This window comes from Rhizobium sp. SG741, from assembly GCF_012275435.1.
Lineage (GTDB): Bacteria > Pseudomonadota > Alphaproteobacteria > Rhizobiales > Rhizobiaceae > Rhizobium > Rhizobium lusitanum.
On record NZ_JAAZQP010000002.1, the window covers coordinates 57,672 to 113,768 of the forward strand.

Sequence of the window (56,097 nt, forward strand, 5' to 3'; positions counted from 1 at the left end):
GTTATCAGGGCGTCAAAGCGGTCACCGACGTTTCCTTTTCGCTTACCCGTGGTGAACTGATGGCGCTTATTGGCCCGAACGGCGCCGGGAAAAGCACCTGCTTCAACATGCTGAACGGCCAGATCAGGCCCGATGCCGGATCGGTGATCCTCGATGGGGTCAAGACATCGGGCCTCTCGCCTGCCAGGATTTTCCGCCTCGGCGTCGGCCGTACATTCCAGATCGCGGAAGTCTACCTGTCCATGACGGTTCGCGAGAATGTGCAGGTGGCGATCCTGTCCCATGCCGGACATCTTTCCGGTTGGACCGGCTTCTTCGGGCGGCTGGACCGCAAATTTCGCCGCGAGGCCGAAGAGCTGATCGGCCTGATCGGTCTTGGCGACCAGGCCGATCGCGCCTGTCGCGAGCTTCCTTACGGCGACGTCAAGCGCCTCGAGCTTGCCATCGCGCTGGCCGGCGATCCGAAGCTGCTGCTGATGGATGAGCCGGCCGCCGGAATGGCCCCGCGGGAGCGCATCGAACTGATGAAACTGACCGCCAGGATTGTCGAGGAAAGACAGATCGGCGTTCTCTTCACCGAGCATGATATGGATATCGTCTTCGAGCATGCGTCGCGGATTCTCGTGCTCAATCGCGGCACGATCATCGCGGAAGGAGCCCCAGAGGCGATCCGGGCCAATCCCGACGTCCAAGCCGTCTATCTCGGCTCCGGCTTGCTTTACGCCAACAGATCGGAGGGCTGATGCTGGAAGTATCCCGTCTCAATAGCTGGTACGGACCCGCCCATATCCTGTTCGACGTGGAATTGCAGGTCGCCGAGGGCGAGGTGATCGCCCTGCTTGGCCGCAACGGCGCCGGCAAATCGACAACCTTCAAATCGATCATGAGCCTTCTCATGTCGAAACAGGGGGAGATCCGGTTTCGAGGAGAGGATATTTCCAGGCTTTCTCCGTTCGACATCGCCCGCAGGGGGCTCGGCTATGTGCCGGAAGACCGGCGCATCTTCACCGCCCTCACGGTGGAGGAGAATCTCGAAGTCGGACGACAGGCGGGCCGAGACCAGCGCGCGGTGTGGACGCCCGAGCGCATCTACGAGATCTTCCCGAACCTCGGCAACATGCGCAGGAGACCGGCCGGCAACATGAGCGGCGGCGAGCAGCAGATGCTGACAATCGGCCGAACCCTCATGGGCAATCCCCATCTGATCCTGCTTGACGAACCATCCGAAGGACTGGCGCCCAAGATCGTCGAGCAGATGGCCGATGCGATCCTCACGATGAAGCGCGAGGGGCTGTCCATCCTCTTGTCGGAACAGAACCTGCATTTCGCCCGGCTGATATCTGACCGCGCCTATATTCTGGAAAAAGGCGCAATCCGATATTCCGGCACCATTGTAGAACTCGAAAGCCGGGAGGATATCCGGCAGGCCTATCTCGCAATGTAATGGGCGAACGCGGGTCGAAAGAGAAGGTTCGGCGCGCGTCTCAACGAAGGTTGAGCAACTCGCGTGCGCGAATGAGCTCACGGGCTCTTTGGACCTCGCCGTTCGCGATCCAGATCTGAGCGAGTTGCAATGCTGCTCTCAATTCATATGAAAGTGCCGATTGCTTCCGGGCCAAGATCCATCGATCTCATAAGGCCGGTCTGTGGTGTGCTCACGCCGATCGTGGCCGCCGTATTGTCTCGGCAAGCCCACCGGCAGCAAGGCGTCGGATCATTCCAGGCGTTAAGCATCAGGCCCCACAAAGGCCTGAACAATCGACCGAGATGCGCGCATCTGCCGTTTCGAAAACGAGAGAGAATGCGCCGGGGCTTTCGCTCAATAGACGTTTACAGCATTTCGTTTCGCTGTTTTCCGCCGCCCGCGCCCACATCGTCTGAAACCGTCAGCACCGGACTTAACGCGCTTGTCATTCAAACACGCTGACAACACCGCCCGCGGGAAAGGGATATCTCAAGCACGAGAAAGTCATTTTCTCGACAGCCGAAACATCCGTCACTCGATCTCTGCTAGCGAGCGGAAGCTCTCGCCTTCTTGGGGCTCGAAATACCGCTTTCCCGCTCAAGCTTTTTGCGAGCGAGTTTGCGGACACGCCTGATACCCTCAGCCTTTTCGCGAGCACGTTTTTCGGAGGGCTTTTCAAAACGCTCCCGAAGTCGGGCCTCGCGGAAAACGCCCTCGCGCTGCAACTTCTTTTTCAAAAAACGGAGCGCTTGCTCAACGTTGTTGTCACGTACCAAAACCTGCATTCTAAACTCCTAGGATCACTCACGCGCCTCATTAGATCTATGTGCCTTGATGATCAAGGCCTGGAAGACAGTTTGCCTAGATTCTCTGTCGCCACTGATTTCATGCGCATGATCGCGAATGGGGCTAGAGGTAAGCTCCGAATGCGATTAGTGGGTCAGAAGTTCATATCCTTCCGAGAGCAAAGGCCCCCAAAACCCACCTGACGATGGTTCCTGTCATTGGCAACGGGCTGGCTCACGTCAATGATCAATACCGACAATTCACCAGGCGCAGCCTTACGAACCGGCAGCCATTGCGCTTTTAGTCGTGGGTTGGACATCGAAGAGCATCGGCTTGCCCTTTATCTCTGCTTTCCGCTTAACGAAAAGCTCTCCGGCAGCTTGGTTTCCGCGATGAATTTCCAGCCCCAATCCGATCGATGCAAGCAGGGTGCGGCCGGGGTCTGCGCGTCGGTGGGGACGATCACCCTTCTGGACCAACGGAGATTGTCGTGAGGCTCCGTTCAGATGGCTAGCGCATATGGCGGCTGCTCCGCTCGCAGATTCTCCAGTGTCCGCGCGATGCCCTCTTCCAGACTGACCAGCGGCTTCAGTCCGTAGGAGCGTTGCAGCACCGTATCACCGCAGCGGTAGAAAACACCTTCGGGATGGTTCGATCGGCCTGTGACGACCGGCTGCCAACCGATCTGCCGACTGATGGTCTCCGCCAATTCGATGAAGGACATGGCGATGCCGGTCGAGAGATTGAGGCTGGCGCCATCTGGAAGCAAGTCCTTCGTCTGCCAGATGAATTCGATGCAATCGGAAATATGGATGAAATCACGGCACTGACGGCCTGTGCCCCAAACGAAAACCTCTGCCGCACCTTTTTCCGCAAGCAACCGGCGACAGATCGCCGGGAAAGGATAGGCCAAATCCTGACCCTCGCCGTAACCGCTGAACGGTCTGTAGGCGATGGCCCGTTGGCCATAGCGCTCGACATAGAGCTTCATCAGATATTCACCGGTCAGTTTCGCCCAGCCATAGCTGAGGTCGGGCATGCCGACAGAGGTATCGAAATTGATCATGTCCTCCGACAGCAGCCAATGATTTTCGACCGTCTGAAGTGACACTGGATAGGCCGCGCTGGAGCTGAAGAATACCACGGTGCCAGGCTTGGCGCGTGAAGCCCACTGCCATAGCTTCGCATCGACAGCCAGATCCTCGGCGACATCGAGCGCCCGTGTCTCCAGCGTCACGCGGCCGCCGACCAGGGCGGCTAGATGGAAGACATAGTCAAAATGCTCCGGCGGGCGGGCAAAGAAAGTGCGACAATCCTCCTGGAGAAAGGTGAAGCGGGAGCGCGTAAAACACTGCCACAGATCAGCATGAAGCGCGCCCGTCCCCATGACCAGCGGATCGACGCAGACGACATCCAGCCCTTCGGCAAGAAGTCGCCGGATAAGATGTCGGCCAACGAAACCGCAGCCGCCCGTCACCAAAGCACGTGCCATTGTCCCCCCCACTAATGCGCAAGAAAATCGCTGCGCCCCATATAGATGTCCACCATTCGGCGTCCCCATTCCGCTCTGCTCGGCGCGATGCGTTGGCCAAGGGCAAACGCACCCTCGCTCAGCCTTCGCATCAGGTTGTCGTCATCGGTCGCCGCCAATTTCTCGGCCAGCGAATCCGCATCGCCGCTCTCGAAGACCAGACCGGCGCCGTTGTTCTCGACTTCCGTCGCAATCAGTGCATTGCTGCTGACAATGACCGGTATGCCGGACATCAACGCTTCGGCCGCGACCAGACCGTAAGGCTCGGGCATGCGCGACGGCATGACGAAGACGCGCGCTTCGCCCGCGAGCCTCGCTACTTCCTCATCGCTCAGCCAGCCGGGCACGAAGCAATGCGGCAACGCGTGCTGCATCTCCTCAAGCAACGGTCCGCGCCCGATGAGTGTCGCCGTCCTTCCCGTTTTGTTGAGCGCATCCGCCAGCGTCCGTACCCCCTTTTCCCAGCACATGCGGCCGAGAAAAACGGTGCGGTGGTTGCGCCACGCTTCTACCGGTCCGGGCGTCAATGGCTCCGTGGGCGTGCGCAGCGTCGTGAAATGTCGTAAAGGACCGGAGCGGAGATGCGCCTCCATGTTTTCATGCGCCAGCACGATGCCGATGCGACCCCAGAATTCCTCGCCGACGCCCCGTTGGGTCAAGGTTCGGCGGAAACGCCAGAGCTTATGGAAATAATTGCGCTTGTCGCAATTGGTTGTCAGACATGCGGCGGACAGCGGCTTGATATGGCAGACTTCGCCGCTATGGAAATTGATGAGGCCCCCGTTCGGGCAATTCAGGAAAAAATCATGCGCCGTGACGATGACCTTGGCCTCATGCTTGGCAAGCGCGTAGAAGATCGACGGCGACAGGATCTGCGACCAGCCATGCACATGCACGACGGTCTCCTCCTCCGATTCCTTAAGCAACCCCTCCAAGGCCTCATAGGCGCGCCAATTGTAGTTCTTCGCGAAGACATCGGTGAAAGTCGGACCTTCCCGAAGGGGACGCTCGCCAAGCGCAACTGTCCGGATGCCGGCAAACCGCGACTTGAGGCCTTCGCCATCATCGCCGACCAGTATGGCGCAAGTCAGACCCGCATCCCTGCTTGCCTCAAGACACTGCAACGCCACCTTGGTCGCGCCGCCGCGAACGGTTGAAACATCATTGACGAGTATGAGACGCATAAGATTAGAAACTCGCCCCCTTGTGTCTTCGGGCCGGACGAAAGAAATTGGTCTCTTCTGTCACACGCCTGACACATATAAAGCGGTCTAACGCAGCGGCATTTCAATTCATCCATTCGCACGAAGGCATCCCGCTTTCAGATTGAATCGACAGGATCCTATAGATTCAAAGGACTAGAACGCTTTTTGCGCGTGCATAATATGGTCGTTACTCTAGGGCAGGTTGATTGAGCCGATGCGGAAAATAGCAGCATCGATTGACATCCGACGCGAGGCACCGGCAGCGCATTCGAGCTTTGAGGAGTCCCCCCGCCGGTTCGGATCGGGCGCCGTAGGGTTAAGATAGCGCTTTTTCTATCCAGCACAGCGCTTCAATTGTAATCGGGAGGTGAAAGCGGCTTCGACATCCCTTACCCAAAATCGACACCGAGTTTTCCAGATACTCAGCATATCAACCATATGAATTAAGCACAGAGTTTCCGGATATTGAAATTAAACCACCCTTAGCTTCCGTCATCCATACAGCCCCCAACCGCGCCGATCACTATCGATAGGTACCAGCTGTCGGCACCTAGCCCCTAACAGTGCCTCCGATAGCAGAGCGGATCGTGAGATCCTTGGAGTTCGCGCGTTGCTGAGCGCTTCCTTGCAACGAACACAGCAGGCAGCCAAAGCGTCGCGATAGAAGGGGTCAATTCGCCTGGAGTTTCTTCATGGCTTCGAGATCTTCGTGCGTTACGAATTCACACGCAAGCAGTGTTTTGCCGGGAAAGGCCGCCGACTCGCGGGCTACGATCGACACGAGCCCCATTTCCCTGGTGGGCTGATCGGCCTTCGCCAATGCACGCGCATACGACTTTGAAGCCGCCCCCAAAAGACTGCCAAGATCATCCGATTTCAAATGATAGGTCTTGGCGAGTTCATCCGCCCGCAAGCCTTCGATCAGCACGCCGATGCTCGAACCGGCGAAAATGAGTTCATTTGTCTTGAAGCCCTGCTTGCCGAAGTCCGCGGACAATTTATAAACGGCAGCCGTCAGGAGAGATGTATCGGCCTTTGCGAGTTTTTCGGCCTCATTGTACATTTCCGTTGCCGAGGTTGTCGTGTACGGCGGCTTGCAGAGCGCGGCATCAAAGAAGGCCGACTTATCGAACGCCAGGGCAGACGAAGCAAGCGAGAGCGAGAAAACGACGCTCAGCGACAAGAACGCTTTCATATTCAAGATGCTTCTCTCCAGAAGATAGATAAGCCATTCGGCCTTTGGCTTTGCGGGTTGCGGCGCCATCTGTATCGCAACAGCAGCTACCAGCCAAGGCGGGTTTCGCAAGGGCGAGCTAGCCACGCCGATGTCTTCACATTTTTCGACGGAACATGTCGTCACTTGCGATGCAAACCGGCTCACCGACATCCGCGAGCATGCGGCTGGGCAAACCTTGGCCCGGCAGCCGGCGGCGACGGAGTTCGCCAATTTGCGCGTCGAGCATTTCACCGACAAAGACCTCGCGCGGGATAAGCCACAGGATGGCACCTCCCCTGCCCCGCTTCCCATTCGAGAATCAACGTCGGCGGCACCGACTATCCCTGCCTGGATCGTCGCGAAAGCCTTTAGCACAGGAAGAGCACATCGGCGGGCATACCCTGCCGAAACACCATCCCTATCCAAATCGCCGTATCGGTTCGATCCCGGTGCGACAATGTGTGCTCTCCATCTCGCAACACATGAACCGACCAGGATATTTAAAGCGTGAGAAGCGCACGTGGCCATGGCTCGGCAAGCGCTATTAATATCGGCAGTTGGGGCGAGGCCCGTCAGTCGGGAAGGTGGGTTCGAAAGTGCCCCGTCGACATGCTTGGCGTCGGCGGGCGGTGAGGCGCTCGGCAGGCGGGGATTCCGCGGTAAAGCTCCGGCAGCTCGCGCGACTTTGGAAAGAAAGACGCGCCGCGTACACAATACCCTTCGCGGCTAGGTGCAAGCTATCCGCCAAACTATAAAAATCCTGTTAACGCAAAAGCTTGCAGCGCGCTTTGCGCTTCCATATATGGTCATTGGCTTTGCATGGTGGCCATGTTCGAGAGCAAGCTTGTTCGCCGCCCCGTCAAAATCACTTCACAATCGATCCGTAATGGATTTCGATACAAAGGAGCGATTTCATGGAAGAACCCTGGACGATCACTCGAGACCCGATTGTTGCAACGGAACTCGACGTTAGAAAAGCAAAGGCGATTAACGCCCTCTTGGTCCGTCCGATCGATATCTTGCCTTCCAAACCCGGCGAGATCATTCGTCCTTTTGCGCTTGGTCTCTGGAACGAGATTCGCCCGCTTTTGAAGCCCGACACCCCGGTCATGGCGCTCCGCCGCGCCACGAGTGCATTTCTCCACTCGAAGCAATATTACTTTGCAAGCGCCCAACCCGACTCGATGCGCCACGATATCGACGGCAACCCGATCGAGCCGCTGTCGCCGGAAGACAGGCTTGCCGCGAGGCAGCGGCTCACCGCATTGAAACAGATGCCCGTCAAAACGGCCGAACCTCAGGAGCAACCCGCTCCGCCGCCGCCAGCGTTGAGCAAATCGGAACTGATCCGCGCCGCACTTCTTCGCAGTGGCAAGCGCTCCGATCGCCTGGTGCGCTAGCACGCATCGCCATCCGCGCTGACACCGTCAGCTCCACCCTGAATTCCTTCTCGCGTACCTCCCAGTGGATAGCCGCAGGGAGGTTTTGCGTTTCTTTGGTATGCAGGTGCTAGCGATTGAGACCTCATTCGCCTACCAATCGATTGATCCCACCTTTGGAAGAATCAAAGGAACGAAGCGCTGCTCAGCCAATAAATCTCTTCGCTGCGGTCGTTTTTCCAAACGCGGATCAGGTAGTCCGCGGACAACCGGCTGCGCTCTGCCGGGACGCCACAGCTGAAAATATCTGAACACTCGCCGACCCGACAAATCCTCGCGCCCTGCCAAGCGCCCATCGACCGGAAGTAGTCCGCGGACTACTTCCGGTCGATGGGGCTCTGCCCAATGGGCCAGCCCGGCTTGATGAAACACAGAGCAAACCGGATGCTGCCAGGCATAGAATCCGTCTCAAGGAACGGGCTTGAGTATGCCGAACGAGTAAAAAACCGCCAAAAGTCGCTATTTGTTTAAGCAATTGTAAAACTGCAACGAATCGGGGCATATTGTAACTGCGTAGTTAAGCAGCTTTCTGTAACAATTGCGCAGTTAATTGGGAAAACCGCCATGCAGCCGAGTCTCGTACTCCAAGACGACCAAGAGCATCTTCCGACGCTTCTGGCAACAGACGCGCTGGAGCTGTCTTACCAGCTCCAGCAACACCAGGCAAAACTCTTTCCGCCTCAGTCGCAAAAGACGATGCGGACATTTTCGCCGGCTGAAGCTGCCGCCTTTATCGGCATTGGAGAAGGCTATCTTCGCCAGATCGCTGCCGATGGCCATGGACCGGATCCGCTTGCAAATGGACGCCGGCTTTATACCGCCGAGGATATGGATCGAATCCGTAAAGTTCTCGATGAACGGAACGGCACCCCGAAATATGTGCCCTGGCGCCGGGGAGCCGAAAAACTCCAGATCATCTCGGTGATGAATTTCAAGGGCGGTTCCGGCAAGACGACGACAGCCGCCCATCTCGCGCAATATCTGGCGCTGAGAGGCTATCGAGTGCTGGCCATCGATCTCGATCCGCAGGCTTCGCTCTCAGCGTTGTTCGGACATCAGCCTGAGCTCGATGTCGGCGAAGGCGAGACGCTTTATGGCGCCATTCGCTACGAGGAGCCCCGGCCGATTGCCGACATCGTTCGGTCGACCTATACGCCGAACCTGCACCTGATCCCCGGCAATCTCGAACTCATGGAGTTCGAGCACGAAACACCGCGAGCGATGGCGGCTGGCAGAGCCGAGACGATGTTCTTCGCGCGCATCGGCGAGGCTCTAACCGAAATCGAAAGCTTCTACGATGTCGTGGTCATTGATTGCCCGCCGCAGCTCGGTTTTCTGACAATGTCGGCGCTCTGCGCCGCGACGTCGATATTGATTACCGTTCATCCGCAGATGCTCGATGTGATGTCCATGTCTCAGTTCCTGACCATGACAAGCGAACTCATGACCGTCGTCGAAAGGGCAGGCGGGCGTACCAGCTACGACTGGATGCGCTATCTCGTCACCCGCTTTGAGCCCAATGACGGGCCGCAAAGCCAGATGACCGGCTTCATGAAGGCGATCTTCGGCAATCGCATGCTCCACAACGCCATGGTCAAATCGACGGCTGTCGCCGATGCCGGCGTCACAAAACAAACCCTTTACGAAGTCGAACGAGCCCAGTTCACAAGGGGCACCTACGACCGCGCTCTGGATTCCCTCAATCTCGTGAACGGCGAGATCGAGACGCACATCCGTTCAACATGGGGAAGGAAATAGATAGATGGCGCGCAAGAATCTGATTGAGATTTCAGCTCCGAATACGGGGCGCGCCGATGCCGTTGCAGCGAAAGACAATCGCCCCATCGCCGGCTTCCTGCCGCAGCAGAGAAGCGGCGGTCCGGTGGGCGGCATCACCAGGACGCTCGGAAACATCACGGAAAAGATGGAGCGGGCCAGCGACCTCGAACGGCAGCTGGCGGAGGGTCAAACGATCATTGATATCGATCCTGACCTTATCGACGGATCGTTCGTCACCGATCGCCTTGAGATAGATCCTGTTGAACTTGGCCAACTCGTGGAGCAGATCCGCGAACACGGCCAACAGGTTCCCATCCTCGTGCGCCCGCATCTGGAAGCCAAGGGACGTTATCAGGTCGCATACGGGCATCGCCGGCTGGCGGCAACGAAGGCGCTCGGCATCAAGGTGCGCGCCGTCGTGCGGCAGCTCACCGACGATCAGCTTGTCGTGAGCCAGGGCCAGGAAAACAGTGCGCGCACGAACCTGTCCTATGTTGAGCGCGCTTTGTTTGCGCTGCGGCTCGAGCAGCGCGGTTTTGGCAGGGATATCATCATGGCCGCGCTGGGCGTGGACAAGGCCGCGCTTTCCAAGATGCTGATCGTTACCAGGCAGGTGCCTTTGGCACTTATCAGCGCGATCGGACCAGCTCCCGAGATTGGCCGGCGACGGTGGCTGGAGCTCGGAGAACGTCTCGAAAGCGTTGCATCTGAACCGATCGTCGCCGAGTTGTCCGCGGACAACTGCCGAAAGCTATCGAGCGATGAACGCTTCCAGCAGGCAATGGCGCTGGTTATCAGCAAGCCTGTGTCTGCCAAGCCACCTGCGGCGCCATCAGAGATAACCGGCGTGCCTGTGACGCTTAAGAGAACACCGGCGCGGGCAACCTTCGTCTTCGACAGCAAGGCAGCACCCGGTTTCGATCAATTCGTACAGGAGAGGCTACAGGCTCTCTTCAATGAGTTTCAGCAAGGAAAGGAAACGTAACCGCAAAAGAAAAAGGCCCCCAAACGACGCCGTCGTGGAAGCCCTTCTCTGATCTTAAGCAAATCAAGAATCGCATTTCCCCGAATCACAGTCAAGAGTCTTTGGCATCGTTTTGATGAGCGGATTTCTTTTGCCTCAACGTAGGTGAAGGAAAAATGGAAGCTGAATACGTAACGACGCCTTTCGGGCGGCGGTCGATGACGCTTGGCATGTTGTTAGCTCAGAAAAGAGCCGGCAATGTCGAGCCCACCAAGTCCGCCGACAAATGGAAAATCTATCGCGCGCTCTGTGAAGCCAAGCCCCTGCTCGGCATAACGGATAGAGCGCTTGCCGTTCTCAATGCGCTCTTGAGCTTCTACCCGAAGAATGAACTTTCGGATGAAGCCGGTCTGGTCGTGTTCCCTTCGAACGCGCAATTGTCTCTGCGCGCCCATGGCATGGCCGAGCAAACGATCCGACGTCACCTCGCTGCGCTCATAGATGCCGGCCTCCTCGTGCGCAGGGACAGCCCCAATGGCAAGCGCTATGCCCGCAGAAGCAGGGCAGGGGACGTCAATGAGGCCTACGGCTTCTCACTGGCGCCTCTTCTCCATCGTGCCGAGGAGATCGAACATCTCGCTGCCGCAGTCGTCGCCGAGCGGCTCCACACCCAGGGTCTACGCGAACGCATCAGCCTTTACAGACGCGACATCACAAAGCTGATCCAGACGGCGCTCATCGAGCAGGTCGACGGCGACTGGGAAGCCGCACATTCCGGCTTTCGCGACCTCATCGAGAGCCTTCCGCGCTCGCCCAGCGCAACAGAATTGGAAACTCTGCTCCAAAAGCTGGGCCTTCTGCATGGTGAAATCGTCAACCGATTGGAAAAACACGTAAAAGCAATAGAACTAGGCGGCAATCCCTATCAAAATGAGCGCCACATACAGAATTCAGACTCCGAATCCTCAACTGAATCTGAAGCACCACAAGCCGCTCGCACAAACGAACCCGATACACAGCCGCAACCAGCCTCCACCAGGGCTACCGCCCCCACTGCCGTTCGCCAAACAAGACCCCTGACGCCCCCACGCCATGGTTCTGAAAGCGTAGGCGTAGCTTGTACAGAGCTGAAATCATTTCCGCTCGACCTCGTTTTACGAGCCTGCCCCGAAATTGCCGCCTACAGTCCGGCCGGACAGATCAACGGCTGGCGCGATTTGCTGGCCGCCTCTGTGATCGTGAAATCGATGCTTGATATCAGCCCTACCGCCCATCAGGAGGCATGTGCCGTCATGGGGCTTGAAAACACCGCCACCGTGATCGCCTGCATCCTCCAACGAGCTTCCCATATAAAGTCGGCTGGCGCCTATCTACGAGATTTGACGCGGCGAACGCAAAGAGGAGAGTTCGCGATCGGTCCTATGTTAATGAGCCTTCTACGCGCAAATGCAGCTTCAGCCACAAAAAAGGTGGCTTAGCCATGCCCCGTCTTCAATGCCGCAAGTCTCTCCCGCGGCGGATCTGGGGATCCGTTTTCACACAAAGAGGGCACGCGAAATGTCTACCTGATCCGCGAAGTGGGTCAGCTCGACAGACAAGCCTGTATGGACTATGCGGACGTGGCGGTAAGAAAGGAAGTTATAGCTTCTACTTGGAGGATTTGTTTCAATAAAATCAATTGACTACCAAGTGGGCCAAATACAGTAGCAGAGACCAATTACGGGCGAGAAAGGCTACATGCACTGACCAATTCCTGCACTTTTATGCCGTTTTTGCCGGCAAATGTCCACACATTTTCAAATGCGAGCACATTGCCAGCTATGACTCGCCCCCAAAGCCAACCAGGATGTCAGGATGCAGAGAAAATCCGTGCCTCAAGAACCGCACGGTCGGTTCCGGGCAGTTCAGGAGCAGGAGAGGGAGGTCTGCTTGCGCATCGAAGCAGATGCATCCGATTGCCAGGTTCGCCACGGGACAAACGTCAGCGCTATTGGCAGATCGGTATTGGTCGGGACGGCGGTGCCGGGTGATCCTGTTTATACTGAGCGATGATCGGCTCCAGGGTTTCCTTTGGCCAAAATTTCGGAGCGCCGATTGCCTTCAGGCAGGAATCGTTCCAGTACAATCCAGCTTTCGATGGTGAACGACCGGCAGCCACGGCTTTGGCAACGGCGTTTATATCGGCTGACTCAGGATAGATGTACAGCGTCGTCGGATTGTCCTTCACCATGGAGATGATCTGGCTCGCGTCCGACGCTGCCCAGCTCGTGCAGCCATCGCTGCGGCCGCCGGCATACTCGACCAGCTTTCCAAGGGGGACGTATCCATCACGGTTGGCATAGGGGCTTTGCGGATCTTTCTTCATGCATATGCCGGCCACCTTTGCGGCTGCATGTCCTCCGATCGCGCGTTGCCGCGCATTGGCGGTCTCGCCCTCGCCATCGAACTGGAGGAAGGTGCGGAGATATGCAGCATCCTTCGTCTGGGAGATTGGATAGTAGCCCTTGAAGGTCGTTTTCGTCTCCTCGGTCATGTAGGAGCCGCCGGCAGTCAGGTTCGAATCCATCGCATTGCCGAAGTTCCTGGCGCACATCCGCCCGTTGCCGAAATCCACGACGCCCTTCAAATCACGGCCGCTGCCGTGTCCGGACGAAACCACACGGAACGTCTGGGTGGCTTCACAGACGATATAGAAGCGGCCTCCCGATTTGCCGTCGCCGGGATCGTTCGGGCGCGTGGCATCCATAGCAAAGTAGCAGGGATTCCTGACCTTGCCTTCGCTCACCTTTCGCATGTAAAGCGCGCGCGCCCTCTGCAGGATCGGTTGCGCGATTTGGCCGTCACCTTCGCCCACATAGGCGCTCAACCATTCCGGAATGTCCGACTGTCGCTGCGCTGCGATTGATGGCGTCGATGCCGAGAAGGCGAGCAAGCAGAAGCCGAGTGATTTGGCAACGCTTCGAAGGGCAGTTCTCAACCGCACTGGATCAGATCTCCTGTTAAAACCTTTTGAACTTGCTTGTCTCGCCGCCGGCCAGAGGCAGCAGCGACGATCGAACCATTGCAGCCATCTCGCAGAGCACAGGGCACCATCGCCAGCTGCTTTCCCGCAAGTCCGGCTGCTATGACTTAAGATTCGGCATTCATAATTGTGCATCGCTTTGTTGAAGAGAGACCTAACAAGAATCGAAAATATCAGCGGTCATCACAGGCCCGTCATCAAATCTGCTCCGTGCATTTCCGTGCCACAATTCGTTGCCCAAAAAGGCGCAAATAAGACCAGCTGAAACCGGCGGGCCACTTACGGCTGAAGGGCATCTTGCCTTAGCGAGCGTTGCAGCGACGCAGCCTGCTATCATCGCCAAAGAGACGGCGCCGGCATCGGGACAGCCGATGCTCTTTTCCGCTTCATCGGCCATGAAGGTCCGGAAAATGGGCGGTGGCCGTCGCCGACCACGAGGAAATGACAGCCGCGTTGGAAGCACGCGACGAGGCGCGGCTTTCCGAGGTTCTCGGCCGTCATCTCGCCAACGCCTGGGAGCGGATGCGCAGCGCGATCTGATTGCTGTCGTATGAACGGTCTGCAAAATGCTGGCGCATCTTCACAGAGACGCATTCCTATCACTGCGCTTGCAGCGGCGTCGTCTTGTCGCGATGCGAGGTTCCCAACAGGGCGTCGACCACGTCTCGATGATGCACATTTCTGTCGAAACGGCTGTCGGCTGCCAGTTGCATGAGAGCGGCAAAAGCCGCCTTGGCCGGAGGCTTCTCGCCTTCTCCACGAAGATAGGCGGACAAGCGGCGGTAGCCCGCCCCAGCCTCGATTTCAAGCGGGTTGCCCGCTCCTATCTTTTTCAACGGCCACCAGGCCCAGCCGATGCCATTTTTTTCCTGCAGCGCGACGGCGCGTGCATACCAGCCATTGTTATTTTCGCCGGATTCGCCGTTCCACAACGGCATGTCGTATTGTTCACGCAGCCTCAGGAAAGGTTCGATCGACTCTTGCGTCGTCGGGGTCCAGTATTTGTGAAAGCTCAGTGTCGTATTGCGATCGGCAACAGGCAACAGGCCGGCGTAGTTGTTGCCCCAGCAATTGCCTTCGATGATCAGCATATGATTGGTATCGATCGCCCGGATTGCATGGATAGTGCGTTCGTAGAGGTCGCGCAGCGGCTCGTTGCCGGTTTCGCGGCAGCCGCCTTTATCGGTCTTGTCCTGAAATCCCCAATTTGGCTCGTTGAGCAGGTCGTAGCCGGCAATAGTCGGTTCATCCTTATAGCGCCGGGCGATCTCACTCCAGAGCGCGATCATTTTCCTCTGGTCTTCGGGACTGTCCCAGAGAGGGGGCTTGCGCGGGTTGCGATCGGAAATCGCGATGTCATGGCCCTGCCCGCCGGGAGCCGCATGCAGATCGAGGATCAACACCATGTCGTTGGCCTTCAGCCAGGCGATCAGCGCGTCGACGCGCCGGAAGCCTTCTTCGTTCCAGACGATCCCGCCCTTTGCAGCCTTGCCGGGGGTATCTTTGATAAACAGATTCCAATGCATCGGCAGGCGCACGCTGTTGAAGCCCCACTTGGCCATCGCGTCGATGTCTGCTCTCGTCACGGCGTTGTCGCGCCAGGACTGATAGAATGTCTCGGTCTTCCGCTCACCGATGATCTGCGCAATGCGGCCACGGATGACACGTTGGGCCTTCAGATTGGACAGCCCCATCATATAGCCCTCCTGGACCATCCAGCCACCTAGGTTCAGGCCACGCAGGATCAACGGATTGCCCTGAGCGTCCACGATCTGTTGATGGTCGGCATGAACAAATCCCGGCGCGCGCGCAGGTGATGCAGACGGGGCCAAGCAAACGACAAGCAGGATGGTCAGCAAACGTGGAAGATGTCTCATGAACTTCCAGTCCCTCAAAAGTTTGACGCTATGTGGGCGCGATATGGCGTGAATGATCAACATAACGCGGGCGCGGCTTTTGAGCAGGCACCGAAGCAACGGATGCACATGAAGCATTGCGCTGTCATCGATAGTCGAGCCGGTCGCGTCAATATTCCGTGTGAATATCCCGCGGATATGACATTAGCCGGCTGCGCTGCGGATCTCACTCTGTCCAGCTTGCGGCCGTATCCTGCACGAAATGTCCGGGCGATATTTCCTGGTAGCTCCGCTTCGGCGGCACATAGTCGTGAGGCCTGATCGCGCTCCTGATCTCCTCGCGTTGCGACGGTGGCTGCAAGCCGCGCCGCGTGGGGTCCGGGATCGGCACGGCCGAAATCAGGCGGCGGGTATAGGGATGCTGCGGATTGTCGAAAATAGCGGCGCGAGGGCCGATCTCGACGATTTCGCCGAGATACATCACGGCGACGCGATGGCTCATCCGTTCGACGACGGCCATGTCATGCGAGATGAACAGATAGGCAAGGCCGTGCTTCTCCTGCAGGTCGAGCAGCAGGTTGGAGACTTGCGCCTTGACCGAAACGTCGAGTGCCGACACCGCTTCGTCGGCAATGATGAATCGCGGGTTGAGTGCGAGTGCCCTGGCGATGGAGATGCGCTGCCGCTGGCCGCCGGAAAATTCATGCGGGTATCGGCTGGCGACGGCTGCCGACAAGCCGACCTGATCGAGCAGCTCGGCGACGCGCTCCTTCGCTTCCCGCCGGTCCATCAACCGGTGCGACAGCATGGGTTCGATGATCGCTGCGCCGACCGTCATGCGTGGGTTGAGCGAGGCGAAAGGATCCTGGAAGATGATCTGCGCCATGCGGCGCATCGCCCGCAGCTCTTTCGTTCCCGCCTTGGTCACGTCCTTGCCGTCAATGGCGACAGAACCAGCCGTCGCTTCGATCAGGCGCATGATCGTGCGCCCGGTCGTGGACTTGCCGCAGCCGGATTCGCCAACGAGCGAGAGTGTTTCGCCCGGCCGAAGATCAAACGAGACGTCCTCGACAGCATGAACGCGGCCATTCGGCAGATCGAAACGGACGGCGAGATTGTCCACCTTGAGGATCGGCGCAATGCTCTGCGCCACCGGCTTCATCTCCCGGCCTTCCGTGACCTCGCCGGTCTTGGCGTCGACTTCCGGAAAGCGCCGCGGAGACTCGGTCTCGCCCATGGTGCCGAGGCGCGGGATCGAGGCCAGCAGCGACTTCGTGTAGATTTCCTTCGGTGCCGCGAAAATATCCGTCGTGACGCCGGTCTCGATCATGTCGCCGCGGAACATGACGACCGTGCGATCGGCCACTTCCGCCACCACGCCCATGTCGTGCGTGATGAAGAGGACGGCCATGTTCTCCTCACGCTGCAGCTCGCGGATGAGATGGAGGATTTCGGCCTGGATGGTGACGTCGAGTGCTGTCGTCGGTTCGTCGGCGATCAGGAGCTTGGGTCGGCAGGCGAGCGCGATGGCGATCATCACGCGCTGGCGCATGCCGCCGGAAAATTTATGCGGATATTCGTTAAGCCGCGACTTTGCCGCCGGAATGCGCACGCGCTCCATCAGCCGCAAGGCTTCGGCCTCGGCCGCCTTCCAGGAAAGCTTCTGGTGCAGCACCAGCGCCTCGGCGATCTGGTTGCCTATGGTGAAGACCGGGTTGAGCGAGGTCATCGGCTCCTGGAAGATCATGCCGAGAGAGCCGCCGCGAACGGAGCGCATCTCCGCTTCCGAAACGGCGAGGAGATCCCTGCCCAAAAGCTGGATCTTGCCTTCGCAGCGCGCCTTGCCCGGAGGCAGCAGGCGCATGGTCGACAGCGCCGTGACGCTTTTGCCGGATCCTGATTCGCCGACGATGGCGACCGTTTCTCCGGCAGAGACCTGCAGATTGATGTTGCGGATGACGGCGCGCCAGCCTTCGGCCGTCTTGAACGAGGTCGTCAGGTTTTCGATCGAGAGAACCGGTTGGATCGTGTCCGCCATGATCAGCTCTCCTTTGCAAGGCGCGGATCGACCAGATCGCGCAGGCCGTCACCCAGCAATTGCAGCGACAGGACCGAGAAGACGATGGCAAGGCCCGGAAAGACCATGAGCCAGGGTGCGTTGTTCATGAATTCCCGGCCGGAAGCGAGCATGGTTCCCCAGGTCGGCATGTCTGAGGAGACGCCGACGCCGAGGAAGGAAAGGCTTGCTTCGGCAAGCATGGCGGAGGCGAAGACGAAGGTCGCCTGCACCAGAATGGGCGATGCCAGATTGAGCAGGATGTGGCGGCCAAGGATCTGCCAGGTCGGCAGGCCCATCGAGATCGCCGCTTCGATATAGGGCAGTTCGCGCAGAACGAGCGTCGAACCGCGAACGATGCGGGCGAGACGCGGCGCATAGGTGATGCCGAGCGCCAGGATGACCGTGACCAGCGATGGTCCCAGCGCCGCGACGAGCGCGATGGCAAGAAGAATGTCGGGAAAGGACATCATGGCATCGAGCAGGCGTGAGATTGGCGCATCGAGCCTGCGAAAATATCCGGCGATAACGCCGAGAAATACGCCGATAACGGTGGAGATGCAGACCACGCCGAGGCTGACGAGCAGCGAGATACGGCCCGCGAAGATCGCGCGGGAGAAGATGTCACGGCCGAATTCGTCGGTGCCGAAGATATGGGCCATGGACGGTCCCTTCAGCTTGTTGACGATGGAAAGCTTGTTTGGGGCGTAAGGCGCGATCCAGGGCGCCAGGATGGCGGCGAGGATGACGACAAGCAGAATGATGGCGCCGAACAGCATGGCGCGATTGCCGAAAAGGCGCCGCAGGCTCGAGGCGAATGGAAGGGTGAAGGAGCCGGCCATCATAGTCGGACCCTCGGATCGACGAGAATATAGAGCATGTCGACGACGAAATTGATGAGGACATAGATAGCCGCCACGACCAGAAGCGCACCCTGGATCACCGGATAGTCGCGCCGCAGAACGGCAGAGACGACGAGATTGCCGACGCCGGGCAGGCCAAATACGGTTTCGGTCACCACGGCGCCGGCAACGAGCATGGCGACGGAGAGGCCGATGACGGTGATGATCGGGATCATCGCATTTTTGAGCGCATGCTTCAGGATGACGCGGCTTTCGCTCGCCCCTTTGGCGCGGGCGGTGCGCACGTAGTCGTCGCCGAGCACGTCGAGCATGGCGGCCCGGGTGAAGCGCGTGATCATCGCCGAATTGACGACGCCCAAGGTGATCGCCGGCAGGATGAGATGGTGCAGCCGTTCGAGGAAGTCGGTATCCGGACCGCCATAGCCGGAGGCCGGAAACCAGCCTTGTCCGACGGCCAGGATCTGGATCAGCATCAGGCCAAGCCAGAAGCTAGGAACGCTTGCAGCGACCATGGTGAGAACAACGACGACCTGATCGAACAGCGTACCCCGCTTGACCGCCGAGATGATGCCAACGGGAAGCGCGATCGCAATGGCGATCAGAATGGAGAACAGCGTCAGGAAAAAGGTTGGCTCGGCGCGAGCCGCAAGCGCCTGCGTGACCGGCTGGTTGAGAAAGATCGATTGCCCGAGGTCGCCCTTCAGCAGGCCCAATACGAACTGGACATATTGGACAAGCAGCGGCGCATCGAGCCCCATCTTGGCCCGCAATTGCGCAATGTCCTGCGGCGTGGCGTCGGCCCCGAGCATGACGGCCGCCGGATCGCCCGGGGTGACCCGGACGATGACGAAGACAACAGTCACGACGAGCGCGAGCACAATCACCATGCCTCCGAGACGTCTCAAAAGCGCCTGGGCGATCTTTGCCATGTGCTTTAAGCCTTACTTCTTCGGGCTGACGTTCCAGAAATGCGGCCAATAGGTCGGCGTATAGCCTGATATCGACGCGGAAATACCGGAAAGCGCGTTGAAGTTGCCGACCTTGTAGAGAGGCGCATCGTCGTAGATCACGGTCTGGATGCCTTCCCATGCCTTCTGTTTCGCGTTGTCGCTCGTCGCGTCCATATAGGCCGAAACGGCCTTGGCCTTCTGGTCGGAGACATACCAGCCCGGATAGCTGTCCGTAATCGTGTTGATCGTCGTCGGATCGCCGGGGAAGTTGGAATGGGTGATGAAGATATCCCATTCCTTCGGGTCGGCGCGGCGGGTCGTCAGCGTTGCCCAATCGACGACCTGCATGTCGACCTTGAAGCCGGCGGCTTCCAGATAGGCCTTGGCGACCTCGCCGATCTTATAGTGGAATTCATACTGACGGCTGGTTAAAAGCCGCAGCGGCGTGCCGTCATAGCCAGCATCCTTCAGCAGCTTTGCTGCCGTGTCGGGATCGCCTTCACCGTAACGGACAACACCGGCGTCGGTGTGCCAGAACGATCCCTTCGGGAAGAAGGCGCCGTCGACGCTGAAGAAGCGCTGGTCGTTGAAGGCGGCAAGCATCATGTCGGAGGAGTTCAGCGCTGCCTGCACCGCCTGGCGCAGCGGCTTCTTCACCAGCAGACCTTGCTTCATGTTCATGTTGAGCGATACCCAGCCGGCATCCTTGAAGATGACGGGCTTGGCGTTGCCGCTCTTTTCGATGCGCTCATAGGCGCTGACGGGCAGGGAGTCGGCGAAATCGAACTGTCCGGAAATCAGGCCTTCGACGCGGGTATTGGCGTCGGGCACGGGCACGAAGCGGATTTCCTTGGCGACGGCCTCGCGCTTGCCGGCGTAGTTGTTCGGCTCGCCTTCGGGCGACTTGTAGCCATCGAAGCGCACGAGCTGCGTATACTGGTCGGGCTTGCGCTCCTTGAGCATATAGGGGCCGGTACCGATGAAATCGGTAAGGGTATCGGCGACCTTTTCGGAAGGGAGAATGATCGACGACTGGGACAGGGTTGCCAGCAGCGGCGCATAGCGCGACTTGAGCTTGATGATCACGGCGTGATCGCCGTCGGCCGTCAGACTGTCGACGATCGTGGCAACCTGCTTGCCCTTGGAATTGACGTTCATCCAGCGCTTCAGCGAGGCAACGACATCCTTGGAGTCGAAGTCGCTGCCATCGTGGAACTTGACGCCTTCGTGCAGCGGAATGCGGTAGGTGAGACCATCGTCGGAAATCTTGGGCATGGCGGCCGCCAGCAGCGGAACGGACTTCCACTGGGCGTCATAGGTATAGAGCGTCTCGAAAATATGCTGGTCGACCGTGAGCACGATGTCGGTCGGCGTCTGCATGGCATCGAGGGTCGGCAATTCGCCGATGGTGGCGACGGTCAAGACCCCGTCCGAGGTCTGGGCGATCGCCAGATTGCTGGTGCCGGCAAGCATGGCCAGCGTGATCAGAACAAATGCGCTTTTCATCATCATCCTCTTTTTGGCCGCCCTTCAGGCGTGTTCCCTATGTTCGTTAGTCGGCATGTCTGCGGCCGGTCTCGTCCGGCTCGATTTCAACTTTCGAGGCCCAACGGATCGGCGACGCGTGGCCAAAGCTCGAGGCTCGCCTTGCGGTAGGGCGTCGTTGCCGGATCCGTCGGGTAGGAGGTCGGCGCGGCGATGTAGACGATCTCTGAAGCGATCGGCTGGAATCCCGCGTGGAAATGATTGGTAGACTTCACAAGCAGGAAAGATTTGCCGGAGAAATCGATGCCCTGATTGGAAAAGATGTCGGGCTCATAAGTCTGCGTCCGGCTGGAAATCAGTATGATGTCGATCGAGGTGCCGACGGGGCGGACGACAGCCGCGCTGCCGAGCGTGACGCGGCTGTTGCGAAAGCTCTGCCAGCCGGCATCGAACAGGCGCAAGACCGTGACATCGAGGTCGAGCGGCTCACCGCCCTGCGGGCCGGATTTGCCGCCGACGCGAAGATCTAGCTGCGCCCCTTCGCCGGCCGCATGGCAGAACGATACGGCGATCGGATCCCAGATCGTCGCGACACCGATATTGTCGAAGCCGCGCTCGATCATCCGGCGCAGAATGTGGGTGGCATCGCCGGCAACACCGCCGCCGGGATTGTCCCAGACATCGGCGACAACAACGGGCGTTTCCGGGTGGGCCGCGCGCAGCTCGACGCTGCGGTCGAGCCCGGTCTCGGTGTCGAACATCGGCATCGCGACGTGCTTGCGCAGACCGTAAAGCTCATGACCGAGCGAATGCGCAAGCGCATCCCCTTTGGCCTTGTCATCGTCGGTGACGACGACAATGCGCGTGCCCATATCGGGCACGTCGCCGGCCATGAAGCCGTGAATGACGGAGATGGATAGGATGCCATCCTTGCCTTCCATCGCCTTCAGGCGATCGACGAAGGAGCGCATCGGCTCCTGGCTGGTCGGATAAATGGTGATCATGCGGCAGTCGAAGGTCGAGATCGCCGGCTTGATCTCGCCGCGTAGCGTCCGCAGGGCCAGTTCGACGACATGCTCGCCGCGTTGCTCGAAATCCGTGTGCGGGAATTCCAGAAAGGTGGCCATGATGTCGAGATTGGCGACGCGCTGCGCGGTCAGATGGCTATGCGGATCGAATTCGGCAGCGACAAGCACATCCGGTCCGACGATGGCACGCACCCGCGACAGGAAATCACCTTCCGGGTCGTCATAGCCTTGCGCGACCATGGCGCCGTGTAGTCCGAGGACAACGGCGTCGACGGGCAGCGCCGCCTTCAGTTCGCCAAGAATCTGATCACGCAGCGTCTCATAGGTCTGTCGCTGGATGAGGCCCGCCGGTTCGGCCCAGCAGGAGGTGCCTTCGATGACGGTGAAGCCTTCCGCGCGGCCACGGCGGCGCAGGATCGGAACGACGGAGGAACACAGGGTTGGGGTTTCGGGATGCTCGCCCGGCCCGGCATAAAAGGCCGCCTTGAAGGCGTGCATGTCCGTCGGGACAGGCGAAAAGGTGTTTGTCTCGGTGGCAAGCGAGGCCGTGAAAATGCGCATTATTGACGATCCGAACTCGTTTGCGTTTTGGGGCGCGAGGGCAGGCAACGGCCCGATCTCGCATGCGGCATATCGCGACGCCCCAAGATTGATTGTGTGGTCATGGCTGACATGCTCCGCGACGTCCGCCTGTGTTTTGTAAGGAGCTTGTAGCTGTGCTGTTCACCCGGTCCGCTATTCAAAGTGTAATTTATTTTCTTAATGATGCGGTTTTTGCCACCGATGTCAACGTGGCGCGTGTAAAATCACGCCTATTCATGTAAATTATTTTCGCAATCCGATGTTTATGAAAACGCTTTTCAGCATGTAAATCTTTCCTCGGGAAGCTTGGCGACGTTCATCAGCGACATGACCTTGAATAGTGGACCTGCCATCATCACCCGGAATTGGTGAGCGTCTTCAATGTGAAGCGGGGATCGGAGTGCTCGCTTCGGTCCAAGTGTGGCGCGGTTGTTGTTGCCTTTATCGGGCACGCTTTTTCAGCCGCCGCCTCATCGTATCCGGCCGGGGAATCCGTTCATAAATGCCCGGGATCAGCTTCTATTTACATCGATGCGATGGCTGAAAATTCGTGTAAACCGATGAACGCAGGCTGCATGGGCGTCGCGGCATCGGCGACGTGCCCATAGCTTCGCTTCAAAGCGAAGCAGGATCCATGGCATGGCCGAGCAATCTCTTGCAAGTTCAACGTCTGACAGAGCCGCGGATCTCAGTGGCGGGTCTTCAGCCGGGCATGGCTCCGGAATAGGCGGCCAGGATAAATCGTTCTGCCTGATATAAATACGTCTCCAGCTTTCGGCGGCGCTCGCTGCCGCTATGACCAACAAAAGTACCGCCTCTGCCATGGGAGATGACGACAAGCGGCAGCTTGTCGCCCGAGATCGGACAATCCTTGGCGACAGACATGACGAAGGGGCCGAGTTTCACCTCGCTTGCCGGTCGAGTGCACGGAGACCAGATCCCTGCCTTCAGCGCCGTGAGCGGCCCATCGGCCGGAACCTCGATGAATTGGAAGCCGGCGGCATGCGCCAGCGGGGTCGTAAAACATAGGAAGACGGCAAGGATGAAGCTCAGGCGGATCATATGATTGCTCCGTCAGCGAGAAGTGCTCGTCGTGAGCCTCGGTATCGCATCCGCGGCAATCGGGGGCTGACATGAGCGACCACCACCGAATTCCGCGCGGCCATATCGCGAAATCACCTACTACCTTGCATAAACAGATAGCTTGTTATATGCATGCGGTAAATCCGAGGCATTCATGACCGACTCGATCCAAGTTCAATTGCGAAAAGGCGCCCTTGATCTATGCGTCCTCGCCGTGCTGTCGCGGGGTGAAAGCTATGGCTATGAAATCGCCAGCACCCTGGTCGCCGCCGTCGGCATGGGGGAAGGCACGATCTATCCGCTGATGCGCCGGATGCAGAATGACGGCCTGGTGGCCACCCGAATCGTCGAGTCGAGCAACGGGCCGCCCCGAAAATATTACCGGCTCACGCCGCTGGGCCAGACGGTTTTCGAAGCTCACCGCCGCGACTGGCGCTCCTTTGCGGATGCAGTCGACAAACTTCTTGAGGATTTGCCATGACCAGGGACGCCTTCTTGCGCACGCTGAGACTGGGGCTTGCCGGTATGCCGCCTCAGGAGATCGAGGACATCATCGCAGACTATGCCGCCCATTTCGCCGAATCCGATGCTTCGGGCCGCAGCGAGCAGGACGTCGCGGCTGCGTTGGGCGATCCGGCTAGGATCGCCAGGGAGCTGCGCGCCGAAGCCGGGCTGCGTCGTTTCGAGGCCCATTGGAGCGTGTCGAATCTGCTGGCGGCCGCGATGGCGCTGGCCGGCCTTGCAATCGTCGACGTCCTTTTCCTGCTGCCGCTGCTGATATTGGCGATCTTCGTTGCGCTCGGGCTGGCGATCGCCTTGGCGGCCATCGGCGCGGTCGGTGTGGAGATCATCTTCACCACATTGCTGTTCCATCTTGGGGGGCCGGTGATTGGAACAATAGCGCGCTTGCTCATCGGGGCCGGACTTGTGAGTTGCCTGCTCGGCGGCGGCGCTTTGCTGATGATGGGACTGGGCGCGAGCATACGAATGCTCGGCCATTATGCCCGGCTGCATTTCCGTCTGGCTCAACCGGACCAAAACGGCTTTTGAACATTTCATCACACTGCGTTGAAGGAACGACAATGACTGGCAAGTTGGCATTCGTCGCGACAGCGGGATCGATCAGTGCAATCGTCCTTCTGGCGCTGGGTATCGGGCTTTCCGGGCGGGATTGGGCCGACGCAAGACATTTGTGGGGTGCGAGGCAATCCAGCTGCGGATCAGCCACAGCTACCAGCCAGCAGGTTACCCTGCCCTTCACCGCCACCGACAATCTGACGATCGATCTGCCGGCTTCGGTCCGCTATCAGCCGGGGGATAAGGCGGAAGCTGTGGTCAGCGGCGATCCAGCACTTATCGACCATGTGCGGATGGAAGGCGGCAAGTTGAGCTTGGATTGCGATCCGGGCTGGCTCGACTCCCGGCTCGATGTCAGTCTCTCGGGGCCGGCGATATCAAACTGGAAACTGCTCGGCAGCGGCGATCTCACCTTGTCGCAGATCAATCAGCCGCAGCTGCGGCTGAGCATTCGGGGAAGCGGCAGCGTAGCCGCCACCGGAGCCGCCGATACCGTGGGGCTGAACATTTCCGGCTCGGGCGCGGCGCGGCTCAAGGACCTGGCTGCCAAATCCGTGCAGATAGACATTCGCGGCAGCGGCGACGCACAACTGTCCGCGCAGGCGGATGCGGACATCTCGATTTCCGGAAGTGGCAATGTCGAGCTGTTCGGTCGCCCGATCCTGCGGCGCTCGGAAATCAGGGGCAGTGGCCGCATCGTCCAGGTGCCGTAGCCTCGGCTGTTCGTGATCATCGGAAGTGTGCGAGGTTCTTCATGAAACGGCTGTTGAAATTTCTGGCGATCATGTTCCCGTTTTTCGTCGCCGGATCCGCAAGCGCCGTTGGCTTTCAATACCTGTCCATTCCGGACGATATAGGCAGACCGATCGAATTGGGTATCTGGTACCCAAGCAACTCCGTCGCGACGCCGACAACTCTAGGGGATGTCGCGCAAACCGTTGCCGTCAACGGTGAAATCACGGGTGATCACCTACCCACGGTCATCTTTTCCCATGGCAGCGCGGGGCACTTTAGCGATCGGTCGGAATCGGCCCTTGTCCTTGCAAAGGCAGGGTTTGTCGCTGTCTCCCTGACATATCCAGGAGACAACTACAAAGACAGTGGCGACAAGGTCGTGCAAATTCTGCTGAATCGTCCCCGCCAAACAAGCCGGGTTCTGGACTACATGATGCAAACATGGCCAGGACGCGAGCATCTGGAGAAATCCGAGATCGGTTTTTATGGTTTTTCAGCTGGCGGCTTCACCGGCTTGGTGGCAATCGGCGGCATTCCCGATTGGAAGCTTTTCACGCTTCATTGCGCCGCCGACCCGATGGAAGCTGTGTGCCAACAGGGCAGCGCGGCGGTCCTGTCGCGACCGCAGGTAGCGGCGCGGATGGCGTCGGAATGGCGGCATGACGCTCGCATCAAGGCGGCGGTACTTGTATCGCCCGGCTGGGCGTTCTCCTTCGATCCGAGCTCGCTCAGCAAGATCAAAATCCCCGTCGAGCTTTGGGGCGGCAGTGAGGATCATGTCGTTCCCTTCGAAAGCAACGTCGGATATCTGCAACGATACCTCCCTCGTGTGATCGCTGTTCATGATGTCAGGGACGCCAGGCACTACTCATTTCTAAAGCCTTGTAGCAAAGCTGCTGGGGCTCTCAATCTGGAGATCTGCTTGGATCAGCCCGGATTTGATCGAGCCTCTTTTCAGGAGAGCTTAAATCAAGAGTTGGTACGGTTTTTCCGCTCCGAATTGGCTGAATGAAACGCCTGGCGTTCCCTCCGCATTTTTATGCCAGGCTTCTCCGGGCCTCCCACCCAGCAATCTGCGTCTACGCATCATTGGCGCCGAGCCGCGATCGCCGGGTTGAAGGCATCCGACGGGACTATCCAATCAGCGCATTGCTATCCGCCAAGCGACAGAAAAGCCGGAATATTCGGTAATGGCGCTCGCTTTGGCGCAATCTCATCCCAGCTTCCGAGGGCCGCAGCTACCGCGAGGCGCCGTGATCACGCGGCTTTCAAGCGAGACCTGGGGATACATATGCGCGTTTTTTACTCGATTGATCGGCGCCAAGGGGTGCACGGCAAGCGAGTGGCAGCGTGACAGAAACCAGCGGGGTTTTGGATTTTGGAGTCGAGTGTTCGAAAATTTGTGTTTCGCGATCTTCAGAGAATCGATGGTTATATCGATCCGCCCGACGCCCTTGTCTTCCTGTCGTTGATCGGAAGGCAAAGGCAAGAGAATCTGCTCGGCGGTCTCGCGGAAATCGGCGTCTATTATGGGCGCTCCTATTTTCTGCTGCGCAAGATCAGTGCGCCTGACAGCAACGTACTTGCCATCGACCTCTTCGACATCGAAGAGAATGATGCGCAATATCAGCGCTTTCTCGATAATGGCAGGTCGCTGGGCATCCCTGTCGACGAGGAACTCGTCATCTCCGGCGACAGCACCAGGCTCGATCCGCAAGCCATCATCGACAAGATTGGCCATGTCCGCTTCTTCAGCATCGACGGCGGTCATCTGCTCCGCCACGTGCTTGCCGACAGCCATCTGGCCGAAAGCGTGCTGGCCGATCACGGCATCATCGCCTTCGACGACACGTTCAACCCCGCCTGGCCGGAGGTGACGATCGGCGTCTCGGATTTCCTGCGAAGAAACAGCGACACATTTTCAGCCTTCTGCATGACGAAGTACAAGACCTATGTCTGTCGGCGGGACTTTCATGATTTCTACCGGGCCGCAATCAGCGAGGCGCTGCATCTCAGGCCCTTCGAGCACGCCGAGATGGATTTTCTCGGCTCGAAGGTGATCCGGTTGCACAATCCCCTCAACCGCCGGGTTGCCTACGAGCTCCTGCAGCGACTGGGCATGAGCGCGCTATCCGAATGGGCCTATCGCCACGGCTGACTGCTGCTAGCCGTCCCGCAGCAGCGCGAACAAGATTGCGATCTCGGTGCCATCTGGGCGCAGCAGACGGCAGGCGATGCCGGTATCGCCAGGCTTTACGACGCTCAACTCGATGGTAACTGCGTCCTGGGCTCCGATATTCCCTTTGAGGAAAACGTCCCGCCGCACGACGTCAAGGCGTTGCTCTGGAAACCACGCTTCCAGCGCGCGCGTCATGAGCGCCTGGAATTCCGCGAAATAGAAGAGCCCCGCGCCGTTGAACTCCTCTGCCATGGATGGCTTGAACCTGAAACTCTTCAGGTACCGCCCGATCGCAGGCGTCATGCCGAGATGTGTCTGTGCCGTGCCGCGACGAAGGGCGGCGGCCGTGGCGGCGAGCTCGCTTGTCGCAAGTATTTCGCCCTTGCTGCGAGCATGTTCGACGCGCACCAGCGAGCGATTGTCGCCTTCTATGTCGCGCCGGACGAAGGCGGAGATCAGTTCGACGTCGGCGATGCTGGTGCCACCGATGCTCAGATGATGCCGGCTCGAATATTGCGTCCGCGAGATCCGATGCAGGGAAGAGCGAATGGCCAGCACATCGTTGGCGCGGGCAAGCTGAAGCTTCGTGCCGGTCATAGATGTCGCGCAGATCGAGGCATAGACCTCGCGGCCGTCAGCGGTGCGGAAATCCGCATTGTCCATGCCGAGATGCCGCGCCAGCATCAGCCAGTGCCGGTGGCCGAGTTCCTTCATGAGCCAGGTCTCGGACAGTCCGACAGGGCTCAGATGCGGCATGCCGAGAAGGATATATGGATCAAGCGCACGCTCCATCAGCGCGCGTGCTGAGGGCGTCTGTGGCTGGGCATCGAGGACGGCAATGGTCATGATCAGCGCCCAACCGCCTGTCTGAGGACCGGCTGGCTGCCCTCGAGGTATCCGGCGAGATGATCGACGACATGCTCCGCATCCTTGCCGACGGCAAGAAGGCGCCCGGAGCCCCAGGTCCAGAGCCAGGGCAGGCCGAGCACATAGACGCCGCCGATGCCGGTGACGCCGCGCCGCTGCACGGGATAACCCGTGCCGTCGAAGATCGGCAGACCGACATAGGACCAATCGGGGTCGAAGCCCGTCGCCCAGATGACCGACGTCACCCCCTCGGCCGCAAGATCCAGTTCGCTCGGTTCGATCGGCGGCTCCCAGAGCGGCGTGTAGACACTGGCCGGCGGCGCATCGATGCCTTTTTCGGCGATGTACCGATCGATCAGCCCGTTGATGCCGTTATAGACCCGGTCGGCATTATCCAGATTGGCCTTCAGGTTCGGCGCAAAGAGCATTTTCCCGCCGGAAATACCGTCCATCCGGCCGTAGAGCGACATGCCCTCCAGCGCGAATTTCCGCAGATCGATATCCCGTCCGCCGTCTCGGCCGGTCAGGTAGTGGTTGGTATCGTGCTTCTTCTTGGTCATTCCGTCATGTTCGACCGTAATGTCGTATTGGCCGACATCCGCGAGCCAGTCCACCACGTCACGGCCGCGATAGAAGCGGGCGCAGCGCGGGGCGTTGCCCGTCACCATATGCACCTTCCGGCCGGCCAGATGCAGGTCTTCGGCGATCTGGCAACCGGATTGGCCGGAGCCGACGACGACGACGGAGCCCGCCGGCAATTGCAGGGGATTGCGATAGTCGACGGTATGGATCTGCAGGATATCGTCCGGGAGGCGTTCGGCGGCTCGGGGAATCGACGGCCGGCTGTAAAGGCTGGTCGCGAGCACGACGCAATCCGCGGTGACCGTGCCGGCAGAGCTTTCCACCTTGAAGACGCCATCGACCTTTTCGAGCAGGCTGACCGTCGTGCCTTCAAGCACCGGCGCATCCACCTTTTTGATGAAGCGGTCGACATAGGCGATGATCTCGTCCTTGATCATGAAGCCGTGCGGGTCGTCGCCGTCGTAGGGATGGTCGGGAAGCTGGCATTGCCAGTTTGGCGTCACCAGGCAGAAAGCGTCCCAGCGCTCATCCTTCCATTTGTGGGCGACGGTCTTCTTCTCGAAAACGACGTGATCGATGCCGTGCTTTTTCAGATAATGGCTGGCCGAAAGTCCGGCTTGGCCGCCACCGATGACGACGGCGCTATAATGCGGCTTGAGCGATAAGGTCATGGCTGGTTCCTTTCAGAGAATGAAGTTTTGGCAGCGGACGCGCGCATCGGCCTCGTCGAGAAAAAGCGCTCCGGCCGCCTCGAGGCGGGCAAGCTGGTTGCGTGCGAGCGAACATGGATAGCCGTATTTCGCCTCGACCCGATCGCTGGCGATCGTCAGCGCCTTGCGGCTGCGGTCGAGGAAATCGCGGATCGGATAGGCCTCGCCTTCCGCGAAAAAATCCCGGATGATCAGCGAGGGCGAATAGCAGGTCTCTTCGCGGCCGTCCGGCCAGGCAATAACGAAACGCATCTCAGGCATGGGCGCTCTCCTTCAATGCCGCATAGGCGGCAAGATGCGCTTCTCCGACGCGCCGCCAGCTGAAGCGACTGGCGACTTCCAGGCCGCGCGCGATGACGCGGTTGCGGATCTCGGGGATCAGAGCGAGCGCCATGGCTTCGGCGATCGACGCCGAATGCTTGGGATCACACCAGATCGCGTCATCGCCCGAGAGATATTCCGAAAATGGGGGGATCGAGGAGACGACGACCGGTACGCCGCTTGCCATCGCCTCCAGCACGACCAGTCCGAACCCCTCCTTCAGCGAGGGAAAGACAAGCGCGTCGGCCAGCCTGTAGAGATTGGGCATGTCCTCGTCGGCGACCGGGCCGATCACATGGACAGCGGCGGCGTGATCGCGCAGCAGGGCGAGCTCGGAGCGGAACTCCTCCTGATAGCCGCTGTGGTCGAGCAGCGAGACGCCTCCTGCGATGACCAGCCGCGCATCGGGCTGGACGGCGCGGAGCTGCCGGAAGGCGTCGAGGATGCCGATCGCATTCTTGCGCGCCTCGATGCCGCCGATGCTGAGAAAGGTCGGACCGGGCGGCAGGCTCAGGCGATCGCGCAGGGCCGCCTGTTCGCCGCTCCAGCCCGGGGTGAAGCGTTCGCTATCGACGCCGTTGCCGACAACAGTCGCTTCGATCCCGCGACCCTTGAGAATGCGCTGCCATGTGGCGCTGACGGTGAAGAAGAGGCAGGCCTTGTCGATGGAGCGATCCTGCAGCGCCATCAAACGTGGATCGGCGAACTGGTCGATGTGGTGAACGGTGCGGGCAAAGGCGGGGATCAATCCACGCTCGTTCAACGTCGCCAGCGCATTGCCGGAAATGCCGTCATGGGCGTGGAATATATCGAAATCGCGGGCCGCCGGCTTTTCGAAATAGCTGACATAGTCGGCGATCCTTTGCTCCACCATGCTTGTCATGTCGCCCGGCGCCGGGGCGACGGGGATGCATGCCGCGCTGCAGGCCGGCTTGCGAAAGAAACCGGTGCCTTTGGCATCCGGCGCATGCAGGACGACCTCGTGACCAAGCGCGGTCAGCGCCTCGGAAAGCTGCATCGCATGCACCACGCCGCCGCGCGGATTGGTGGAGTGTGACAGCATGGCGATCCGCAGCGGGCGTATCATGCGGCGTCCTCCCGTCGTCCAAGCTTCAGCAATGGCGTTTCGGCGTGGTCGCGAATGACGGCGCGCTCCGTGCCGTCGGTGATCGCCACTTCGCTGCCGGCGAGAACATTGCCAATGGCGGCGGCGCTGATGCCGCGCTCGGTAAAGCGGCGGATCGCGCCCTCAGCCTTTCCGGGTGCGACCGAAAGCAGATAGCCGAAGCTCGGAAAGGTCGCGAGCCATCGCTCCAGCGTCACCTCGGCCGGCAGCGGAATGGTTGACACGTCGATCTCGATCCCGACGCCGGAACATTCCGCCAGCATGATCGCCGTGCCGATGATACCGCCCTGGCTGATGTCCTTGGCGGCGAGCGCCAATCCCGCCTCGGCAATTTGCGGCAGGATTTCCAGGTCGCCGCGAAGGCGCTGAGGCGGCGCATCTGTCGCCGCTTCCCAGTTGTTGAACGGTTCGCGGTAACGGCCGCGATGGTCGACTGCGGCGATGAGCACGTCGCCTGCCTTCGCGTCGAAGCTTGTTAGCAGCTTTTTAGCCCGCCCGAGAATGGCGGCGGACAGCTGGCTGCGGTCGGTGCGGATATTCGTATGACCGCCAACGATCGGCACGCCGAAGGCTCTGGCCGCGGCGCGCATGCCCTCCAGCACCGGGGCGACACTTCGCTCGCCATCGGCCCAAACAGCGTCGACGACCGCGATCGGACGTCCGCCCATCGAGGCGACATCGGAGATATTGACCATCACGCTGCACCAGCCGGCAAACCAGGGGTCGGCAGCAACGAATTCGTTCATGAAGCCTTCGATGGCGAACAGCAGATATCCGTCGCCATCCTGCAGCGCGGCACAGTCATCACCGACGGCGACAGGCTGGCCGGCAAGCCCGAGACTGGCGGCGACCGCGCCGATATCCGCCTTGGCGGCAATGCCGTTCGATTCGGCAAGCCGAACAGTGAGTGACTTGATGTCGATCGCCACCATGATCAGGCCGCCTTCTTCGGCAGCGCGACGAATCCCGTTTCCGGCGTCGGGCATGGGGGGTACCAGGCAAGGTCAGCTTTCATTCTCAGATGCGGCTTGCCGTAGATCTCGAACTCCTCGATCACGTCCCAATGCAGGCGGCGGAACAGCAGGCCGTTCTGCGCCTGCACATTGGCGAGGAAGGTGTGGCAGCCCATCGCATTGGCGGAGGAGACGGCGAGCCGGATGAGCGTTGCGCCGAGCGCGCCGATCTTGCGGAAATCCTCATGAACCGCGAGCCGCGAGCCCCACCACAGGCCGGGCTCGGCCTGATGAATGCGCACCGTGCCGACCAGCCTGTCGGCGACCGGCCCCATCATGGAGAGTGCTACGATCGGAATCGCATGGTCGTCGATCGCGTCGCGATCGTCGCCTTCAAAAATTTTCTGCTCCTCGCAGAAGACGGCGCGGCGCAGCGCATGCGCTTCCCGCCGCTCCCATGCGGATGTTGCGAACTTCACCTGGAATTCGCCGGCCTGATAGGGTGCGAAGGGCTCGAAGATCATCTGGTCAGCATCCTTTCATAGGTGGAAAGGGCCGAGCAGGCGCCGCATTTGCCGCAGCCGGCCTTGATGTCGGTCGCCTTCAACCTGCTTTCGACCAGCATTTTCGAGAGAGGACCGAGGATCGAATGCATGAAATCCGGCTTCGGGGCCGGATGGCTTTCGAGCGGCGTTCCCGAAATCGGCACGAACGGAACCACGAAGGGATAGACGCCGATTGCGACCAGTCTTTCGCAGATATCGAGAATGGCCTGGCTTGTATCCCCGAGGCCGGCGAGGATGTAGGTCGAGACCTGCCCACGCCCGAAGACCTCTACCGCCGCCTTGAAGGAGGTCATGTATTTGCTGATCGGCACCTGCGCCTTGCCCGGCATGATGCGGGCGCGGATTTCGGGCGTCACTACTTCCAGATGCATGCCGAGCGCATCGACGCCGGCCTCCTTCATGCGGGCAAACCAGGCGTCGTCTTCGGGTGGTTCGCATTGCGCCTGGATCGGCAGGTCGACGGCGGCCTTGATGGCGCGGGCGCTGTCGGCAAGGATTGCCGCGCCGCGATCCGGCCCTTTTGGCGTGCCCGTCGTCATGACCATGTGCTTGACGCCGTCCAGCTCGACGGCCGCCTTGGCCACTTCCGCGAGCTGTTCCGGGGTCTTGTGGGCAATCGTGCGGCCGGCGGCCAGCGACTGGCCGATGGCGCAGAACTGACAGGTCTTCGTGCGGCTTTGGTAGCGGATGCAGGTCTGCAACACCGTGGTCGCCAGCACGTCGCGGCCATGCAGGACGGCTATCTGCGAATAGGGAACGCCGTCGGCCGTCGTTCGCTCGTAGAAGCGCGGGCGCAGCGGAAAGGAGACCTCACCCAGCACGCGGCCGTCCCGGCTGATGCGGCTCCTGCCGCTCTCGTCCGGCCTCTCGACGAGATAGGGGCTTTCGAAGGCCGGCGCCGTATGCACCGGCACCATGACCGTCATGCCGTCGATCGTTATCGGCTTGTGGTCGGACGGGCCGGCGCCGCCACGGCGGCTCTCATGGCCCGCTTTCGGATCAACCAGCCTGGCTCCGAACGACTGCAATTCGTTGATCAGGATTTCGGTCGGAAGACGCGTCGTCGTGTCCATCGGTGTTGTTCCTTGCGGGTGCGATTTCGAAAGAATTGGGGGAGGCGATCATCGGCGCCGTGGCGCGGCCGTCGATGGCGAGATGCAGAAGTTCGGGGCGTGCGTAATGACCGACGGAATCCATCATCCGCTTGCGCTTGACGATCAGGCTCATGTCGAGATCGGCGATCAATATGCCTTCGCCCTCGGTGAGCGGCGGGGCGAGGTGCCTGCCTTCGGGCGAGATGATCGCCGTCATGCAGCCGCCGCGCAGCGCCTTTTGCAGGGTCTGGTCGGGTGTGATCGAAACGATCTGCTCGTCGGTCAGCCAACCCGTCGCATTGACCACGAAGCATCCGCTTTCCAGCGCATGATGGCGGATCGTCACTTCCATCTGCTCGGCAAAGATCGGCCCGACCATCGAGCCCGGAAACTGGGCGATGTGGATTTCCTCGTGCTGGGCCATCAGCGCGTAGCGGGCGAGCGGATTGTAATGCTCCCAGCAGGCAAGCGCGCCGAGCCGCCCGATGCGGCTGTCGACGACCGCAAGGCCCGAGCCGTCGCCCTGGCCCCAGATCATCCGCTCGTGGAAGGTCGGCGTGATCTTGCGGCGCTTCAGGATGAGCGTGCCGTCGGCATCGAAGAGGAGCTGGCCGTTATAGAGCGAGCCATGATCCCGCTCGTTGATGCCGAGCGCGACGACGATACCGTGCTCGCGGGCCGCAGCGGCGACCGCATCCGTGGCGGCACTGGGCACGGTGACCGCCTCTTCATAGAGGCGCAGGTGCTCCTTGCCGGAGAGAACCGGCGGCAGCACGAATGAGAAATAGGGGTACCAGGGGACGAACGTCTCCGGAAAGACGATGAGATCCGCACCCTTCGATGCAGCCTCCCGGATCGCTTCCAGGACCCGCGCGAGCGTTTTCTCACGCGAGGTCAGGTCCGGGGCGATTTGCGCAGCGGCGGCGCGGACGATCGGTTTCTTCTCCATGGCGGGCTCCATCGGTTGGGACGAGGGAGGCGAAGCGGCGCTCCGCCTCCGGCGGGTCAGAGCGTCCAGGTGTCGAGGATGAAGGCGCCGTCGCGACGATGGATCAGGATGAGGTCGAGAACATCGAGCGGGCTGATCGGCCTGATTCCTGGAATAAGCGAGGATTCGCCGTGGCCGTAGAGCGCCTGGAGAGCGAACCGGCATGCATAGACCTTGCCGCCTTCCTCCATGAAGCCCTTGATCTGGTTGTTGAAGTTGAGATGACCCGGGAAGGCCTCGGCTCCGAGCCTGGGAAAGCCGCGCTGCACGCCAAGCGTAACGCCCGGGCCGTAGAGAAGAACGGATGTTTCGAAGCCCTTTCGCTTCAGGCGCTTTGCCTGGAGCAGGTTCACAAGGCCGATCGAACCTTCGAAGGCAACGGTGTGGAAGGTGATAAGGGCTTTCTCACCCTCTTTGGCCTGAACGTCCTCGAAGACCTTCTCTTCGTAGTCGACGAGAAAGTCTCCGTCAGCATGGGCGGGTGCGGTAATTGTGGGCATGAATGGCTCCTGTGTTTGAAGTCAGGCCCCGTCGCGGGGAGTACAGCCATTCAATTGCAAGCACCGTGCCAATATCGATTTTGCCTAAATTACAACCAAAGGAATGAATTATGCAGTCAATTATGCTATCAATAATTTGATATATCTGCTGTTGGACGGAATTTGACAAAATATAGGGCAAAATCATGCCAAAAATGAAAGCCATCATGCATCCAATTAATGCATTCAATATACATTCATTTGATGCGCCAAACGCATCCCCGTTCGTGAGAAATTTCGGCATGATGCTGGCTCTCCGGGTAGCGATCGGCCGGCATGAGGCAGGCCAAGGCCTGCGCGCTACACCCCCCAGACGACGGATTCCTCATGGCGCTTGATGAGATGCCTCAGTGTCTCGAAACCCGAGCGGACAAAGTCCGCGAACTGGTCGACTGCGGGAGAGCGTGGCGCATCGATGCGTTTCAGGATGGAAAGCGCGCGCTCGGGATGGGGAATGTTGATCGGCAGCGCGGTGATGCTCTTATCCCTGCGTTGGGCGAATACCACGCTGTGCGGCATGACTGTCAGAGCGTCCGCAGCTTTCAGATAGTTGATCACGCCCATCAGCGACCCACCGGAATAGCGGATCTTGATCTCGGTCGCGCCGAACGACAGGAGCAGCGCGCGCAGGTCGGCCAGCAGCGGGCTGCCCGGCGGCGGCGCGACCCAGGGATAGTCGAGAAGCTGGGCCGGCTGCAGCTTTCTTTTCAGCAGCAGAGGGTGGGTCACCCTGCAGGCGATGACGTTGCGGCCGGGCAAGATCTGTTGGAATTCCAGCCCCGAGCCCTCGTCAAGAATATCGATGGGGCAGATGGCGAGGTCTATCTGGTCGGCCTTGAGGGCGGCTCTGAGATCGGAAAAATAGCCGTAGGACTGCTCGATGCGCACATCCGGATGCGTCGCCTGGAATTCGGCGCATAGCCCGGCGATCAGCCCATCCATGAAGAAAGGGGTTCCTCCGACACGGACGACGCCGCTCTTGCCGACGCGGAAGCTCTCCACCAGATCCGTTGCCTTGCGGGAGGCCGCCAGCATCACCAGGCCGTATTCGGCGAGCGACGATCCAAGCGCCGTCGGCTGCAGCGGCCGCCTGCCCTTGATGAAGAGCGGCTCGCCCAGTCGTTGCTCCAGCATCGAAAGCGTGCGCGACACCGCCGGTTGGGCAAGGCCCAGAAGGGCCGCACCTTCGGTGACACCGCCGGTTTTAACCACAGCCGCAAGCTGAATAAGATGGCGTTCGTCGATCTTCATAACAATCCGTTATATTATGGCGGAAAGAAATCATCAACGCTCCCACCTCTTGCTGCTACCTTGTTGTCGATCAGGCTTGCGTATGTGGGAGGAGATGCATGTCGCCAGGTGCCGATATGCCGATTTTTAGCGAGGCGACCTCATCGGAGGTCTTCGCTGGGCGCCTTCCTCAACAAAAAGGCAATCAGCTGGCGCAGCTGATGGTGGCTGTCGTGGAGCATGTCCACGATCTCATCAGGGAATTCCGGCCGACACAGGACGAGTGGCGCAAGGTGATCGCCTTCCTGACCGAGGTCGGCCACGCAAGCGACGAGCGCCGACAGGAATGGGTGCTGCTGTCAGATCTCCTGGGTGCTTCGGCGCTGGTCGAGGAAATCAACTCGAAGCGGCCGAAGGGCGCGACCCCGAATACGGTTCGGGGGCCGTTCTTCCGCGATGATGCACCGGAGCGCGCGCCTGGCGCATCGATCTCGCTCGATGGTGTGGGCGAGCCTCTTTCCGTGTCCGCACGTGTGCAGGATCTTGACGGCCAGCCTGTCGCCGGCGCCGAAGTCATCACCTGGCAGGCGAATGCTCAAGGGTTCTACGAGAACCAGCAGCCCGACCTGCAGCCTGAGTATAATCTGCGTGGCCTGTTTCGCACTGATCCTGATGGCCGCATCCGGTATCGAACCATCGTGCCGAAGGGATACGGCGTGCCGGATGACGGGCCGGTGGGCAGATTGCTCGCCAATGCTGGTTATCCCTTGCGCCGGCCCGCGCACCTGCATTTCGTCGTTCGCGCCGAGGGGTTCGAGACGATCACAACGCATGTCTACGATCGCAACGATCCGCATCTGGGCGAGGATGCCCTGTTCGGCGTGAAGCCCGAATTGCTGCGGGACTTCCGGGTCGCCGGTACGGATAACGCGTCGACGAAGACGCTCGACTTTACCTTCGTCATGGTCAGGGCAAAACCAGGGAGGCCGCGATGATCAGCGAATTTTCCTATGCCGGAAGTGCAGCCAGGATCGTCTTCGGCGAAGGAACGAGCGACAGCGTGGCCGAATGGGTGGAGAAATCCGGCCGTCAGCGTGCTCTGGTCCTGTCCACGCCGCATCAGCGCGCCGACGCGGAGGCTCTTGCGAAGAGCCTGGGGCAGCTTTCGGCCGGGGTGTTTGCCGGCGCAGTCATGCATACACCGATCGACGTGACGGAGAGGGCGATGGAAGCCGTTGCCGAAGCCAAGGCGGATTGCGTGGTCTCGCTCGGCGGCGGCTCGACGACCGGTCTCGGAAAGGCCATCGCCTATCGCACGGATCTGCTCCAGATCGTGGTGCCGACGACGTATGCCGGCTCCGAGGTCACTCCCATCCTCGGCCAGACCGAGCGAGGGGTGAAGACGACGGTACGGCATGAGAGGATATTGCCGGAGATCGTCATTTACGATCCGCTGCTGACCCATGGATTGCCGGTCACCATGAGCGTGACGAGCGGGCTGAACGCCATGGCGCATGCCATCGAGGGACTTTATGCGCAGGATCGCAATCCGATTTCGAGCCTGATGGCGATCGAGGGGCTGAGGGCTTTCAAATCCAGCCTGCCTGCTATCGTTGATGATCCGAGGAATGCTTCTGCGCGTAGCGAAGCGCTCTATGCCGCATGGCTGTGCGGTTCGGTTCTCGGGGCTGTCGGCATGGCCCTGCACCATAAGATCTGCCACACGCTGGGCGGCCTGTTCGATACGCCACATGCCGAGACGCATGCTGTCATGCTGCCGCATACGGCAGCCTTCAATGCGCATGCCGCACGCAGCGAGCTTGCTCCGGCGGCGGAGCTTTTTGGGGGCTCCATCGGTGGTGGCCTCTGGGACTTCGCCAAATCGATCGGCGCGCCCTTGAGCCTGCAGACTGTCGGTCTCAGCGAGGAAGATCTCGACAGGGCCACGGCAGCCGCAATGGAAAATCCCTACTGGAATCCGAGGCCGGTCGATCGTGCCTCGATCCGTCAGATGCTGCAGGAAGCCTGGGAAGGCAAACGCCCGGGGTAGGAAACGACCCGCGCCGCAGGCGCGCTCTTTGGGAGGAGAGGGGATTATGGGAGGAAACATGTTTACCAGACGCGATTTTCTGAAAACCACGGCCGCCGGCGGCACCGCGATTGCGGTATCCGCTTTCGCAGCACCGGCGATTGCCCAGAAGAAACCGATCAAGCTCGGCTATGTCAGCCCGCAAACCGGGCCGCTTGCCGGCTTCGGCGAGGCCGACAAGTTCGTCATCGACAACTTTATCGCGACGACCAAGAAGCTCGGCCTCAGCTACGAGGTCGTGGTCAAGGACAGCCAGTCCAATCCCAACCGGGCGGCTGCCGTTGCGAAGGAACTGATCGTCACCGACGAGGTCAACCTGGTGCTGGTCTCGTCGACTCCGGAGACCACCAATCCGGTGTCCACCACTTGCGAGGCGGAGGAGATGCCCTGCATTTCCACGGTGGCGCCCTGGCAGCCCTGGTTCATCGGCCAGCAGGGCAATCCCGGCGACCCGTCGAGCTGGAAGCCGTTCAACTATGCCTATCACTTCTTCTGGGGGCTTGAGGACATCATTGCCGTCTTTACCGGCATGTGGAGCCAGATCGAGACCAACAAGAAGGTCGGCGGCCTCTTCCCCAATGATGGCGACGGCAACGCCTGGGGCGACAAGGTCGTGGGCTTCCCGCCCGTGCTGGAGAAGCTCGGCTACAATCTCACCGATACCGGCCGCTTCCAGAACCTGACGGATGATTTTTCCGCGCAGATCAATGCCTTCAAGCAGGGCCAGACCGATATTCTGACCGGCGTGCTCATTCCGCCCGACCTGACCACCTTCTGGAACCAGGCCAAGCAGCAGGGTCTCAAGCCAAAGATCGCGTCGATCGGCAAGGCGCTCCTGTTCCCGCAAACGGTGGCGGCGCTGGGCAATGCCGGCCATAACCTGTCGACCGAGGTCTGGTGGACGCCGAGCCACCCGTTCAAATCGTCGCTGACGGGGCAAACGGCCGCCGACGTGGCTGCAGCCTTCACGCAGGCGACCGGCCGTCCCTGGACGCAGCCGATCGGCTTTGCCCATGCGCTCTTCGAACTTGCTGTCGATGTGATGAAGCGCGCCGAGGATGTGGGTGAGGGCGACGCCGTTGCCAAAGCCATCGGCCAGACTAAGCTGGACACGCTCGTCGGGCCGATCGCCTGGGGGAGCGACAAGCTGCCGCCGTTCGCTCAGAAGAATGTCGCCAAGACACCCCTGGTCGGCGGTCAATGGCGGCTGAAGACCGATGGCGGCTATGACCTCGTCGTGGTCGAAAACCGCCTGGCGCCCAACGTGCCGCTTGGCGGCAAGCTGGAAGCCCTGACGTGATCTCGCGCCGCCATCAAATCCGTTGCCCCGCGCTCGACGTGGTGGAGCAACAGCAATCGGGAGGAGCGCCATGCCCCTGCTTGAACTGAACGAGGTATCCAAGTCTTTCGGTGCGCTCGTGGTCGCCGAGAATATCGGCTTTTCGGTCGAGGCAGGCGAGGCATTGGGCGTCATCGGACCGAACGGCGCGGGCAAGTCGACACTCTTCAATCTGATCACCGGCAATCTTGCGGTCGATCGCGGATCGATCGAATTTAATGGTCGCGATGTGACGCGCGATCCTCCCATGCAGCGATGCTTTGCCGGCATGGGGCGCACGTTTCAGATCCCGCAGCCCTTCGAGCGGCTGACGGTCTATGAAAACCTGCTGGTCGCCGGCGCTTTCGGCTCGCGAACGTCCGAGCGCGAGGTGGAAGCCTATTGCGCCGATGTCCTCGTCGAAACGGGCCTCATCGGCAGGGCCAATAATCTTGCCGGCTCTCTGTCGCTGCTGGAACGAAAGAGACTGGAGCTGGCGCGTGCCCTGGCGACCAAGCCCAAGCTTCTCCTGCTCGATGAAATCGCCGGCGGCCTGACCGACGGCGAATGCCGGCAACTGATCGCCACGATCAAACGCGTTCATCGGCGGGGTGTGACGATCATCTGGATCGAGCATGTGCTGCATGCGCTGACGGCGGTGGCCGAGCGCCTGCTCGTGCTCAACTTCGGGCGGGTGATCGGCATCGGCAAGCCCGACGCCATCATGAACTCGCGCGACGTCCGCGAAATCTATCTCGGCATGGAGGTCTGATGGCAAACCTTCTGCAGATAACCGGCCTCAAGGCCTTTTACCGCGATTTCCAGGCTCTCTTCGGCGTCGATCTGTACCTCGATGCAGGTGAAACGGTCGCTGTCATCGGCGCCAACGGCGCCGGCAAATCGACGTTGATGCGATCGGTCGCCGGTGTTCTCAGCAACCAGCCTGAGATGGTGGTCTACAAAGGCGAGCCGATCGGGGCGCTTTCGGCGCCCGACGTCATGGCTCGCGGCATCGCTCTCGTTCCGGAAGGGCGCAAGCTGTTTGCCTCCATGACCGTGGAGGAGAACCTGCTGATCGGAACATACGGCCGCAAGGTCGACGGACCGTGGACGCTGCGCGGCGTCTACGAGCTTTTTCCCATTCTCCAGGAGCGCCGGCACAATCCTTCCACGGCACTTTCCGGCGGCCAGCAGCAGATGGTGGCGATCGGTCGGGCGCTGATGTCTAATCCGCAGGTTCTGCTGTGCGATGAGCTGAGCCTCGGTCTGGCGCCCGTCGTCATCAAGGATATCTATGCGGCCTTCCCCCGCATCCGCGCCACGGGCGCCGCCATCATCATCGTCGAGCAGGATATCGGCCAGGCGCTTGCCGTGTCCGACCGTGTCTATTGCATGATGGAAGGCCGGATCACCTTGACCGGCCGCCCCGGAGAGCTCGACCGGGCGCAGATCCACGCCGCCTATTTCGGAGCCGATCAACATGAACTGGGTTGATACGATCCTCCAAGGCGTTCTGCTCGGCGGGCTCTACGCGCTGTTCGCCGCCGGGCTCAGCCTCGTGTTCGGCATCATGCGGCTGGTCAATCTGGCGCATGGCGACCTTATCGTCTTTGCGGCCTTTCTCATTCTGGTGCTGGTGTCGACGCTTGGCGTCAATCCGTTCCTTGCCGCCGCGATTGCCGCACCGCTGATGTTCGCGATCGGCTGGCTGGTGCAATTCATTCTTCTCAATCGCACTCTCGGCAAGGATATCCTGCCGCCGCTGCTCGTCACCTTCGGCCTCTCGATCGTCATTCAAAACGGGCTCATGGAAGGCTTCAGTGCCGACAGCCGCCGCGTGTCGGCCGGCGCACTGGAGACGGCCTCCATCCCGCTTGCCGGCCTCAATATCGGCCTCATGCCTCTGTTGACGTTCGCCTCGGCAATTCTTGTCATCCTCGTGCTGAACAGGCTGATCTACAGCACTTCGATCGGCCGCGCGTTCCGAGCCACTTCCGATGATCCCGTGACGGCAGGGTTGATGGGCATCCGCCCCGAGCGAATTTTTGCCATGGCGACCGGGATCGCCATGGTCGTCGTCACGATCGCCGCCCTTTATCTTGGAACCCGCGCGAATTTCGATCCGAGCGCCGGACCGTCGCGATTGATCTATGCTTTCGAGGCCGTGATCATCGGCGGTCTCGGCTCGCTTTGGGGCACGCTGGCGGGCGGTATTATCCTTGGCGTTGCGCAGACCTTCGGCGCCGCCATCAATCCGGAGTGGCAGATCCTGGCGGGTCACATCGCCTTCCTCCTCGTACTCGTCTGCAAGCCGCGTGGTCTTTTCCCGCGAGCGATCGATTGAGGGTCCCATGACGTCAGGTTTCGAAACAATGATGGCAGAAGACGGGTCGCAAACCCCTTGGCGCACCGAAATAGGAACGCGGCTTTCGACAGGCTTTGCAGGCGTGGCTCTCCTCGTGCTGGCGGGCTTGGCTTTCGCGCCTTTCGTGGTCTCGCGCGGTGTGCTGCAGGACCTGTTCTTCATTCTGACCATGCTGGCGCTCGCACAAAGCTGGAACCTTCTTGCCGGCTATGCCGGGCTGATCTCCGTCGGGCAGCAGCTTTTCGTCGGCTGCGGCGCCTATGCTCTCTTCGGACTGGTCACCCTTCTCGGCATGGACCCGATCCTCGCGGTGCTGCTGGCCGGCGTGGTTGCGGCACTTCTCGCGGTCCCCACCGCCTTCTTCGTGTTTCGCTTGCACGGACCCTATTTCGCCATCGGCACCTGGGTGATCGCGGAAGTCGGCCGGCTGGTGCTTGCCCAGTGGAAGATGCTCGGCGGCGGCACGGGAACCTCCCTGCCGCGTGAGGCGGCCAGGGACATGGCCGGCATCGCGCTGCTCAAGGATTGGTTTGGCATGAAGGCAGCGCTTGCCGCCGATGCTCTCACCTTCTGGCTGGCGCTGATCATGGTCGCGGTTACCATCGGCTTTGTCTATCGCCTGCTCAAAAGCAAGCAGGGCCTCGGCCTGGCGGCTGTGCGCGACAACGAAACCGCCGCCCGCGCGCTGGGTGTGGATGCCAGGCGCATGAAGGTGACGGTCTATCTCGCCACGGCCTTTCTGACAGGCATCGTCGGTGCCCTGATCTATCTGCAGAAGGGCCGGATCTCCCCGGATGCCGCCTTCTCGCTCACGGACTGGACAGCCTATGTGCTTTTCATCGTTGTCATCGGCGGCATCGGAACGATCGAGGGGCCGATCCTCGGTGTGATCCTGTTCTTTTTCCTCCAGAATGCGCTCGCAAGCTATGGGTCCTGGTACCTGCTGCTGCTCGGTGCGCTGGCGATCGCCACCATGCTGTTTGCGCCGCGCGGCCTTTGGGGCTTGGTCAGCGAGCGCACCGGCATCGAACTCTTTCCGGTCCGCCGTGTCTTGAAGGGCAGACCGCTCGCACAAACAGCAAAGGGAGGGCCAAATGGCTGACATCACGACCGACGTTCTCATCATTGGCACAGGGCCTGCCGGCTCGGCGACGGCCGCATTGCTGGCCAGCTACGGGTTGGAGCCTCTGGTGATCAACCGCTATCGCTGGCTGGCCACCACACCGCGGGCGCACATCACCAACCAGCGTACGATGGAGGTTCTGCGCGATCTCGGCCGCGATGTGGAGGACGAAGCCTATATGTTCGCGACCGAGCAGGAGCTCATGGGCGAAAACGTCTTCTGCACGGCGATCAACGGCGAGGAGATCGGCCGCATGAAGAGCTGGGGCACGCATCCGCTCTCGCAGGCGGAACACCAGCTGTCATCGCCGAGCCATATGAACGATCTGCCCCAGACGTTCATGGAGCCGCTGCTCTTCAAGACCGCCTGTTCGCGTGGCGCGCAGGCGCGCATGTCGACGGAATATCTGAGCCACGTGCAGGACGAGGACGGCGTGACCACGACATGCCTCGATCGGCTGACGGGCAAGGAAGTCACCGTGCGCTCGAAATTTCTGATCGGCGCCGATGGCGGCAATTCCAAAGTTGCCGAGCATGCCGGTCTCAGCTTCGAGGGAAAGATGGGGGTCGCGGGCTCGATGAACATCCTTTTCGAGGCGGATCTCTCGCCCTATGTTTCGCGCCGTCCCTCTGTGCTTTACTGGGTGCTGCAGCCGGGAGCCGATGTCGGCGGCATCGGCATGGGCCTCGTGCGCATGGTGCGGCCCTGGCATGAGTGGCTGATCGTCTGGGGCTATGACATCAACGAACCGCCTCCGGCCGTCGACGACGCATTTGCGATCAGGGTGGTGCGGGACCTCACCGGCGTTGCCGACCTGCAGCCGAAGATAAAATCGGTGTCGACCTGGACCGTCAACAACATGTACGCCACCACTATGTCCAACGGCCGGGTGTTCTGCATGGGCGATGCCGCCCATCGCCATCCCCCCTCGAACGGCCTTGGCTCCAACACGTCCATTCAGGACGGTTTCAATCTCGCCTGGAAGCTGGCGATGGTGATCAGGGGGCAGGCGGGCCGCGGTCTTCTCGACAGCTATCAGGCGGAGCGGGCGCCGGTCGCCAAGCAGATCGTTACCCGTGCCAACAAGTCGATCGAGGAGTTCGGGCCGATCTTCAGGGCGTGCGGCCTTCTGGACTCCGTCGATCCGGTGAAGATGCAGCAGAACATGGATGCCCGCTGTGATGACACGCCCGACGCCGAACGGCAGCGCAAGGAGATCCGCGAGGCGATTGCGGCCAAGGTCTATGAGTTCGATGCGCATGGCGTTGAAATGAATCAGCGTTACCGGTCGGATGCCATCGTCACCGACGGGCAACCGGAGCCCGGTTTCGAGACGGATGCGGAGTTGCATTATCAGCCGACGACATGGCCCGGCGCACGCCTGCCGCATACCTGGCTCTTCGGCCCCGACGGGGAAAAGGTGTCGACGCTCGACATTACCGGCCATGGACGGTTTACCGTGCTGACCGGCATCGGCGGCGATGCCTGGCTTGCGGCGGCAAGGGCGCTTGCTAAGGAATTCGGCATCGAGCTCATTGCGCACAAGATCGGTCCGCGGCAGCAATGGCAGGACTACACCGGCGATTGGGCGCGGGCGCGTGAAATCCGGGATTCCGGCGCGATCCTCGTTCGTCCGGACCATCATGTCGCCTGGCGCTGTGACGGTACCATCGCCGATCCCGTCGGCGAAATGCGCCGCGTATTGAACACCATTTTGGATCGGTGACTGATCATGGAAGCGCATGAAAAAGGATATTTCACAGAGGAAAACTCGGTCGAGGTCGTGACCGGCCGCAACGCCAACGCCAAGAGCGAACGGCTGAAGGAGGTCATGTCGGTCATTACGCTCAAACTACATGAGGCGGTGAAGCAGATCGAGCCGACCCAGGAGGAGTGGATGGAGGCGATCCTCTTCCTCACCCGGACAGGCGGGATGTGCAACGAATGGCGTCAGGAATTCATCCTGCTTTCGGATGTGCTTGGCGTATCGATGCTGGTCGACGCCATCAACAACCGCAAGCCTTCAGGCGCATCCGAGAGCACGGTGTTGGGTCCGTTCCATGTCGCCGACGCGCCGGAATTGCCAATGGGCGCCAACATCTGCCTTGACAGCAAGGGCGAGGATATGGTGATCTCCGGCCGCATCCTTGATATCGAGGGCAACCCTATCAAGGATGCGGTCATCGATGTCTGGCAGGCCAATGACGAGGGCTTCTACGACGTCCAGCAAAAAGGTCTTCAGCCTGATTTTAATCTGCGCGGGATATTCCGCACTGGGGCAGACGGAAGCTACTGGTTCCGGGCGGTCAAGCCGAAATACTATCCGATCCCGGATGATGGACCTGTCGGCCAGTTGCTGGCCCAGCTCGGCCGCCACCCGTACCGGCCGGCGCACCTGCACTACATCATCTCGGCCGATGGTTTTGAAACGCTGACGACCCACATCTTCGATCCGGACGATCCCTACATCCATTCGGATGCTGTCTTCGGCGTGAAGGAGAGCCTGCTTGCCAAGTTCAGGCTGACTGAAGATCAGGCGAGGGCAAGGCAGCTCGAGTTTTCAGGCAAGTTCTGGGAGGTTAACCACGACTTCGTTCTCGCCTATAAGCGACAAGTCTAGGACATGGTTGACGATGCGTATCGGATAATCGGCAGCCGGAACGTGGGCTGCCGATCCTTGTCGTCAGCGGCTCACGAGGCCTTGGCTTCGAAGGCGGGCGGGAAATCGCCCAGCGACTTTGCCTTGAGGATCAGGCCTTCGATATCCTCATCGACGATCGCTTCAAGGTCGCTGAAGCTGTCGATGACGTAGTAGATCGGCTGGACGATATCGATCCGGTAGGGCGTCCTGAGCACGCTCAGCAGATCGAACGGCCGAAACTCGCACGCCTTGCCTTCCATCGCCGCCTTCGCTTCGCTTGGCGAGGAGACGATGCCCGCGCCGAAACAGCGACGGCCCTCCGGCGTATTGATCAGGCCGAACTCGACGGTGAACCAGAAGATGCGGAACAGGTGCCAGGAATAGCCCTTGCCGAGGCGAACGGCGGTTTCGCCGAAATGCCGTACAAAATTGGCATAACTCTGATTGGTCAGCAGCGGGCAATGGCCGAAGACTTCGTGGAACAGGTCCGGTTCCTCGATATAGTCGATATGCTCGCGACGGCGAAGGAAGGTGGCGAGCGGAAACTTGCCTTGCGACAGGAGCTCGTAGAAGCGGGAAGGCGGAATGAGCGCCGGCACGCCTTCCACCCCGAAGCCCGTCGTTTCGTTCAGGCGGCGGTTGACGTCGCGCAGCTGGGGCACCTTGTCCGGCTTCAGCCCCAGGGTTTTGACGCCGTCCAGATATTCGCGGCAGGCCATATTGGCGAGCAGCTTCAACTGACGCCGATAGAGTTCGCCCCATATCGCATCTTCTTCGACGGTATAGGCGTATAAGCCATCCGGGCCTGGCAATTTGGCGGTGTAGCTGCTTTCCTTGACCATAGCTCGATCCTCCCAGATGCTGCGGTATCTTTCCAATTATGAACCGAGTTCGCGGGAAATTCTTTCCTTTTCCGGTAAAAATGGACGTGGTATTGGTAAATCTTCTCAAAAATGGTGCAGAAGATGAAAGAATCTGGGAATCCTCACCGCAAGCTTCTGCAATCGATCCAGGCCGATGGCAGTCTTTCGCTGGCAGACCTGTCGGAAAAGGCCGGTATGTCGCAGAGTTCGACCTGGCGGAAGATCCAGGAACTGGAATCGGAGGGTGTCATCCGCAAGCGAGTGACGCTGCTCGATCCCGGCAAACTCGATCTCAAGCTTTGTGTGATCGCGCATGTAACACTGGAGGACCATCACGAGGAGACAGTGGCGTCTTTCGCATCGGTGGTATCGGAGCGGCCGGAGATCATGGAATGCTATGCCCTGTCCGGCGCCTTCGACTACATGCTGAAGATCAGGGCGAAGGACGTGGAAAGCTACGAGGCGTTCATGACCCATTACCTGCTGCGCAACCGGCGCGTTCGCACGGTCGTTTCGAGCTTTGTGCTGCGCGAGCTGAAATTCTCGACCGAATTGCCGATCTAGCGTCTGTCAGGCCGGATGCGCGCCACCATGTCAGCTGTGCGGCATGAGCACCGGGAACCCTTCGAATGTCTTGAGCGTATCGAGCACAATGGAAGTCTTTACGTGTTGCACCGACTCGTGCGGCAACAGGATGTCGTTGACGAATCTCGAGAGGTCAGCGAGCCCGCGTGTCGCGACCTTCAGGTGGTAGTCCATCTCACCCGTCAGCGCATAGGCTTCGAGAACTTCCGGCAGCCCGTTGATCAGCTGGGAAAATCGGCGAGCATTGTCCCTGTTATGGGTCGCAAGCGTCACGGAGATAACCACCAGCATATCCAGACCGAGCTTCTGCCGATCGAGGTTTGCCTGGTAGCTGCGAATATATCCTTCGGCTTCCAGCCTCGTTCGCCGGCGCGAGCATTGCGAGGGTGAAAGCGCGATCCGCTCGCCCAGTTCGTTGTTCGTCAGCCGGCCGTCTTTCTGGAGTTCCTGCAGCAGGCGCAGATCCAATTTGTCGAGTTGTTCATCCATTGCGCAAAACTTCCAAAATCCTCACAGATCGTGTATAATATTTTCGCTTCGCATGAAGAATGCAAGAACTTTGCATGCGTTTTGGGCCACACTTTGCATAGACAGAGTCCAATCTTCCGAGGAGGAGAAAATGGGTCCTTTTCCGCATGACGCGCCGCCGTCGGAAATTACCGCCGACAATCCGGCCGGCACCGACGGCTTCGAATTCGTTGAATTCGCTCATCCCGAGCCCGAGAAGCTGCGTGAGCTCTTCACGCGCATGGGCTATACTCCTGTTGCCAAGCACAAGACGAAGGACATCACCGTCTGGCGTCAAGGCGATATCAATTATGTGCTGAATGCCGAGCCGGGCAGCCATGCCGCCCGTTTCGCGGCAGAACACGGCCCCGCTGCTCCGTCGATGGCCTGGCGGGTCGTTGATGCCAAGCACGCCTTCGACCATGCCGTGTCAAAAGGTGCTGTTCCCTATGAAGGGAATGACAAGGCGCTCGATGTCCCGGCAATTGTCGGCATCGGCGGTTCGCTGCTCTATTTCGTCGAAACCTATGGCAAAAAGGGATCGGCTTACGATGCCGAGTTCGATTGGCTGGGCGAGCGCGACCCGCATCCCGAAGGTGTCGGCTTCTATTATCTCGACCATCTGACGCACAACGTCTTTCGCGGCAACATGGACAAGTGGTGGGCATTTTATCGCGAATTGTTCAATTTCAAGCAGATTCACTTCTTCGATATCGACGGGCGCATCACCGGTCTGGTGAGCCGCGCGATCACGTCTCCCTGCGGCAAGATCCGCATTCCGCTGAATGAATCGAAGGACGACACAAGCCAGATCGAGGAGTTCCTGAAGAAGTACAAGGGCGAGGGCATCCAGCACATCGCCGTGGGAACGGAAGACATCTACGAAGGCACCGACAGGCTTGCCGATAGTGGCCTGCGCTTCATGCCAGGTCCGCCGGAGACCTACTACGATATGTCCTATAAGCGTGTGAACGGCCACGACGAGCCCATCGACCGCATGAAGAAGCATGGTATCCTCATCGACGGCGAAGGCGTGGTGAATGGCGGCCTGACGAAGATCCTGCTGCAGATCTTCTCCAAGACGGTCATCGGCCCGATCTTCTTCGAATTCATTCAGCGCAAAGGCGACGAGGGCTTCGGCGAAGGCAATTTCCGTGCTCTCTTCGAGTCGATCGAGGCAGATCAGATCAAGCGCGGCGTCATCGGCACGGCGGCCGAATGATCTCTAGGCGACCCGGCGATTGCATGGGGTCGCCCTCAGTTTTCGGGAGGAATTGAGCGATGGACCAGACGATATCTAAGACTTCCGACCATGAGGCTCTGGCGGCAAGTAACCTCAAATACATGCCCGGATTCGGCAACGATTTCGAAAGCGAGTCGCTTCCCGGCGCTTTGCCGCAAGGCCAGAACAGCCCCCAGAAATGCAACTACGGTCTTTATGCCGAGCAGCTTTCCGGCTCGCCTTTCACGGCACCGCGCGGGACGAACGAACGGTCCTGGCTCTATCGCATCCGTCCGAGCGTGCGCCATACCCGGCGCTTTTCGAACACCTCCTACCCGCTCTGGAAATCCGCGCCCTGTCTGGACGACCATTCGCTTCCGCTCGGCCAACTCCGCTGGGGTCCCGTGCCGGTGCCCGACGAGAAGCTGAGCTTCCTCGAGGGAGTGCGGACGATCACGACGGCTGGCGATGTCCTGACCCAGACAGGGATGGCCGCTCATGCCTATGTCTTCAACGAGGACATGGTGGACGACTACGTCTTCAATGCCGATGGCGAATTGCTGGTCGTCCCGCAGATCGGCGCCATTCGAATATTCACTGAAATGGGCGTCATCGATGTCGAGCCCTTGGAAATATGCATCATCCCGCGCGGCATGATGTTCAAGGTGCTGCGCACCGGCGACCAGAAGGTCTGGCGCGGATATATCTGCGAGAACTACGGCGCGAAATTCACGCTGCCGGATCGCGGGCCGATCGGCGCGAACTGCCTGGCAAATCCGCGAGACTTCAAGACACCGGTCGCCGCGTTCGAGGACAAGGAAACGCCTTGCCGCGTGCATGTCAAATGGTGCGGGAAATTCTACGTGACGGACATTGGCCACTCGCCCCTCGATGTGGTGGCCTGGCATGGCAATTATGCGCCTTATAAATACGACCTGCGGACATTCTCCCCGGTCGGCGCGATCCTGTTCGATCACCCCGATCCGTCGATTTTCACGGTACTGACCGCGCCGACCGAAGCAGCGGGCACGGCGAATGTCGATTTCGTGATCTTTCCGCCGCGCTGGCTGGTCGCCGAACACACCTTCCGTCCGCCCTGGTACCACCGCAACATCATGAGCGAATTCATGGGGCTGATCCATGGTCAATACGATGCGAAGGAAGAGGGATTCGTGCCTGGTGGTATAAGCCTGCACAACATGATGCTTCCCCACGGGCCGGATGCGTCGGGCTTCGAAAAGGCATCCAATGCGGAACTCAAGCCCGTGAAGCTCGATAATACCATGGCCTTCATGTTCGAGACCCGGTACCCGCAGCAGGTGACGAAATACGCGGCGGAACTGGAAACGTTGCAGGACAATTACCTGGAGTGCTGGGATGGCCTGGAGCGCAGGTTCGACGGCACGCCCGGAATCAAGTGAAGATCGGCCACGCATCCTCTTACGGTGGAACCAGCACATGAAGCTCGCGACTTTGAAAGACTCCACGAGGGACGGGCGGCTTGTCGTCGTCTCCCGCGACCTGACCCGCTGCTCCGAGGTCGGTCATATCGCCCGCACCCTGCAGGCTGCCCTCGACGATTGGGAGCATGTGGCGCCCAGACTCGCGCAGGTTGCCGAGGGTATCGAGACGGGTGCCCAGCCGACGCTGAGGTTCCACGAGCATGACGCCGCATCGCCTTTGCCACGGGCCTATCAGTGGGCTGACGGCTCTGCCTATGTCAATCATGTCGAGCTGGTGCGCAAGGCGCGCGGTGCCGAGTTGCCGACAAGCTTCTGGACCGATCCGCTGATGTACCAGGGCGGCTCGGATAGTTTCCTCGCACCGCGCGATCCGATCGTGGCGGCTGACGAGGCCTATGGGATCGACATGGAGGGCGAGGTCGCCGTCATCGTCGGCGACGTCGCCATGGGTTCGGGTCCGGAGATTGCCCGGAGCGCCATCCGCCTGGTGATGCTCGTCAACGACGTGTCGCTGCGCGGCCTCATTCCGCAAGAGCTGGCAAAAGGGTTCGGCTTCTTTCAGTCCAAGCCTGCATCGGCATTTTCTCCGGTCGCGGTCACGCCCGACGAACTGGGGGAGGCGTGGGATGGCGGCAAACTGCATCTCCCCTTGCTCGTGACCTTGAACGGCAAGCCATTCGGCAAGGCGAATGCCGGTGTCGACATGACGTTCGATTTTGGCCAGCTGATCGCCCATGCCGCCAAGACCCGTGACCTTGTGGCCGGAACGATCATCGGCTCGGGAACGGTGTCCAACAAGCTCGACGGCGGTCCGGGCAAGCCGGTCGAGAGCGGCGGTGCCGGCTACTCCTGCATCGCCGAGATCCGGATGATCGAGACCATCGAAAACGGAGCGCCGAAGACTCCCTTCCTGCGGTTCGGCGATCAGGTCCGCATCGAGATGCACGACCGGGCAGGGCATTCGATCTTCGGGGCAATCGAGCAGAGCGTCGAAAGACATGGGGGATCGGAGCTGCAATGAATGAGGTCGTTCTCTACGACTATTGGCGATCGTCGGCGAGCTATCGCGTCCGCATCGCGCTCAATATGCTTGAGATCGACCATAAGACCGTGTCGATCAACTTGCTGGAAGGTGAACAGAGAGGCCCGGACTATCTGGCGCTCAACCCGCAGGGGCTCATACCGGCGCTGGTGATCGATGGGAGAACGTTGACGCAGTCGCTGTCCATCATCGAATATCTGGCGGAGCTTCAGCCGGAGTGCGGTTTGATGCCGGCGGATAGTGCAGGCCGCCAGCACGTGCGGGCACTTGCCTACGCGATCGCCATGGACATCCATCCGATATGCAACACGCATGTCGCAGCCTATGTCATGACCATAACGGACAAGGCCGAAGCCCGCGGAGAATGGATGAAGCATTTCATTGCGGATGGACTTCGCAAGCTGGAAGCGATGCTTGGCGAATTCAACGGGGATTTCAGCTTTGGAGATCGGCCGACGATGGCGGACCTTTGCCTTGTCCCGCAAGTCTACAATGCCCGCCGCTGGGGAGTCGATATGACCGACCTCAAGCGCATCGTTGAAATCGATGGCCGGTGCGCCGAACTGCCTGCCTTCCAGGCAGCGCATCCGGACCGCGTGAAACCATAACGTCAGAGCTGTAACGGCGAGAATTCGCCCAGGCTTTTGCGTAGGTCTCGAAATCAAATCGATGGTGGTGTCCGCAGCCAAGGCAGACACCGACCGCCGGCGCGAGAAAAAGAGCCGGGGAGGATGAGCTTCCCGACCGTCAATGACAATAATCTTCTTTTCCACCCCCAGGGCATTGCTCAAAGCGAAACTATTTTCGGTTTCGGCTGAACCTGCGAGCCGGTGCAGCCGCATAATGCGTGCAGGCGCTATATGCTGGATCCGGCACCGGCAGTTTCACTTCGGGGTCACTTTATGGTGTGGGACCACCAGCTTGATCCTGCTCGAATTCAGGACTTGAAATGGGGCGCAGGAATCGTTCGCCCGCAGGCGAACCGGACTTGCCTGGGATGAACGAGGAGTATGAGCATATCATGCAGATTCTATATTTTCGCAGATCTGGCGTCGCCACAATCCGGCTTGGCAAGCGACTTCGAAGGATGAAGCTTCTTTCCGTCGGCCTATTCGTGTCTTGTCTGGCAGTCGCAGCATCTATTTCGGCCAACTCTCAGCGAGCCAACGCTGCCGACCTCCCCGCGAATATAGAGGTCAAGGACGCAACGTCAGTTGCAACCGTGCATGCCGAAGGCGTTCAGATCTACGAGTGCAAAACCGGCTCGGACAATAAGATGAGCTGGCAGTTCCGCGAGCCGCTGGCAACGTTGCTGCAGGACGGCACGACCGTCGGGCGCCATTTTGCAGGCCCCGGTTGGGAGTTTGCCGATGGCAGCTCCATCAAAGGCAAGGTCGCGAGCCAGGCTCCAGGTGCCACAAAGAACGACATCGCCATTCTGAGGCTCGATGTCGTCGAACATCGGGGTGATGGAGTGTTGTCGAAGGTGACGGCGGTGCAGCGTCTGGACACGAAGGGCGGCGTATTCTCCGGCGCATGCGACCAACCGGGCGCGATGCATCTTGAACCCTATACAGCCCGCTACGTTTTCCTTGCGAACTGATCGCGTCCGTCAGGCTGCGGCCCCGGTATGGGAGCCAGGTGCACAAGAGCCGCCAATTGCCATCGGGTTTCTGGCGAGGCGTCCTTCCATCCAGCTCCCGATATGCAGCATCGCCAGTGCAGCCAATATTTATTTTTGCACGTTTCCGTCGGGCTCAAACCTGCTAAAAGCCGCTCACCCGCAAGACGGGTGATTTGACAGACCTTCGACACAACCGATGACCCGCCTCATTCCCGAAGTATTCCGCGACCCGACGATCCGGGTGAGCATGCTTGCCATCTTTGCCTTCGGCTTTGCCGGAGCCGCGACATCGCCTTATCAGTCCGTCGTGGGTATTCGCGAACTCGGCCTGAGCAATGGGCTATATTCGGCACTGATCTTTTGTGCGGCTGCGGTCAACGTCATCGTCAGCATTCTGCTGGGAAACCTGGCGGACAGGATCGGTGAATATCGCACGATGATGCTGACGGTCGCGCTCTTCGGCATCCTGGGTTATGGCGCGGTCTACGTCGTTCCCACGCAGGCGACCTTCATTCTCGCCGCATTGTTTCTCCTTCCGATCTACGGTTCCCTCAATTCACTGCTGTTTGCCAATGTCAGGGTCGCGACCAATGGGATGGAGCGCAACAACGTGGCGACCGTAAATTCGGGCGTCAGGGCGATGATTTCGCTATCCTGGGTTCTCGTGCCTGGTATCACCGGGGCGCTGCTCGCAAACTCCGCAAGCATGTTACCCGCCTATCTTTTCGCCGGTTTGGCCTGTGCGGTTTGTTTCGGATTGATTGCGGTTTTCCTTCCCCGCCAGAGCGGCACCGACAAGGCGGCAACGCGCCATCTCTCCTATCTCGCGGCACTCGGCGAGGGCATCTCGCCGCCGGTTTTTGTGCGGGTGATCGCGGTGGCTTTGATCAGCAGCACGCTTCATGTCAATGGTGCCATTCTGCCTCTCATCGTCACCGGTGCCGCCCACGGCTCCGTCGCCGATATCGGCGTGCTCGTCGGGATCGTTGCGCTTCTGGAAGTCATATTCATCGTCGTGTGGGGACGCGCCCAACGGATCATGAGCCATGTGACAGCGCTGGCCCTCGGCACGGTCATCTATGTCGTTTACCTGCTGTTGCTCGGGTTGGCATCGGCGCCCTGGCACGTCTATGCGCTGACCCTTATCAGCGGCATCGGAGCGGCTGCCCTCATCAGCATTCCCATCACCTATCTGCAGGATCTGATCGCCGAGCGTCCGGGGCTCGGCAGCGCCCTCATATCGGTCAATATTTTCCTCAGCGCCGGCCTGAGCGCCCTCCTGTTTGCGCTCGGAACCGCTACGAGCAGCTATTCGGGAACGGCAGTCATCGGAGCGGTTGCCGGCGTGGTCGGACTTGCCATGCTGCTCTTCTTTGATGGCGCCAGGCGGCGCGGATAGGCGCAGGCGCGCTTCCCTTGTTCGACGACCTGGCAGCAGCCAGGACATTTGTTGACGACACCTCGTCATTCGATTAGTCATTAAGTCATCTGATGACTTGATGAGATGTGATCATGCGCGCCCTGACCAAAACCACGCTCGCGGAAACAGCGGTCGAAGCAATCCGCGGCGAAATCATTGCAAGGCGATGGCGTGTCGGCGAGAAATTGCCCAATGAGGCTTCTCTCTCATCCATGCTTTCCGTCAGCCGCGGCACCATCCGCGAGGCAGTCCGGGTGCTGGCGTCTCAAGGCTATATCGAGACACGACAGGGATCCGGCACCTACGTGCGCTCGACGATCAACCTCGGCCGCCCTTTCGACATGGCGCGCCGGGCCGGGCTCCGGGACCAGTTCGAAGCGCGTTTGGCGCTCGACGTCGAGGCTGCACGCCTGGCCGCTCTGCGACAGACGCCGGAGGTGATTTTGCAATTGCGTGCGCTGCTGAAGGCGCGAGGAAACTATGATGGCGGAGACAAGACCGCATTTATCGAGCGAGACCTCGCCTTCCACAAGGCGGTGATCGCGGCGTCGCAGAACAGGGCGATGATCGAGATCTACGAATTCTTTTCCGTGTCGATCGCCGAGACCATCGAGGCGACGCTCGGCGAGGATCTTCCTGAGCCGGATATGCAAGCGCATGTCGCAATCGTCGACGCCATTGAAACAGGTGATCCGGAAGCGGCAGGTTCTGCCGTGCGCCGCTTCATGGCTCCGGTTGTCGCCACCCTCGATCGGTTGCTGATGTCATGAACACACCTTCGCAGAATGCCGCTTCTCTTGAACTGATCGATGCCGAGGCCGATGAAATCCCGCCACCGCAGCCGCATCGGGGCAAATCGCCAATCGGCAGATTTCTTCTCGGCGCAAGCCTTGTGCTGATTGCGTTCAATCTCCGGCCGGTCTTCTCGAGCGCCTCGGCGCTATTGCCCGAAATCCGAAGCGGGCTTGGCCTTACCGCATTCGGCACGAGCATCCTCACCACATTGCCTGTCGTCTGCATGGGCCTGTTTTCACCGCTCGCGCCAAGACTGGCGCAGCGATTGGGGACAGAGCGCGTGCTGCTCGGCGTGATTCTCCTGCTTGCGCTCGGCACGGCGTTACGCGGCATTTCCTCTATCTCCCTGCTGTTCTTCGGGACGGCCTTGACCGGCGCCTGCATAGCGATCGGCAATGTTCTCTTGCCGGGCGTGGTCAAGCGTGATTTTCCGGACAAGGCGGCCCTGATGACGGGCTGCTACACAATGGCTCTGTGCGCGGGCGCGGCGAGTGCAGCCGGGCTCACGCTTCCGATCGAACATAGTCTTGGGGGGTCGCTCGGCGGTGCGCTTGCGGCCTGGGCCTTGCCGGCCCTCGTGGTCGGGCTTCTGTGGCTGCCGCAGGTGATTGGATCGGGCACCCAAGCGCGGCGCACCGGCTTCCGCGTCATGGGTCTATGGACTGATGCCGTCGCTTGGCAGGTAACGCTCTTCATGGGGTTGCAATCGGCGCTTGCCTATTGCGTCTTCGGCTGGCTGGTCCCAATTCTGCGCGAGCGTGGC

Annotated in this window: 55 protein-coding genes and 1 pseudogene (2 of these 56 running past the window's edge); 31 read left to right on the forward strand and 25 right to left on the reverse strand. The window is 60.1% G+C overall.

Annotation, left to right across the window (positions count from 1 at the left end; genetic code table 11):
- Positions 1 to 743, forward strand: partial view of an ABC transporter ATP-binding protein gene (locus tag FHT29_RS05665; protein WP_168596302.1) — the 3' portion only. The gene continues 40 nt to the left of window position 1, outside the view; 743 of the gene's 783 nt are visible here — the last part of the coding sequence; its start codon lies beyond the left edge, outside the window; it ends in the stop codon at positions 741 to 743.
- The gene (locus tag FHT29_RS05670) at positions 743 to 1,444 is read left to right on the forward strand and encodes an ABC transporter ATP-binding protein (protein ID WP_168599321.1); all 702 of its coding nucleotides are present in this window, start codon (positions 743 to 745) and stop codon (positions 1,442 to 1,444) included. Before FHT29_RS05665 ends, FHT29_RS05670 begins: the two co-directional genes overlap by 1 nt.
- Positions 1,445 to 2,010: 566 nt before the next feature.
- On the opposite strand, the gene rpsU is transcribed toward FHT29_RS05670, so the two are convergent.
- Positions 2,011 to 2,250, reverse strand: coding sequence for a 30S ribosomal protein S21 (gene rpsU, locus FHT29_RS05675; protein ID WP_037193112.1), 240 nt, complete (start codon positions 2,248 to 2,250; stop codon positions 2,011 to 2,013).
- Between the two features lie 243 nt (positions 2,251 to 2,493).
- On the opposite strand from rpsU, the gene FHT29_RS05680 reads away from it, so the two are divergent.
- Entirely contained in the window at positions 2,494 to 2,745 is a 252-nt protein-coding gene (locus FHT29_RS05680) for a hypothetical protein (protein ID WP_168596300.1), read from the forward strand.
- A gap of 8 nt (positions 2,746 to 2,753) precedes the next feature.
- Here FHT29_RS05680 and FHT29_RS05685 read toward each other — a convergent pair whose 3' ends face one another.
- The 3 genes from FHT29_RS05685 to FHT29_RS05695 form a co-directional block, all read right to left on the reverse strand.
- Complete coding sequence (locus FHT29_RS05685) at positions 2,754 to 3,743, reverse strand: NAD(P)-dependent oxidoreductase (RefSeq protein ID WP_168596299.1); 990 nt, start codon at positions 3,741 to 3,743, stop codon at positions 2,754 to 2,756.
- An 11-nt stretch (positions 3,744 to 3,754) separates the two neighbouring features.
- On the reverse strand, positions 3,755 to 4,966 hold the full coding sequence (locus FHT29_RS05690) for a glycosyltransferase family 4 protein (protein ID WP_092575440.1): 1,212 nt from the start codon (positions 4,964 to 4,966) through the stop codon (positions 3,755 to 3,757).
- A gap of 691 nt (positions 4,967 to 5,657) precedes the next feature.
- Complete coding sequence (locus tag FHT29_RS05695) at positions 5,658 to 6,434, reverse strand: hypothetical protein (RefSeq protein ID WP_246702997.1); 777 nt, start codon at positions 6,432 to 6,434, stop codon at positions 5,658 to 5,660.
- Between the two features lie 683 nt (positions 6,435 to 7,117).
- Here FHT29_RS05695 and FHT29_RS05700 point away from each other — a divergent pair.
- The 4 genes from FHT29_RS05700 (at position 7,118) to repC (ending at position 11,863) form a co-directional block, all read left to right on the forward strand.
- On the forward strand, positions 7,118 to 7,603 hold the full coding sequence (locus tag FHT29_RS05700; RefSeq protein WP_168599322.1) for a ProQ/FINO family protein: 486 nt from the start codon (positions 7,118 to 7,120) through the stop codon (positions 7,601 to 7,603).
- Between the two features lie 603 nt (positions 7,604 to 8,206).
- Positions 8,207 to 9,400 (forward strand): plasmid partitioning protein RepA, encoded by a 1,194-nt coding sequence (gene repA / locus FHT29_RS05705; protein WP_037193099.1) that lies wholly within the window; start codon positions 8,207 to 8,209, stop codon positions 9,398 to 9,400.
- Positions 9,401 to 9,404: 4 nt separating this feature from the next.
- On the forward strand, positions 9,405 to 10,406 hold the full coding sequence (gene repB / locus FHT29_RS05710) for a plasmid partitioning protein RepB (RefSeq protein WP_168596298.1): 1,002 nt from the start codon (positions 9,405 to 9,407) through the stop codon (positions 10,404 to 10,406).
- A gap of 155 nt (positions 10,407 to 10,561) precedes the next feature.
- Positions 10,562 to 11,863 (forward strand): plasmid replication protein RepC, encoded by a 1,302-nt coding sequence (repC, locus tag FHT29_RS05715; protein ID WP_168599323.1) that lies wholly within the window; start codon positions 10,562 to 10,564, stop codon positions 11,861 to 11,863.
- A 509-nt stretch (positions 11,864 to 12,372) separates the two neighbouring features.
- On the opposite strand, the gene FHT29_RS05720 is transcribed toward repC, so the two are convergent.
- Entirely contained in the window at positions 12,373 to 13,368 is a 996-nt protein-coding gene (locus tag FHT29_RS05720; protein ID WP_037193092.1) for a hypothetical protein, read from the reverse strand.
- Positions 13,369 to 13,789: 421 nt separating this feature from the next.
- On the opposite strand from FHT29_RS05720, the pseudogene FHT29_RS05725 reads away from it, so the two are divergent.
- A pseudogene (locus FHT29_RS05725) lies at positions 13,790 to 13,947 on the forward strand (GntR family transcriptional regulator); the annotation flags it as partial.
- Positions 13,948 to 14,006: 59 nt separating this feature from the next.
- Here FHT29_RS05725 and FHT29_RS05730 read toward each other — a convergent pair.
- The 7 genes from FHT29_RS05730 to FHT29_RS05760 form a co-directional block, all read right to left on the reverse strand.
- Positions 14,007 to 15,284 carry a glycoside hydrolase family 5 protein gene (locus FHT29_RS05730; RefSeq protein WP_168599324.1) on the reverse strand — a complete coding sequence of 426 codons (1,278 nt, stop codon included), beginning with the start codon at positions 15,282 to 15,284 and terminating at the stop codon, positions 14,007 to 14,009.
- Between the two features lie 205 nt (positions 15,285 to 15,489).
- Positions 15,490 to 17,301, reverse strand: coding sequence for an ABC transporter ATP-binding protein (locus tag FHT29_RS05735; protein ID WP_168599325.1), 1,812 nt, complete (start codon positions 17,299 to 17,301; stop codon positions 15,490 to 15,492).
- A 2-nt stretch (positions 17,302 to 17,303) separates the two neighbouring features.
- Positions 17,304 to 18,164 (reverse strand): ABC transporter permease, encoded by an 861-nt coding sequence (locus FHT29_RS05740; protein WP_168599326.1) that lies wholly within the window; start codon positions 18,162 to 18,164, stop codon positions 17,304 to 17,306.
- On the reverse strand, positions 18,161 to 19,102 hold the full coding sequence (locus FHT29_RS05745; protein ID WP_037193374.1) for an ABC transporter permease: 942 nt from the start codon (positions 19,100 to 19,102) through the stop codon (positions 18,161 to 18,163). The genes FHT29_RS05740 and FHT29_RS05745 overlap by 4 nt, the downstream gene beginning before the upstream one ends.
- Before the next feature lie 21 nt (positions 19,103 to 19,123).
- A complete protein-coding gene (locus tag FHT29_RS05750; RefSeq protein ID WP_168599327.1) occupies positions 19,124 to 20,644 on the reverse strand; it encodes an ABC transporter substrate-binding protein in 1,521 nt (506 codons plus the stop codon).
- Between the two features lie 80 nt (positions 20,645 to 20,724).
- Positions 20,725 to 22,206, reverse strand: coding sequence for a M81 family metallopeptidase (locus FHT29_RS05755; RefSeq protein WP_168599328.1), 1,482 nt, complete (start codon positions 22,204 to 22,206; stop codon positions 20,725 to 20,727).
- 723 nt (positions 22,207 to 22,929) lie between these two features.
- Complete coding sequence (locus FHT29_RS05760) at positions 22,930 to 23,289, reverse strand: hypothetical protein (RefSeq protein WP_168596290.1); 360 nt, start codon at positions 23,287 to 23,289, stop codon at positions 22,930 to 22,932.
- A 175-nt stretch (positions 23,290 to 23,464) separates the two neighbouring features.
- Between FHT29_RS05760 and FHT29_RS05765 the strand changes: the two genes are divergently transcribed.
- From FHT29_RS05765 to FHT29_RS05785, 5 genes are all read left to right on the forward strand, one after another.
- On the forward strand, positions 23,465 to 23,791 hold the full coding sequence (locus tag FHT29_RS05765) for a PadR family transcriptional regulator (RefSeq protein ID WP_034479266.1): 327 nt from the start codon (positions 23,465 to 23,467) through the stop codon (positions 23,789 to 23,791).
- On the forward strand, positions 23,788 to 24,360 hold the full coding sequence (locus tag FHT29_RS05770) for a DUF1700 domain-containing protein (protein ID WP_168596289.1): 573 nt from the start codon (positions 23,788 to 23,790) through the stop codon (positions 24,358 to 24,360). The genes FHT29_RS05765 and FHT29_RS05770 overlap by 4 nt, the downstream gene beginning before the upstream one ends.
- Positions 24,361 to 24,392: 32 nt before the next feature.
- Entirely contained in the window at positions 24,393 to 25,100 is a 708-nt protein-coding gene (locus FHT29_RS05775) for a DUF2807 domain-containing protein (RefSeq protein ID WP_168596288.1), read from the forward strand.
- A 41-nt stretch (positions 25,101 to 25,141) separates the two neighbouring features.
- The gene (locus FHT29_RS05780; RefSeq protein WP_168596287.1) at positions 25,142 to 26,134 is read left to right on the forward strand and encodes a dienelactone hydrolase; all 993 of its coding nucleotides are present in this window, start codon (positions 25,142 to 25,144) and stop codon (positions 26,132 to 26,134) included.
- A 366-nt stretch (positions 26,135 to 26,500) separates the two neighbouring features.
- A complete protein-coding gene (locus tag FHT29_RS05785) occupies positions 26,501 to 27,280 on the forward strand; it encodes a class I SAM-dependent methyltransferase (RefSeq protein WP_037193072.1) in 780 nt (259 codons plus the stop codon).
- A 6-nt stretch (positions 27,281 to 27,286) separates the two neighbouring features.
- Here FHT29_RS05785 and FHT29_RS05790 read toward each other — a convergent pair whose 3' ends face one another.
- From FHT29_RS05790 to FHT29_RS05840, 11 genes are read right to left on the reverse strand one after another with little or no spacing between them, the layout of a single operon-like run.
- Positions 27,287 to 28,147, reverse strand: a complete 861-nt coding sequence (locus FHT29_RS05790) for a Pnap_2097 family protein (RefSeq protein WP_047558618.1) — start codon at positions 28,145 to 28,147, stop codon at positions 27,287 to 27,289.
- Positions 28,148 to 28,149: 2 nt separating this feature from the next.
- Positions 28,150 to 29,421 carry an MSMEG_0569 family flavin-dependent oxidoreductase gene (locus FHT29_RS05795; protein WP_047558621.1) on the reverse strand — a complete coding sequence of 424 codons (1,272 nt, stop codon included), beginning with the start codon at positions 29,419 to 29,421 and terminating at the stop codon, positions 28,150 to 28,152.
- A gap of 12 nt (positions 29,422 to 29,433) precedes the next feature.
- Complete coding sequence (locus FHT29_RS05800) at positions 29,434 to 29,721, reverse strand: MSMEG_0570 family nitrogen starvation response protein (RefSeq protein WP_047558624.1); 288 nt, start codon at positions 29,719 to 29,721, stop codon at positions 29,434 to 29,436.
- Positions 29,714 to 30,868 carry an MSMEG_0565 family glycosyltransferase gene (locus FHT29_RS05805; RefSeq protein WP_047558627.1) on the reverse strand — a complete coding sequence of 385 codons (1,155 nt, stop codon included), beginning with the start codon at positions 30,866 to 30,868 and terminating at the stop codon, positions 29,714 to 29,716. Before FHT29_RS05805 ends, FHT29_RS05800 begins: the two co-directional genes overlap by 8 nt.
- The gene (locus FHT29_RS05810; protein WP_047558833.1) at positions 30,865 to 31,839 is read right to left on the reverse strand and encodes a sll0787 family AIR synthase-like protein; all 975 of its coding nucleotides are present in this window, start codon (positions 31,837 to 31,839) and stop codon (positions 30,865 to 30,867) included. Before FHT29_RS05810 ends, FHT29_RS05805 begins: the two co-directional genes overlap by 4 nt.
- A gap of 2 nt (positions 31,840 to 31,841) precedes the next feature.
- Positions 31,842 to 32,384, reverse strand: a complete 543-nt coding sequence (locus tag FHT29_RS05815; protein WP_047558629.1) for an MSMEG_0567/Sll0786 family nitrogen starvation N-acetyltransferase — start codon at positions 32,382 to 32,384, stop codon at positions 31,842 to 31,844.
- On the reverse strand, positions 32,381 to 33,499 hold the full coding sequence (locus FHT29_RS05820) for an MSMEG_0568 family radical SAM protein (RefSeq protein ID WP_047558631.1): 1,119 nt from the start codon (positions 33,497 to 33,499) through the stop codon (positions 32,381 to 32,383). The genes FHT29_RS05815 and FHT29_RS05820 overlap by 4 nt, the downstream gene beginning before the upstream one ends.
- On the reverse strand, positions 33,426 to 34,469 hold the full coding sequence (locus FHT29_RS05825; RefSeq protein WP_047558836.1) for a Nit6803 family nitrilase: 1,044 nt from the start codon (positions 34,467 to 34,469) through the stop codon (positions 33,426 to 33,428). The genes FHT29_RS05820 and FHT29_RS05825 overlap by 74 nt, the downstream gene beginning before the upstream one ends.
- A gap of 56 nt (positions 34,470 to 34,525) precedes the next feature.
- Positions 34,526 to 35,008, reverse strand: coding sequence for an MSMEG_0572/Sll0783 family nitrogen starvation response protein (locus FHT29_RS05830; protein WP_037193052.1), 483 nt, complete (start codon positions 35,006 to 35,008; stop codon positions 34,526 to 34,528).
- A complete protein-coding gene (locus tag FHT29_RS05835; RefSeq protein WP_168599329.1) occupies positions 34,977 to 35,291 on the reverse strand; it encodes a hypothetical protein in 315 nt (104 codons plus the stop codon). Before FHT29_RS05835 ends, FHT29_RS05830 begins: the two co-directional genes overlap by 32 nt.
- A 56-nt stretch (positions 35,292 to 35,347) precedes the next feature.
- Positions 35,348 to 36,298, reverse strand: coding sequence for a LysR family transcriptional regulator (locus FHT29_RS05840; RefSeq protein WP_168599330.1), 951 nt, complete (start codon positions 36,296 to 36,298; stop codon positions 35,348 to 35,350).
- A 98-nt stretch (positions 36,299 to 36,396) separates the two neighbouring features.
- Here FHT29_RS05840 and FHT29_RS05845 point away from each other — a divergent pair, with 98 nt between their 5' ends.
- The 9 genes from FHT29_RS05845 to FHT29_RS05885 all read left to right on the forward strand — a co-directional run bounded on the left by FHT29_RS05845 (position 36,397) and on the right by FHT29_RS05885 (position 45,792).
- The gene (locus FHT29_RS05845; RefSeq protein WP_168599331.1) at positions 36,397 to 37,272 is read left to right on the forward strand and encodes a dioxygenase; all 876 of its coding nucleotides are present in this window, start codon (positions 36,397 to 36,399) and stop codon (positions 37,270 to 37,272) included.
- Complete coding sequence (locus FHT29_RS05850) at positions 37,269 to 38,327, forward strand: maleylacetate reductase (RefSeq protein ID WP_113108934.1); 1,059 nt, start codon at positions 37,269 to 37,271, stop codon at positions 38,325 to 38,327. The genes FHT29_RS05845 and FHT29_RS05850 overlap by 4 nt, the downstream gene beginning before the upstream one ends.
- Before the next feature lie 58 nt (positions 38,328 to 38,385).
- Positions 38,386 to 39,666 carry an ABC transporter substrate-binding protein gene (locus FHT29_RS05855; protein WP_168599332.1) on the forward strand — a complete coding sequence of 427 codons (1,281 nt, stop codon included), beginning with the start codon at positions 38,386 to 38,388 and terminating at the stop codon, positions 39,664 to 39,666.
- A 70-nt stretch (positions 39,667 to 39,736) separates the two neighbouring features.
- Positions 39,737 to 40,456, forward strand: coding sequence for an ABC transporter ATP-binding protein (locus FHT29_RS05860; RefSeq protein WP_092573608.1), 720 nt, complete (start codon positions 39,737 to 39,739; stop codon positions 40,454 to 40,456).
- The gene (locus tag FHT29_RS05865; RefSeq protein ID WP_168599333.1) at positions 40,456 to 41,178 is read left to right on the forward strand and encodes an ABC transporter ATP-binding protein; all 723 of its coding nucleotides are present in this window, start codon (positions 40,456 to 40,458) and stop codon (positions 41,176 to 41,178) included. Before FHT29_RS05860 ends, FHT29_RS05865 begins: the two co-directional genes overlap by 1 nt.
- Positions 41,165 to 42,028, forward strand: a complete 864-nt coding sequence (locus tag FHT29_RS05870) for a branched-chain amino acid ABC transporter permease (RefSeq protein WP_037193037.1) — start codon at positions 41,165 to 41,167, stop codon at positions 42,026 to 42,028. Before FHT29_RS05865 ends, FHT29_RS05870 begins: the two co-directional genes overlap by 14 nt.
- 7 nt (positions 42,029 to 42,035) lie before the next feature.
- Positions 42,036 to 43,151, forward strand: coding sequence for a branched-chain amino acid ABC transporter permease (locus FHT29_RS05875; protein ID WP_080760597.1), 1,116 nt, complete (start codon positions 42,036 to 42,038; stop codon positions 43,149 to 43,151).
- On the forward strand, positions 43,144 to 44,898 hold the full coding sequence (locus tag FHT29_RS05880) for an FAD-dependent monooxygenase (protein ID WP_168599334.1): 1,755 nt from the start codon (positions 43,144 to 43,146) through the stop codon (positions 44,896 to 44,898). Before FHT29_RS05875 ends, FHT29_RS05880 begins: the two co-directional genes overlap by 8 nt.
- A gap of 6 nt (positions 44,899 to 44,904) precedes the next feature.
- Positions 44,905 to 45,792 (forward strand): intradiol ring-cleavage dioxygenase, encoded by an 888-nt coding sequence (locus tag FHT29_RS05885; RefSeq protein WP_168599335.1) that lies wholly within the window; start codon positions 44,905 to 44,907, stop codon positions 45,790 to 45,792.
- A gap of 71 nt (positions 45,793 to 45,863) precedes the next feature.
- Here the strand turns inward: FHT29_RS05885 and FHT29_RS05890 are convergent, their stop codons facing one another.
- A complete protein-coding gene (locus FHT29_RS05890; RefSeq protein WP_168599336.1) occupies positions 45,864 to 46,655 on the reverse strand; it encodes a phenylalanine 4-monooxygenase in 792 nt (263 codons plus the stop codon).
- Between the two features lie 123 nt (positions 46,656 to 46,778).
- Here FHT29_RS05890 and FHT29_RS05895 point away from each other — a divergent pair, with 123 nt between their 5' ends.
- On the forward strand, positions 46,779 to 47,240 hold the full coding sequence (locus tag FHT29_RS05895; RefSeq protein WP_037193369.1) for an Lrp/AsnC family transcriptional regulator: 462 nt from the start codon (positions 46,779 to 46,781) through the stop codon (positions 47,238 to 47,240).
- Between the two features lie 30 nt (positions 47,241 to 47,270).
- Here FHT29_RS05895 and FHT29_RS05900 read toward each other — a convergent pair whose 3' ends face one another.
- Positions 47,271 to 47,750: an Lrp/AsnC family transcriptional regulator gene (locus tag FHT29_RS05900; protein WP_037193029.1), complete on the reverse strand. Its 480-nt coding sequence runs from the start codon at positions 47,748 to 47,750 to the stop codon at positions 47,271 to 47,273.
- A gap of 130 nt (positions 47,751 to 47,880) precedes the next feature.
- Between FHT29_RS05900 and hppD the strand changes: the two genes are divergently transcribed.
- The 8 genes from hppD to FHT29_RS05940 all read left to right on the forward strand — a co-directional run.
- Complete coding sequence (hppD, locus tag FHT29_RS05905) at positions 47,881 to 48,990, forward strand: 4-hydroxyphenylpyruvate dioxygenase (RefSeq protein WP_168599337.1); 1,110 nt, start codon at positions 47,881 to 47,883, stop codon at positions 48,988 to 48,990.
- 59 nt (positions 48,991 to 49,049) lie between these two features.
- Positions 49,050 to 50,411: a homogentisate 1,2-dioxygenase gene (gene hmgA, locus FHT29_RS05910; RefSeq protein ID WP_168599338.1), complete on the forward strand. Its 1,362-nt coding sequence runs from the start codon at positions 49,050 to 49,052 to the stop codon at positions 50,409 to 50,411.
- 37 nt (positions 50,412 to 50,448) lie between these two features.
- Positions 50,449 to 51,474, forward strand: a complete 1,026-nt coding sequence (locus FHT29_RS05915; protein WP_168599339.1) for a fumarylacetoacetate hydrolase family protein — start codon at positions 50,449 to 50,451, stop codon at positions 51,472 to 51,474.
- Positions 51,471 to 52,103, forward strand: a complete 633-nt coding sequence (maiA, locus tag FHT29_RS05920; RefSeq protein ID WP_168599340.1) for a maleylacetoacetate isomerase — start codon at positions 51,471 to 51,473, stop codon at positions 52,101 to 52,103. Before FHT29_RS05915 ends, maiA begins: the two co-directional genes overlap by 4 nt.
- A gap of 479 nt (positions 52,104 to 52,582) precedes the next feature.
- A complete protein-coding gene (locus FHT29_RS05925) occupies positions 52,583 to 53,098 on the forward strand; it encodes a DUF3455 domain-containing protein (RefSeq protein ID WP_037193367.1) in 516 nt (171 codons plus the stop codon).
- Between the two features lie 217 nt (positions 53,099 to 53,315).
- Positions 53,316 to 54,518, forward strand: a complete 1,203-nt coding sequence (locus FHT29_RS05930; protein WP_168599341.1) for an MFS transporter — start codon at positions 53,316 to 53,318, stop codon at positions 54,516 to 54,518.
- A gap of 113 nt (positions 54,519 to 54,631) precedes the next feature.
- A complete protein-coding gene (locus FHT29_RS05935) occupies positions 54,632 to 55,309 on the forward strand; it encodes a FadR/GntR family transcriptional regulator (RefSeq protein ID WP_168599342.1) in 678 nt (225 codons plus the stop codon).
- A protein-coding gene (locus FHT29_RS05940) for an MFS transporter (protein WP_047640373.1) crosses the window boundary here: on the forward strand, positions 55,306 to 56,097 show its 5' portion. The gene runs 483 nt beyond the window's last position; the window shows 792 of its 1,275 coding nt (coding positions 1–792); it begins with the start codon at positions 55,306 to 55,308; the stop codon falls past the right edge of the window. Before FHT29_RS05935 ends, FHT29_RS05940 begins: the two co-directional genes overlap by 4 nt.

Coding starts and splice junctions, on each gene's coding strand:
- repA (WP_037193099.1), top strand. CDS start 8,207: ATGCAGCCGAGTCTCGTACTCCAAGACGACCAAGAGCATCTTCCGACG.
- FHT29_RS05700 (WP_168599322.1), top strand. CDS start 7,118: ATGGAAGAACCCTGGACGATCACTCGAGACCCGATTGTTGCAACGGAA.
- FHT29_RS05765 (WP_034479266.1), top strand. CDS start 23,465: ATGACCGACTCGATCCAAGTTCAATTGCGAAAAGGCGCCCTTGATCTA.
- FHT29_RS05880 (WP_168599334.1), top strand. CDS start 43,144: ATGGCTGACATCACGACCGACGTTCTCATCATTGGCACAGGGCCTGCC.
- FHT29_RS05850 (WP_113108934.1), top strand. CDS start 37,269: ATGATCAGCGAATTTTCCTATGCCGGAAGTGCAGCCAGGATCGTCTTC.
- FHT29_RS05815 (WP_047558629.1), bottom strand. CDS start 32,384: ATGATCTTCGAGCCCTTCGCACCCTATCAGGCCGGCGAATTCCAGGTG.
- FHT29_RS05895 (WP_037193369.1), top strand. CDS start 46,779: ATGAAAGAATCTGGGAATCCTCACCGCAAGCTTCTGCAATCGATCCAG.
- FHT29_RS05800 (WP_047558624.1), bottom strand. CDS start 29,721: ATGCCTGAGATGCGTTTCGTTATTGCCTGGCCGGACGGCCGCGAAGAG.
- FHT29_RS05860 (WP_092573608.1), top strand. CDS start 39,737: ATGCCCCTGCTTGAACTGAACGAGGTATCCAAGTCTTTCGGTGCGCTC.
- FHT29_RS05780 (WP_168596287.1), top strand. CDS start 25,142: ATGAAACGGCTGTTGAAATTTCTGGCGATCATGTTCCCGTTTTTCGTC.
- FHT29_RS05790 (WP_047558618.1), bottom strand. CDS start 28,147: ATGACCATTGCCGTCCTCGATGCCCAGCCACAGACGCCCTCAGCACGC.
- maiA (WP_168599340.1), top strand. CDS start 51,471: ATGAATGAGGTCGTTCTCTACGACTATTGGCGATCGTCGGCGAGCTAT.
- hppD (WP_168599337.1), top strand. CDS start 47,881: ATGGGTCCTTTTCCGCATGACGCGCCGCCGTCGGAAATTACCGCCGAC.
- FHT29_RS05855 (WP_168599332.1), top strand. CDS start 38,386: ATGTTTACCAGACGCGATTTTCTGAAAACCACGGCCGCCGGCGGCACC.
- FHT29_RS05825 (WP_047558836.1), bottom strand. CDS start 34,469: ATGGAGAAGAAACCGATCGTCCGCGCCGCCGCTGCGCAAATCGCCCCG.
- FHT29_RS05845 (WP_168599331.1), top strand. CDS start 36,397: ATGTCGCCAGGTGCCGATATGCCGATTTTTAGCGAGGCGACCTCATCG.
- FHT29_RS05755 (WP_168599328.1), bottom strand. CDS start 22,206: ATGCGCATTTTCACGGCCTCGCTTGCCACCGAGACAAACACCTTTTCG.
- FHT29_RS05870 (WP_037193037.1), top strand. CDS start 41,165: ATGAACTGGGTTGATACGATCCTCCAAGGCGTTCTGCTCGGCGGGCTC.
- FHT29_RS05685 (WP_168596299.1), bottom strand. CDS start 3,743: ATGGCACGTGCTTTGGTGACGGGCGGCTGCGGTTTCGTTGGCCGACAT.
- FHT29_RS05835 (WP_168599329.1), bottom strand. CDS start 35,291: ATGCCGAAATTTCTCACGAACGGGGATGCGTTTGGCGCATCAAATGAA.
- repC (WP_168599323.1), top strand. CDS start 10,562: ATGGAAGCTGAATACGTAACGACGCCTTTCGGGCGGCGGTCGATGACG.
- FHT29_RS05840 (WP_168599330.1), bottom strand. CDS start 36,298: ATGAAGATCGACGAACGCCATCTTATTCAGCTTGCGGCTGTGGTTAAA.
- FHT29_RS05810 (WP_047558833.1), bottom strand. CDS start 31,839: ATGGTGGCGATCGACATCAAGTCACTCACTGTTCGGCTTGCCGAATCG.
- rpsU (WP_037193112.1), bottom strand. CDS start 2,250: ATGCAGGTTTTGGTACGTGACAACAACGTTGAGCAAGCGCTCCGTTTT.
- FHT29_RS05680 (WP_168596300.1), top strand. CDS start 2,494: ATGATCAATACCGACAATTCACCAGGCGCAGCCTTACGAACCGGCAGC.
- FHT29_RS05750 (WP_168599327.1), bottom strand. CDS start 20,644: ATGATGATGAAAAGCGCATTTGTTCTGATCACGCTGGCCATGCTTGCC.
- repB (WP_168596298.1), top strand. CDS start 9,405: ATGGCGCGCAAGAATCTGATTGAGATTTCAGCTCCGAATACGGGGCGC.
- FHT29_RS05885 (WP_168599335.1), top strand. CDS start 44,905: ATGGAAGCGCATGAAAAAGGATATTTCACAGAGGAAAACTCGGTCGAG.
- FHT29_RS05740 (WP_168599326.1), bottom strand. CDS start 18,164: ATGATGGCCGGCTCCTTCACCCTTCCATTCGCCTCGAGCCTGCGGCGC.
- FHT29_RS05830 (WP_037193052.1), bottom strand. CDS start 35,008: ATGCCCACAATTACCGCACCCGCCCATGCTGACGGAGACTTTCTCGTC.
- FHT29_RS05865 (WP_168599333.1), top strand. CDS start 40,456: ATGGCAAACCTTCTGCAGATAACCGGCCTCAAGGCCTTTTACCGCGAT.
- FHT29_RS05770 (WP_168596289.1), top strand. CDS start 23,788: ATGACCAGGGACGCCTTCTTGCGCACGCTGAGACTGGGGCTTGCCGGT.
- hmgA (WP_168599338.1), top strand. CDS start 49,050: ATGGACCAGACGATATCTAAGACTTCCGACCATGAGGCTCTGGCGGCA.
- FHT29_RS05925 (WP_037193367.1), top strand. CDS start 52,583: ATGAAGCTTCTTTCCGTCGGCCTATTCGTGTCTTGTCTGGCAGTCGCA.
- FHT29_RS05735 (WP_168599325.1), bottom strand. CDS start 17,301: ATGGCGGACACGATCCAACCGGTTCTCTCGATCGAAAACCTGACGACC.
- FHT29_RS05930 (WP_168599341.1), top strand. CDS start 53,316: ATGACCCGCCTCATTCCCGAAGTATTCCGCGACCCGACGATCCGGGTG.
- FHT29_RS05690 (WP_092575440.1), bottom strand. CDS start 4,966: ATGCGTCTCATACTCGTCAATGATGTTTCAACCGTTCGCGGCGGCGCG.
- FHT29_RS05900 (WP_037193029.1), bottom strand. CDS start 47,750: ATGGATGAACAACTCGACAAATTGGATCTGCGCCTGCTGCAGGAACTC.
- FHT29_RS05775 (WP_168596288.1), top strand. CDS start 24,393: ATGACTGGCAAGTTGGCATTCGTCGCGACAGCGGGATCGATCAGTGCA.
- FHT29_RS05820 (WP_047558631.1), bottom strand. CDS start 33,499: ATGGACACGACGACGCGTCTTCCGACCGAAATCCTGATCAACGAATTG.
- FHT29_RS05890 (WP_168599336.1), bottom strand. CDS start 46,655: ATGGTCAAGGAAAGCAGCTACACCGCCAAATTGCCAGGCCCGGATGGC.
- FHT29_RS05795 (WP_047558621.1), bottom strand. CDS start 29,421: ATGACCTTATCGCTCAAGCCGCATTATAGCGCCGTCGTCATCGGTGGC.
- FHT29_RS05730 (WP_168599324.1), bottom strand. CDS start 15,284: ATGAGACATCTTCCACGTTTGCTGACCATCCTGCTTGTCGTTTGCTTG.
- FHT29_RS05935 (WP_168599342.1), top strand. CDS start 54,632: ATGCGCGCCCTGACCAAAACCACGCTCGCGGAAACAGCGGTCGAAGCA.
- FHT29_RS05875 (WP_080760597.1), top strand. CDS start 42,036: ATGACGTCAGGTTTCGAAACAATGATGGCAGAAGACGGGTCGCAAACC.
- FHT29_RS05805 (WP_047558627.1), bottom strand. CDS start 30,868: ATGATACGCCCGCTGCGGATCGCCATGCTGTCACACTCCACCAATCCG.
- FHT29_RS05670 (WP_168599321.1), top strand. CDS start 743: ATGCTGGAAGTATCCCGTCTCAATAGCTGGTACGGACCCGCCCATATC.
- FHT29_RS05760 (WP_168596290.1), bottom strand. CDS start 23,289: ATGATCCGCCTGAGCTTCATCCTTGCCGTCTTCCTATGTTTTACGACC.
- FHT29_RS05915 (WP_168599339.1), top strand. CDS start 50,449: ATGAAGCTCGCGACTTTGAAAGACTCCACGAGGGACGGGCGGCTTGTC.